Origin of the sequence: Pseudogracilibacillus sp. SO10305, from assembly GCF_037072005.1 — a bacterium.
Lineage (GTDB): Bacteria > Bacillota > Bacilli > Bacillales > Amphibacillaceae > Pseudogracilibacillus > Pseudogracilibacillus intestinigallinarum.
Genome location: NZ_JAXHDE010000006.1, coordinates 1 through 57,671, shown reverse-complemented (window position 1 = coordinate 57,671; position 57,671 = coordinate 1). Strand labels below are relative to the sequence as shown.

Below are 57,671 nucleotides of genomic sequence, written 5' to 3'. Positions count from 1 at the left end.
TCCAAATTGGTTCCCGGCAGGAGAGGAAGAAGCTATCATTCGTGATATGGTGGAACAAGTAATTAAAGATGGGACAATTAACGTCGAGAAAATTCGTGAAGAATTAGCGATTTTAATGTCTTGTAAACGATCTATTAAAGCAAATCATTACTTAAATACAGATGAAATGACTCGATTATTAGAAGACTTACGAATGATGGAAGATCCTTTTACATGTCCACATGGAAGACCGGTTATTATTCATTATACGTACTATGAAATTGAAAAAATGTTTAAAAGAATTATGTAATATGTATACAATGCCCCCTATTTGCTTATCATAGTAAAACAAGTGAATGTGTAAGGAGGATAAGTAAATGGGTAGAACGACAATACATTTATTTTTAAATCGGCTCCTAGCAAACTATTTTACAGTATATGTGAAATTGTTTCGTTACCAACATTATATAAAAGGAGCACATTTTCAACCTTATCAAATATTTTTTACGTCGTTGCAAAAAGAGTTAGATGATACAATTCATAGGTTAGCATCTTATATTACATCCATTAATGGTAGACCATTTTGTACGATGGAAAAATTTCTTCAAGAGAAAACAATTGAAGAGGCCACCGCAGACGATGAATTACATGAAATGTTTGCACAGCTCGTACATGACTTCACAAAAATGAAACGAGAAATTATTCATCATGGTTTAAAGGAAGTGGATGAGTGTAAAGATATGATGACGAAGCATTTTTTGATGGATCATTTAATTCAATTACAACATCATATTTCAACATGTCTCACATATGAAAAATAAATAAACAAGGCGGAATTGTACGTGGAGAAAGAGAAAGTTATTGTGATTGTAGGTCCGACAGCAATTGGAAAAACGGACCTTAGTATTCAATTAGCAAAAGAGTTACAAACAGAGATTATAAGCGGGGACTCTATGCAAGTATATAAAGGAATGGATATCGGTACTGGAAAAATAACAAAGGAAGAGATGGCCGATATTCCGCACTACATGCTAAATATTCGGCAACCAGATGAAGATTTTTCGGTTGCAACATTTAAAGAGCTAGTGGAGGAACATATAAAAACAATAAATGAAAAAGGGAAAATACCTATTATTGTTGGTGGTACCGGCTTATATATTCAAGCTGTGTTATTTGATTACCAGTTTTCAGAACAAAAACGGGATGAAAAATTTACAAAAGAATTAGAAAACTTGCTCGAAAGAGAAGGAAATATCGCTTTACATGAAAAATTGAAAAGAGTAGACCCGATTCAAGCAAGTAAAATTCATCCAAATAACTATCGTCGTGTCATTCGTGCATTAGAAGTATTTGAATCGACTGGAAAAACGATGACAGAACGACATAAGACACAAAACAAAACGAGTAAGTATGATTATGTGTTAATCGGTTTAGAAATGAACCGGGACAAATTGTATGACCGAATTAATCGTCGGGTAGAAAAAATGGTGCAAGACGGTTTAGTAGAAGAAGTAAGAGCATTGTATGATAAGGGTTTTAGCGATACACAAGCGATGAAGGCGATTGGTTATAAAGAGTTAATTCCTTATTTAGAACAAGAAATGTCCTTAGATGAAGCGGTTAGTATCTTACAACGAAATTCTCGGCGCTATGCTAAAAGGCAATATACTTGGTTTAAAAATCAGATGGATGTGACGTGGTTTAATGCAGAAAAAGTTGCAAATCCTACTTATTTAAAAGGAATTTTGCAATATATTGAAAATTCAGTTACAAAAACGCAGTAAAATAGGGTACAATAAACATATATACGTAAGATTGGCGTAGGTTCAAATGAATTCATTTAACCTTGTCTTCTTTAATAAAGATAGAAAAAGGAGGAAGAAGCATGGCACAGACAGTGAATATTCAGGATCATTATTTGAATCAACTTAGAAAAGAACGTATTGCGGTAACAGTGTTTTTAACAAATGGATTTCAATTAAGAGGGGTCGTCAAAGCATTTGACAATTTTACCGTTTTATTAGAAACGGAAGGAAAACAACAATTGATTTACAAACATGCGATTTCAACGTTCGCACCATCCAAAAATGTTCCTTTAGATACGAAAGAGGAAGAATAAAACGCGAAAAGGAAGCTTAGGTAATCGATATAAACAAATACCTAAGCTTCTTTTTTTGTGTGAAATATTACATATCGGTGAACAAGGGTTTACATTTGCTATTTTGACGAATACCGCCTCTTTATTGGCGATACTGTATGTGTATCGCCATGATTTTTTCCGCTTAGCAGTTCATTCGTTAACATATATACGAACGAGAGAAAAAGTTTATCAAAGTGATTTTCGTTTCGTTTTGTTATTAATGATTGGGACAATCCCTGCCGGGGTATTAGGTTTTTTTCTGAAAGATTATATTGCTGATGTAACAAATTTATTTATGATAGGACTTATGTTATTAGTAACAGGGGTAGCATTATGGTTTATTCGGAATGTGGATGGCGCGAAAGAAGAACAAGATGTTACGACGAAAGATGCTATTTTAGTTGGTATTGGCCAAGCTGTTGCACTATTTCCAGGGATTAGTCGTTCGGGATCAACGATTATCTCTGCAGTTGCCGTTGGAATGAATCGTGAAACAGCTTTACGTTTTTCGTTTATGCTATATATTCCAGTTAGTATAGGTGGAATCGTTTTAGGTATAATGGTTTTTTTAAAAGAACCAAATAAAATCGAGTTAATATTTCCGTATAGTGTAGCTTTTTCGCTACATTATGTATGACGTTTTTTTCTTTGAAATGGTTTATTCATATAATGAAAAAAGGAAAGTTAATATATTTCGTATATTATTGTTTCATTATTGGATCTATTTTAGTTTTGAGGCATCTAATATAAAGGTGAGAACTAGATATATAGGGTAAATATAACCATTATGATGATCACATTGAAAAAATCTTTTATTTGTTGGAGATTAGTTTGATAAAAGAACTGACATAAATTTTCATTAGCATCGATCATGATTGGTGACAAGAACACTTCGTGTATTTTTGTTTGAAAACTTCTCCGCTACAAATTAAATATAATTTATAAAACCTTTTTAATTAGGCGTTTATCACGGGAATGTAGCTATATGCATATATTATTTGTAGCAAGGGGGACCGCTTATGAAGTCAAATATTATTCAAAGTCAACAAGGGAAAATTAATATTGTTTTACAACATGATGTACAAAAACAAGATCATAAAAATGAAAATTTAAAAATGATTGATCACTTATTGAAGGACTTTATCGGTTTAGAAGAAGTAAAAGCGATGATAAAAGAAATATATGCGATAAAAATGATGAATGAAAAACGAAAAATGTACCATTTATCCATTAACGATCATTCTATGCATATGATCTTTCGGGGAAATCCTGGCACAGGGAAAACAACTATTGCTAGAAAACTTGCTGAAATTTGTGTGGAATTACAATTATTAGAAAAAGGGCATTTTATTGAAGCGCAACGGGCAGATGTTGTCGGAGAATATATTGGGCAAACAGCGATTAAGACGAAGCAATTAGTTGAGCGGGCACGTGGTGGCATCTTGTTCATTGATGAAGCATATGCACTGGCACGTGGTGGTGAAAAAGACTTTGGTAAAGAAGCAATCGACACTATCGTTAAGCACATTGTTTTAATTTCTATGTAAAATAGTTGAGGTTTATTGTACATAATGATTTTTAGGATCAATTAATTCAATATTCACATTAACTAGTATATTAATATGATGAAAAAGTCACAAATGGCCCTGGTATATTTAAAATTTGACTTCATATATTTCTAATTGTCTTTAGCACACCTCCTCTTTTATAAATGCAATTAATATTTTCGAAAAATGTGTATTGTTTATTCGTTATTTTAATTTGTTTTTATGGAACATATCATGAAGAAAACTTTGAGAGGATTTTTGATAAAAAGGAAAACTAAATATTTTCTGTAAATTCAATGATAAATATGTTACAACATAAAATAAATATGATACACTATTTGTGTTTGACAAATAAATGGGAGGTAAAAAAATGGTAAGTGCAACATGGAATCGGTTATGGGATATACATGAAGAAGCAAAAGAGAAAATCATGTTTTTCGTAAAACCGAACAAGACAAATAAAGAAAAAGCTACACAAGAAAAATCAAATGAAACAAACGGTGGAAAGGATGGAGGAAAAGGAGATTATAGTTATACGAAAGGACAGCTTATCGGACTTATTTTAGGACCTTTATTATTTACACTTATTTTACTCTTTTTCAATCCAGCAGATTTATCAAAAGAAGGGATTGCAATTTTAGCTAGTACCGTTTGGATTGCAACATGGTGGATTACAGAGGCGTTGCCAATTCCTGTAACTTCATTACTACCACTCGTATTGTTCCCGATGACGAATGGGTTAGACATTAAACTTACTGCATCCCAATATGGGGATGAGACAGTATTTTTATTTATGGGGGGATTTATGATTGCCCTTGCGATGGAAAAATGGAACTTACACCGTCGTATTGCTCTGTGGATTATTATGATTATTGGAACGAATACAGATCGGATCGTGCTTGGATTTATGGTTGCTACCGGGTTTTTATCGATGTGGATTTCAAACACAGCTACAGCAATGATGATGGTACCTATGGGAATCGCAATTACATATCAAGTAGCTGATGCATTAAAAGGTACTGGAGAAGATACATCACGAGGTGGCTTTGGCTTCGGTAAGGCATTAATGTTAGGGATTGCATATTCTGCTTCTTTAGGTGGAATTGCAACTTTAATCGGAACACCACCAAACACTTTATTAGCTGGTGCAATGGAAACAATGTACGGTATTGAGTTATCGTTTGCTAAATGGATGATTTTCGGTGTTCCATTTGCTTGGATTTTTATTTTTATCGTATGGTTTTATTTAGTGAAAATTGCGTATCCAACAAAAGTAAAAAGTTTACCTGGTGGTCAAGAAGTATTTGCGAAAGAAAAGGATAGTTTAGGAAAAGCGTCAACAGAGGAAAAATTAGTATTTATCATTTTCATTTTAGCAGCATTTTCTTGGATTACGAGATCATTTTTCTTATCGAAGTTTATCGATGGTTTAAGTGACGGACTTATCGCTATATTCTTTGCGATCGTTTTATTTGCGATTCCTTCTCCAAATGTGAAAGGTGGCCGTTTATTAGATTGGGAAACAGCAATGAAATTACCTTGGGGAATTTTATTACTATTCGGTGGTGGACTTGCAATTGCTGGTGGATTCGTGGAAACTGGTTTATCAGAATGGTTTGGTAGCCAATTGACAGGTTTACAAGGAATTAATTTAATTGTTGTCATCATTACCGTTTCTGTTTTAGTACTTGTTTTAACAGAGGTTACATCCAATACAGCAACAGCTTCCATGATGTATCCAATTATGGGTTCATTAGCGATTGCATTAGGGTATCATCCGTATGCACTTATGATTGCAGCAGGTGTAACAGCATCATGTGCGTTCATGCTTCCAGTTGCAACACCACCAAATGCGGTTGTATTTGGAACAGGTTACTTACGGATTCAAGATATGATTCGTAAAGGATTGCCGTTAAACTTTGTTGGGATTATTTTAATCACATTATTAATTTATTTTGTTTTACCATATGCGTGGGATTTTGATTTAACAGAAATACCAGAAGAGTTTTTGGTAGAATAACATTTATTTTATAGAAAATTTTCATAAAAAAAGCTTGGGAGTAGAATGAAAGTTCATATAAAATAGGAAGGACAATTTATAAGGATGTACTTCCTATTTTATAACAAGAACGGACAAATCTCCCAAGCTTTTATTTTTTTGTTTGCATCGTTTGATAGCCTTTTACTAGAAATACATAAATAGCTGGTAAAATTGCTGTAAATAAAATAACTCCCATCCATTGATAACTTTCCCATAAAGGGGCTAAGGAAGTTGTACCAAGTGATACCCCTAAATAATACGCCACTAAATATAAACTAGAAGCACTTCCTTTATGGTGTGTAGCAGTTTGTGAAACAGTCGCTGTCGCAAGTGCATGAGAGATGAAAAATCCTAAACAAACAATACATAATCCAATGGTAATGAGGACAAGCGAGCTTCCTAATGTAATCATCATTCCACTACATAATATAAACACGCCAGCTACTCTTAAATGGCTTATATTAAATCGCGCAGTTAATAATCCAGCAATAGGTGCACCAATCACTCCTAAACTATAAGCAAAATAAAAATACGAAATTTCCTTTAAGGAAAGTTCATAAGGTGCTTCTAATAAATGGAATGGTAAATACGTCCACATACCTGTAAAAGCAATTTGTAGTACCATCCCAAGTCCAAACATTAATAACAGAGTAGGATTTTTAAAATGTACGACAAACCCTTTTAAATCTTCCTTCACCTTACTTTGTACTCCAGTAAAATAACGAGATGTTGGTAAATTAAATAAAACGAGTAAAAATGTAAAGACTCCAAAAATAGCGAGCATATACATAGTTATTTGCCAAGTATACTGTTCTGCGATATACCCTGTTACAAATCTCCCCATCATTCCACCGATACTATTGCATGATATATATAACGTCGTTGCAAAACCGAAATGTTTTGGGTCAATTTCTTCTGCCATATATGCTAGTGCTGCACTTAATAAGCCAGCTAATAGAAAGCCTTGCACAAATCTTAAAATAATAATAAAAATAAACATTTTTAATAAAGGAATAATAAATAACAAAATGGTCGAACAAATAATAGATAAATGAATAAATTTTGTTCGACCACGACGGTCTGACATAAAACCAATTGCTAATAACCCAAAAATAAGTCCAATGGTCGTCATAGACATTGCTAAGCTTGCATATGAGACAGATATTTGAAAGCTCTCTGTTAATAAAGGTAGTAAAGGTTGCATGAAATACATCGTTGCAAAGATAAATAAAGATGCAGCCCCTAAACTTAAAATAATTTGCCAAAATTGAATATGTTTTATTGTGTATTTTTCTGTAATCATAAGGACCCCTAATTTTCAATATGTTCTCTTTTTCTATCATTATATCGTATAAACCTCAATAATGCCTTATTTTCATCTATATAGTCAGAATTTTTATTCATTAGGACAATCCGCCGACTCATACAATAAGAAGGAATGGAGGGATGGAAGATACGACATAAATATACATTAACAATAAAGGAAAGGAATGTATCTGCTGACATAAGGTATATAAAAATGAAAGAAGAATGGAAGGAGTTTCTAAAGGAAGTTTTCATAAAATATAAATATATAACATAGCGTTATCATGATTAAAATGTGAGGTGGATCGCTTGATTCAATTAAGGGGAGGAAAAAAATTACCGTTAGAAAAGGTATATCAATTAGTTGGGAAAATAAACGGTATTATATATGCAAGAGTGTCTACGACTGATCAAGCAAAAAAAGGATATTCACTTACATCACAAAAACAACTTTGTATGGAACGGGCTAAAACAAAATTTCATTATACGGAAGATGAGTTGATCACTATTATAGAAGATGGACGAATGGGGGATGATCCAAATCGGCCAGGTTTAAATTATGTATTATATTTACTGGAACAAGGGGTTGGGAAAAAATTGATTATGTTACATCCAGACCGACTAACTCGAGATAATACATTACAAGGTATTATTTCTAGAAAAGTGTGGTCAATGGGTGTTGATATTGAATTTGTTGAATTTGATGTAAATCCTAATGACCCGGAGTCCATGTTAATGTATAACATACAAGGGTCTATCGCACAGTATAATAAAGCAAAAATTCTGGCGAATGCAAGACGAGGAAGAATTGCAAAAGCAAAAAAAGGGGAAATCCCAAATTTTAGACGGTTGTATGGTTATCATTATAATAAACAATTAAAAACTGTTGACATTAATATGGAAGAAAAATCGACTTATTTAAAAATGGTCGATATGCTACTACAACAAAAAATGAGTTGCAATCAAATCGCACAAACATTAAGTCAAAAAGGTATTGAAGGACCTAATGGATCGATATGGTATCAGTCAACTGTTACAAGGATTTTACGTAATGAAAGTTATACGGGACGTTATTATTATGGCAAAACAAAGGTCGTACAAAACAATGGAAAAAAAGAACAAATTCCAAGGCCTAAAGAAGAATGGATATTAATCGAAATTCCACGAATAATAGATGATATGACATATGACCGAGTCCAACAGGCTATTGACAAATTTAGATCGAAGCAAGGCCGAAAGTCTAATGATTATTTATTAAGTAGAATTGTCATATGTGGTCGATGTCGTGGAACAGTCGGAGCAGGAGTAACATCTAAAAGTAAGCAGCGAATTCTTAAATATTATGTATGTCGCAAAAAACAGTCAAAAGGATATAAAGTCGGTTCAGCAGAAAGTGTACACTATTGTAAGGGAAAGAACTGGCGTGTAGACATTGTCGATTCGCTCGTGTGGAATTGGTGTAAACATAAAATGCTCCAAATGGATACAGTTAATGAATCTGTTATAAAGACAATGTATAAGTTAGAAGAGGATACAACGAATTGGAAAAAAGAAATACACAGTATTAAGGAACGGGTAACACAATTACAAAAAGAACGGAGTAATTATGTCAAACTTTTTGTAAAAGAAAAAATATCGGAACTATACTTTGATGAATGTGTGCAACAAATAGACAATCGAATTAATAATTATCTAGATAAAGAGCGACATATATATGAAAAAAACATAGAAAAAGGAAAGGTGAGTGAAGAAGAGTATATACATGAAAATCGATTATACATCCAAACTTTGATTAAACATACATTAACACCTGAGGAGAAACGTAGAGCAATTAGTATTTTTGTAAAACAAGTCATTTTATACGATGATGATACAGTTGAAATTATTCCAAGATAATTAGTTGATGTGTTTAGGTGAACGGAAACAATACATGTTAAATAAAACAATGGTTAAATTGATGGAAGACTACAGAGATGAATTTATTCTTATATTAGCAGGCTATTCTAATGAAATGGATTCTTTTTTACAGACGAATCCTGGATTACGATCACGCTTTCCGTTTCAAATTAATTTTCCAAATTACACGATGGATCAACTATTAGATATTTTAAAAATGATGGCAAAAGAACGAGATTATCGGCTTACAAATCGTGCATTATTAAAAGTAGAACAACAGATTGAAATTTGTTTACGAAATGAACCATTCACTTTTTCAAATGCACGATACATTCGTAATATATTGGAAAGAGCAATTCGACAACAAGCAATGCGAATGATGCAATATGTCCATTATTCTGAAGACCAATTAACTATTTTACGAGCGGATGACTTTACGTTTCATAAGTGATATTTTCGTCAGTAATAATGATATCTGTTATGATAGAACTATAGGAAGAAAAGAGGTTGATATATATATGTCAAACGAACGTGTACTAATTTTAGCAGTAAAAAAAGCAACACAAACGGATAAACAATTTGAAGCAACAGTCGAAGAGTTAAATTCCTTAAGTTATACTGCTGGTGGAGAGGTTATGGAGACTTTAACACAAGCAAGAGATAATATTCATCCTGTCACATATGTTGGACATGGAAAATTAGATGAAGCACAAACAATTGTGGATGCAGAAGATATCGATTTAGTGATTGCAAATGACGAATTATCTCCTGGACAGTTACGTAATTTGAATGATCATTTAGGAGTCCGTGTAATCGACCGAAGTCAATTAATATTAGATATTTTTGCTAGTCGTGCCAAAACGAAAGAAGGACAATTGCAAGTTGAACTTGCTCAGCTACAATATACATTGCCACGCTTACATGGAATGGGGCTCGTATTATCACGACTTGGTGGTGGAATTGGAACGAGAGGACCAGGGGAGACAAAATTAGAAACAGATCAACGGCATATACGAAGACGTATTGACGATATTAAACGTCGGTTAAAAGACGTTGTGAAACAGCGGGAGCAGTACCGTAAGCGAAGAAAACAAAATAAAGTGTTTCAAATTGCGATTGTTGGTTATACGAATGCTGGTAAGTCGACGATTTTTAATCGATTAACAAGTGAAAGGTCTTTAGAGGAAGATTTACTGTTCGCTACATTAGATCCGTTAACGAGAAAAATTCAATTACCTTCAGGATTTGAATGTTTGCTTACTGATACGGTTGGATTTTTACAAGCATTGCCGACATCTTTAATTGCTTCCTTTAAATCAACCTTAGAGGAAGTCGCAGAAGCGGATTTCTTATTACATGTTGTCGATAGTTCAAATGAAGATTATGTACAACACGAACGTACTGTTTATGAAATTTTGGAAGAACTTGATGCTCATACAATTCCGATGTTAACTGTGTACAATAAAACAGATTTATTAGAGGCGGATTTTTTCCCATCATCTGATCCATCTATTCAAATACACGCCCATGATGAAAATGATTTAGGAAAGTTATTGCATAAAATGGAAGACATTTTAAAAAATGAATGGGAATTTTATTCAGTCTCTTTAGAAGCTTACGAATCAAAAGAGTTGCATCAATTTACAAAACATACGATTATAACAAAGAAGGAGTATAATGAGGAAACATTCCGGTATGATTTAGAAGGCTATATTCCACATGCACACCCATTACAGAGAATTTTAAAGGAGAAACAAGAGTAATATGTTACAAAATGAATTAATAGAAAAACTAGAAGCACAATGTGCACCTTATTTTACATCAATTAATCAGATGGTAGAAATAAACCAAAAAAAAGTATTAAACGCGTTTCGAGAAGAACAGATCGGTGATCACCATTTTAGTTCTACGGATGGTTATGGTTATGATGATCAAGGACGAGATGGATTAGAAGCGTTATATGCTCGTGTATTTGGTGGGGAGGATGCATTAGTCCGTCCCCAAATTGTTTCCGGAACACATGCTATTGCAACAGCATTATATGCGATGTTACGTCCTGGAGATGGGCTTTTATACATTACAGGAGCACCATACGATACATTGGATCAAGTAATTGGAAAAAACACATCAAATACTGGAAGTCTTAAAGATTATGGTGTTCGGTACAATGAAGTTTTATTAAAAGATGATCAAACGATTGACTATGAAGGAATTAAAAATGCGATCAATGAACATACGAAAGTTGTAGGTATTCAACGTTCGAAAGGATATGAAAACCGTCCTTCATTTACAATCGATGCAATTGAACAAATGATTCAATTTGTAAAAGAAATAGATGAAAACATTATTGTGTTTGTTGATAATTGTTATGGGGAATTTGTTGAGGACCGTGAGCCTTTAGAGGTTGGCGCTGATATTATGGCTGGGTCTTTAATTAAAAATCCAGGTGGTGGACTCGTTCGTGCCGGAGGATATATCGTAGGAAAAGAGGATTTAGTTGAACTTGCTGCAAATCGATTAACAGCACCAGGACTAGGAAAAGATGCTGGAGCAACATTAAATATGTTACAAGAGATGTATCAAGGATTTTTCCTTGCACCACATGTAGTAGGAGAAGCATTAAAAGGGGCTATTTTAACTGCACGGTTAATGGATTATGTCGGTGTGGAAACAGCACCTACATATACTGATAAACGTACAGATATTATTCAGGCAATGACGTTCCATCATGAAGAAGCGATGATCAAATTTTGTGAAGCCATTCAGGCAAATTCACCAATCAACTCGTATGTAGCACCATACCCAAGTGAGATGCCAGGGTATGAAGAAAAAGTAATTATGGCTGCAGGAACGTTTATCCAAGGGGCTAGTATTGAATTATCTGTTGACGGACCGATTAAACCTCCGTATACAGCTTTTTTACAAGGTGGTTTAACATATGCACATGTTAAAATTGCCATTATTCAAACAGTAGAAAAGCTAATTCAAGATGGATTATTGGATCCTTTAACCTTTCCAGAATTGTAAGTGACATAGTTTAGGATAAATAAAAACGGTAAAGTTCATCAGTTTTTGATAAGCTTTACCGTTTTCACTTAGAATGCACGATATAGGCCAATTACCTTTCCTAAAATAATGACATTATTTAATAGGATCGGTTCCATAGCATCGTTTTCAGGTTGTAGGCGAATATGATCTGTTTCTTTATAAAATCTTTTTACGGTTGCCTCGTCTTCGTCCGTCATTGCGACGACAATATCTCCGTTATTTGCTACACTTTGTTGTTTTACAATTACTCTATCACCATTAAAAATTCCGGCGTTGATCATACTATCCCCATCAACTTCTAATAAAAACACATTATCTTCCCGATGTGCGAGTGATGTTGGGACTGGCGCATATTCTTCGATATTTTCTATTGCTGTAATCGGTGCACCAGCAGTTACCTTACCAATTAAAGGAGCATAACGTGCCGTATCTTTTTCAATATTTTGGAATGACGGATCAACAATTTCAATTGCTCTTGGCTTTGTTGGGTCTCTACGAATATATCCTTTATTTTCAATTCGTTCTAAATGACCGTGTACAGTAGAACTAGAAGCTAAACCAACTGCTTTGGCAATCTCACGAACAGAAGGAGGATATCCTTTCATTTCTACTTCATGAACGATATAATCATAAATCATCTGTTGCCTTTTTGAAAGTTTTTCCAAGAACCTCACCTCATCTGTCTATATAATTACTTTCATTTTATCAAAATGCGAACAGAAGTCAAACATAAGTTCCCATATTTGTTCGGTAGAAATGTTCTATTTCTGAAAGGTTGTCTGAAATGTAAAGTTATTATAGAATATTATGTGGCGCATTTGTATCTATACAAAATATTGTATAGTATAATATAAGTAACATATAGATATATTTTTATCATATGTAACTTAGGAATTAAGAGGTGAGAACATGTTAACGAAAGAAAAACTTGAACGTATCAATTACCTCGCTAAAAAAGCAAAAAGTGAGACATTGACGCAAGAAGAAAAACAAGAACAACAAGAGCTTCGTCAAGAATATTTACAAAGTATTCGTCAATCATTTACTAATCAAATAACTTCTGTTACGGTGATCGACCCAGAAGGGAACGATGTAACACCGGACAAAGTAAAACAAATAAAAAGAAATAGAGACAAATAATATATTTAAAGGAGCTAATAACAGATGCAAGTGGAACAATTATCAGTAAATACAATTCGTACATTATCAATGGATGCAATACAAAAAGCAAACTCTGGTCACCCAGGATTACCGATGGGTGCCGCACCAATGGCTTATACATTGTTTACAGACTTCTTAAATCATAATCCAAAAAACTCTAAATGGTTTAATCGTGATCGCTTCATTTTATCTGCTGGACATGGTTCAATGTTATTGTATAGTTTATTACATTTATCTGGATATGATGTAACAATGGATGATATTAAAAATTTCCGTCAATGGGGTTCTAGAACACCTGGACATCCAGAAGTATTAGATACAGACGGAGTCGAAGCAACGACTGGTCCATTAGGACAAGGTGTAGCAATGGCTGTTGGTATGGCAATGGCAGAGGCACATTTAGCAGCAAAATACAATAAAGAGAACTTCAACATTATTGACCATTACACTTATTCATTAGTTGGTGATGGAGATATTATGGAAGGGATTTCTCATGAAGCTGCATCCCTTGCTGGACACTTAGCTTTAGATAAATTAATTGTATTATATGATTCGAATGATATTTCATTAGACGGAGATTTAGATCGATCATTTTCTGATAGTACAGAAGATAGATTTAAAGCTTACGGTTGGCAAGTAATTCGTGTCGAGGATGGAAGAGATTTACAAGCCATCCATCAAGCAATTGAAGAAGCGAAAGCGAATACGACACAACCAACATTAATTGAAGTTAAAACAATTATCGGGTATGGTTCACCAAATAAATCGGATTCCTCAGCATCACACGGTGCCCCACTTGGAGAGGACGAAATTGCTTTAACGAAGGAATATTATGGTTGGGACTACGAAGAAACTTTCCACGTTCCAGAGGAAGTATATGAAGATTTCAATAAGAAAGTTGTGCAAAAAGGCGCAAACTTAGAAGAAGCATGGAATACGTTATTTGACGAATATAAAGAAGCATACCCAACATTAGCAGAAGAACTACAACTTGCAATTAACGGTGAACTTCCTGCTAATTGGGATGGAAATTTACCAACATATAAAGTAGGCAAAGATACATTAGCTTCTCGTGTTGCTTCAAGCGAAATGATTAATGCTATTAGTAAAACTGTTCCTAGCTTTTTTGGAGGAAGTGCTGACTTAGCAAGTTCAAACAATACGATGATGAAAGAAGAAACTGATTTCACAAAAGAATCGTACGAAGGTCGTAATATTTGGTTTGGTGTACGAGAATTTGCGATGGGTGCAGCATTAAACGGAATGGCATTACACGGTGGTTTAAAAGTATATGGCGGAACATTTTTTGTCTTTAGCGATTATGTACGTCCGGCAATGCGCTTATCGGCTATTCAAAATGCTCCTGTCACTTACGTGTTTACACATGATTCAATTGCAGTGGGAGAAGACGGTCCAACACATGAACCGATTGAACATTTAGCATCTTTACGTGCGATGCCGAACTTATCTGTTATACGTCCAGCTGATGGAAATGAAACAAATGCAGCTTGGCGTTTAGCTTTAGAAACAACAGACAGACCGACTGCATTAGTGTTAACACGCCAAGGTTTACCAACTTTAGATGGCACACAAGAAAATGCATATGAAGGTGTTAAACGTGGTGCATATGTTATTAGTAGAGAAAATGCTAAATTAAATGGTATTTTAATTGCGACTGGTTCTGAAGTAAACTTAGCGATCGATGCTCAAAAAGCATTACTTGAAAAAGGGATCGATGTTCGTGTCGTAAGCATGCCTTCTTGGGATCGTTTCGAAGCACAAGATGCAGCATATAAAAATGATGTTTTACCAAAAGACGTTACAGCACGTGTAGCAATCGAAATGGCTGCATCACTTGGTTGGGAACGTTATGTAGGTTTTGATGGAAAAGTACTAGGAATAGATAAATTCGGTGCTTCGGCTAACGGAAACATCGTAATTGAAAAGTACGGCTTCACAGTAGAAAATGTTGTAAAACATATGGAAGAAGTTCTTGCGTAAAATTATTGTTTTATAACGACGAATTGTTTATACTGTAAAGGGAACATTTTGAAGGAGGATCATAGTTTATGTCAACGATTTGGGTAGTATTGATCGCAATATTAGCATTAGTTGCTGGGGTTGCACTTGGATTTTTCCTAGCTAGAAAATATATGATGGATTATTTAAAGAAAAACCCACCAATTAATGAACAAATGTTACGCACAATGATGATGCAAATGGGTCAAAAGCCATCGCAAAAGAAAATAAATCAAATGATGCGTGCCATGAGTAATCAAATGGATAATCCGAAAAAATAAGCAATATTGATACAATTTTATTAAGTTTTTGAGATGAGTAAATTTGATTCACTTCCCGTTGATTTTAAGTACACAGAAACAAAAATTTAAAATCACACAAATTAAACACCTTTTTAATAGTTAATCTGTTAAAAAGGTGTTTTTTTGTTTTCGATTAGTAGTTGATGAATGATTGTTAGCAAAATATAACATGTTAAAACAGATGAAAAATTTGAGAAAGTATTCAGAAGTGTATGTACAGAATAATTTTTAAAAACTTTTATCGTATTTCGTTTAGAGGAAGTTCTCCGAATGAACTATCTTTGTGAGCGTAAAACATTAGATTTTTCAATTAAACATTGATAAAATGTACGATATAGTGACGGCTTTTCTCTTAACACATATAGTAATATCGAAGAATGTTTTCATGTTAGGAGGGAGCAACTATGGTTAATCATGAGCAATATCCAAATAAATGGGTACAATATTTAATGAATGGTATTATTTATATGGAGCGCATGATGAAAGTATTGTTATCATTACGTCCTTATATGGACCAATATGGCCCATTATTGCAACAATTAGCTGTTATTTATAAGGCAATGAAAATGATCCAAGAAGAAGGACAAAATGATCATACTTTTAGTAATGAAACAAATGTACATGAACCAATTTTGTACATTTAACATACGGAGGGATACTAATATGGCAACTGAAAAAGCAACATTTGCAGGAGGATGCTTCTGGTGTATGGTAGAACCTTTTGATGAACAACCAGGTATAATAGAGGTTACATCTGGATATACAGGAGGTACGGTAGAAAATCCGACGTATAAACAAGTTTGTTCTAATACGACGGGACATGTGGAAGCAGTTCAAATTACATTCGATCCAACGATTTTTCCTTATGAAGAGTTAGTAACCCTTTTTTGGCAACAAATTGATCCGACAGATGATGGGGGACAATTCCATGATCGTGGGGATTCGTATAGAACTGCTATCTTTTATCATAATGAAACACAGAAAAAAATTGCTGAGGAATCAAAACAAACGTTAATAGATAGTAAGAAATTTCAAAAACCAATTGTTACACCGATTATTCCAGCAAAAACATTTTATCCTGCAGAAGAAGAGCACCAATACTTTTATAAACGAAATATGTTTCATTATAAAACGTATAAACGTGGATCTGGAAGAGAACAGTTTATTAAAGATAATTGGTCAAAGCGATTTGATCCAGAAGATTTAAAAGAATCGTTAACAGAGCAACAATATTATGTAACACAAGAAAATGGAACAGAACCTCCGTTTCAAAACGAGTATTGGGACCATTTTGAGGACGGTATATATGTTGATATTGTTTCAGGTGAAGTACTGTTTTCATCGAAAGATAAATATGACGCACAATGTGGATGGCCTAGCTTTACAAAACCTGTCATGAACAAACAAGTAATCGAACATCTCGATACAACACATGGTATGGTTCGTACTGAAGTTCGCAGTAAAGAAGGTAACTCTCACTTAGGTCATGTATTTCCTGACGGCCCACAAGAGGCAGGTGGTTTACGTTATTGTATTAATTCAGCTTCCATTCGCTTTATTCCAAAGGATGAAATGGTAGAAGAGGGTTATGAAAGATATTTATATTTATTTAATGAACGATAATATTATTATGTAAACTAGAGGTGGCAAATAATGATCCATGTAAATTGGGAAAAGAACGAAGTAATCAAACAAGTGAAATGTATGCATGCAAATGCAAAAAAGTATAAAGTTAACAATATGCTCACAGAAGGTAATGTTTACGATGTAATAAACGAGACAGATGAATTTATATTCGTGATTGACAATAGTAAACGTGTGGCAGGTTATTATAAAGAATATTTTGAAGAAATTGTATAAAAATCGACAAAAATCCACTCTCATATATGAATGAGGGTGGATTTTTGTATTAAATTATTTCTCATACTATAGTTCTTGTAATATATTTGTTATAATTGATAGATAATGCATATTATTGTAAACAATGTGAGGGAATACGTATGTTTAAAAACTTAACTTGGCCAATTGTACTAGTTATCATTTCTGTTATATTGACAGTTGGTGTCGTATTTGCAGGTATTATTTTAATGGAAATTGAAAAAGTTACGAGTGCCAAAGCAGTGACAATGGATGTAGAAAAAGAAGAAATTGATGATCAACTTATTTTAGAAACAAAAATGAAAGAGGCTGAATTATATACTTCCAAAATAACCCAACCTATTATAAACGAAAAGACAATTGATGGTCAAATTGAAAGATGGATTCGCCAACATGAAGATCATTTTATGGAAGAAATGTTAGTCGTAATGGAAGAAAAAAGAACCTTAGATGAAGGAGAAAATAATCATCTTGCAATATCGACAGATTATTACAAAGCAAATGACGATATATATACATTTTTATTAAAAGGGTCGATCGTGAAAAATAATAAAGAAACAGATTCATTTCAACAGTATTTTACTGTGAATGTAAAAGAAGATAAATTCGTATCACTCCATGATGTGATTGACATGAATGAATCATTAAAAAATATGATTAAAAAAGAAATGAACAAACAAGAATTCGAATTTGACGAGGCTAATTTTGATTCGATAACAAGTAATGAAGAAAAAATCCAGTGGGCATTGACAGACGATTCGATTCTATTTATATATGAAAAAGGAGCAATTGGGAATAATGAAGGAGAAATCGAAATTGCCATTCCATATGTAGATGCATATAAATCGTTAACAGAACCATATTATGCTTTATTAATCACAGATGAGTTGCAGCAAATCATCAACTCAGCACCACGTGAATTAGATCCAAATGGAAAATATATTGCACTAACATTTGATGACGGACCAGATGAACAAGTAACACCGAGAATACTAGAAACTTTAGAAGAATTTGATGCAAAAGCAACATTTTATATGTTAGGTCGCAATGCTACTAGATATCCATATATTGCAGAAATGGTCGCGCAAGATGGTCATGAAATAGCAAATCATAGTATTACACATGCGAATCTAAACGCAATTACAGCGGCAGCTATTAAAGATGAAGTTTCCTTGTCGCAGCAGCAAATAAAAGATGCTACAGGGATTGCACCAACATCATTTAGGCCACCATATGGTGAATATAATAATATTGTGTTGGAACAAGCGAAACAGACAGATCAAATTGTAACGATGTGGACGATTGATACGTTAGATTGGCAAAGTAAAAATACAAACGCTATTTTACATAATGTATCAATGAGTACAAATGGTGATATTGTGTTAATGCATGATATACATCCAACAACTGCAGACGCTTTACCAACTGTATTGAAATATTTACAAGATCAAGGGTTTGAATTTATTACAGTAAGTGAAATGTTACAATTAGAAGAGAATCATATAGAAGTTGGTCCATATTATGGAACAAAAAAGGAAAATAACGAGCAAGCATATTAATGTTGCTCGTTATTTTATATCTAACATTACTTCCTATAATATATATTATGTAAACTAGGATAAGTGAAAATATAAGGCTTGTTTTAATAGTACTCTGTTACCTTTATTTCCTATTAAAACAAGTTTCATTTATATTATGTATCTAAAAAACTTCACGCCACTCATCTTTATGATCGAGCATTTCTTTTGCAAGTGTTTTTGCTCCTTCTAAACTATGACTAGCAGCCCAACCACATTGTACTTCATTACATCCAGGTACTTCAGTAGCTTTTAGGACATCCTCTAAAATATTTTCCACTAATTGAATGATATCTTCATAGCTAAAATGATTAATTACTGATAAATAATAGCCAGTTTGACATCCCATTGGGCTTATGTCGACAATTTTGTCAGAATAATTGCGACTTATTTCTGCCATTAAGTGCTCTAATGAATGAATGGCAGGCATATCCATATGTTCTTTATTCGGTTGCTTGAAGCGAAGGTCATATTTGTATACTTCATCTCCATTTAAACCTTTCATTTTACCTGCTAACCGAATATAAGGTGCTTTTACTTTCGTATGATCTAAGTTAAAGCTTTCGACATTTAATTTTTGAACCATCATGTCTACTCCTTTCGAAATGATAAGTTAATTACTATTGCAATTAAAGTTTAATGTACAATAACATATTTCTGAAACAATGTCAAACAGTTGTCAGAAAATTTAAAATGATGATACGAATGATACGTATAAATACAAAAAACTTACCACGGGAATTTGTGGTAAGTTTTTTGTTATGCAAAATCTGATTCAACAATACCATTCCAGTGAATCATTCCTGGAACAACATTATATACTTCATCATAACCATTTTCTCGTAAAATAGTACAAGCCTCATCACTTCGAACACCGGAACGACAAATGACGTAAATTGGTTGTTCATTACTTACTTCATCTAATCGTTCACTAAGTTGCCCTAAAGGAATTAATACAGATCCTGGTATATGTTGAATGGCATATTCTGTCGTTTCCCTAACGTCTAATAGTAAAAATGATGCTTCGTCATCATGTAGTATATTTTCTAGTTGTTCGTTTGTCATTTCTTTCTCACAAACAGTCACTGATGTTACCCCCTTTTACCTAAAATCAATTAGGCTCGTTTCAAATTGTATAAGAATCACATTAAAATGTAAAGTGTTTGAGATGAAATTGTAACATCTTGGCATTAAAAGTGAAGAAAATAGTAAAAAATCAAATGGAAAAAGGCTAAATGACAATAATTATGACATTTATGGAAAACATCATAATCATTGATATACATGAAGTTTCTTGTTATCACAAATTGAGATACTAGGAATAAATGACCCCCATCATTTTAAGTGATGGGTACTTCAGGTTATTTTTGTCATACTTCACTTAAGAAAATTACATGATGGAAATTGCTATCACTATTTTTTCCTTAAAAAAACAGAGGATGCATATTGCCTCCCCTGTCTTTTCAAGTTTAATAATATTACTTAATTTGTACTGTATTAGACAGTAAAATTTGATGATACGTACGATTCGATTGGTGGATATTTTACACCTAATTTAATTAAATTCGCTTCAATTTCGGATGCATTTATTTGTAATGGCTCATCGATTGTAAATTCAAGTTCAACATCACATTTTATTTCAGCTAATTCCTTTGATAAGTGAAACATTGCGATGTCTGTTTCAATTTTCGAACGAATCCCCTTTGTTAATTCGTCCATTGATTGTAAAATAGTATCCATATTACCATATGTTTGCAGTAATTTTAATGCCGTTTTTTCGCCTATTCCTTTTATGCCAGGATAATTATCTGCGCTATCTCCGGTTAATCCTTTGAATTCGATAATTTGATGTGGATATAATCCCTTTTTGTTTAAAAAATTCGCTTCATTATAAACATCATAATTACCGATTCCCTTTTTCATAATTGCAACATCGACATTTGCAGCAACGAGTTGTAATAAATCATAATCACCGGATAAAATGGTTACATGTGTGTCTTTAGACAACGTATTAGCTAGCGTACCAATGACGTCATCGGCTTCATAATTTATTACGCCAATATTTGGAACGTTAAAAATATTGACAGCTTCTTTTACAAGATCAAATTGGGGAATAAGTTCTTCCGGTGGTGCTCCTCGATTTGCTTTATACGCATCGTAAATTTCGTTGCGGAACGTCTTACTTCCCATATCCCAACAACAAAGAACATGTGTCGGTTGGAAAGTATGAATTCCATCTGTGAAATAGCGTAAAAATTGATATACTCCATTCGTCGGTATGCCTTCTTCATTTCGCATAAAATTACCTCTAAAAGATGTTGCGTAAAACCCTCTAAACAATAAAGCCATTCCATCTACTAATAATATATGTTTCTTCAATATGTCCATCCTTACTTTTCTAATATTGCCGTTAATATTTCATGTTTTTCTTTTAACTGAGCTAAATTTACCGTATCTGTGACAACTTTAATATGTTGTTCAATCATTTGATCTATTTCAGATTCAATACGAGTTTTAATGTTTTGTAGAGCATCGTTCCACTGCGCAATGTACACACTATCCATAATTTCTTTTTGTGTATCTAAATATTGTTTTGCTTCCGGTTTTAACGTATCATAAAATGCTTCCTTCATTTTTTCACGTTCATTTTGCTCAAAAAACGATCGAGTATTTTTGAAAATCTTTAATACATGTGAAAAAATACTGTAATCGATTATCGTAAATGCCTGTTCATAATTAGGTGTTTTAAGCTCTTGTGTTTGCAAGCTAGGTAAAATAAAGTTTTCATCTATTTTTTCAATCTGAGATTGTATCTCATTAAAAGTGTCTTTCGTTAACTCGTAAATATTTGCCTCGACACGTAATGATACAGCACGTACTTCTTGTAACAATTCATACCCAACATAGTCGATAAATTTAGTGCGATTCGCTTCTAATTGCTTAATTGCTTCCCTTCCAGATGCCGTAATAGTCGTCGGGTTAAAATGTTCAGAAAACATATCATGGAAACGAATGTATAAACGTTCTAGTACGAAATGAAGTTGTCGTTCGATACGTTCTAATATACGTTCTTCTGCTACAGAACTATTTGTTTTTGCAATAATTTCTTTAAATGTATGACGTTTATTTTCTAATGTTTTTACGAAATTAGCACGTTCTGCTTCACTTAAGTTTGCTGCATCAATAAAGTTTTGTAATGTTGTTACAGCGCGATTCATATCCCATACAGCACCTTGGATAGTTAACTGTGCTAAGTCTTGTTCAACAAATTTGTAAAATTCTGTTTCAAATGTAGTCATTTCTTCATTTAAAGGAAGTTGAGCTACTTTTTCTTCTAATGATTTTTTACTTGAAACAGGAAATATTTTTGCCTGACGAATGCCAAATTGTAGTAATTGTTCTTCGACGTAATTTAATACGAGTCTTAATTCTTCGGCATCTTGCGCTAAATCTGATGCATTTACAATAAAGAACATTTTATCTAATTCGAACGCTTCCTTCACTCGTCCTAATTGCATTAAGAAGTCACGATCTGCACTAGTAATGGCATGATTATAGTACGTGACATAAATAATTGCGTCGGCATCTTTTATATAATCAAAAGAGACGTTCGTATGTCGTGCATTGACAGAGTCTGCTCCAGGTGTATCTACTAATGTGATCCCTTTTCGTGTTAATGCACAGTCATAGTATAAATCAACTTGTTCAATATAACATGCTTTTGATTCATCTGTAACAAAAGCTGGGAATTGCTCTAAAGAAATTTCCACTGTTTTTCCGAGTTGGTTTTTTCTTTGTTCGTATCCATTTAATACCGCTAATAAGTAGGATTGGTATGTTTTTGTTAAAAGGTCGTTTTTATGGATATTATATCGTTTTATCCATTCGACTATTTCTTGGACATTTTCGTAATCTGGATCAAAATCTTTCGTAATTTGTTTTAAGTCATTCGTTAATGTTTCATCATCTTTTAATCGGATGACAACCGTCCCATGTTTATATTTGTCATTGATTGGATTAATTCGACTAATAACCGCTGTTGTTGGATTTGGTGATACCGGTAAAACTTGTTCCCCGAATAAAGCGTTTGAGAAAGATGATTTTCCAGCACTAAATGCTCCAAATAAAGCGATTGTTAATTGTCGGTTGTTTAGACGGTGTTGTTTTTCACGTAAATCACGGACAATCGTGTCGAAACCATCAACATTTTCTATTGTATTCGTCATTTCTTCAATAATTTGAACGATAGTATCTGCTGTATGTTCTGTAGTAACAGTTACTTCTTTTAATTCCTCTGTCACTTGTGATGGTGTCGTTGTTTCTTCAACATCAGCTATCGATACTGTTGGCGTCTCCTTTTCAATAACTTTATGTCGACGTTCAATTGTAGCATCCATTTCACATAAAAGATCATTATTTTCTGTTGGATTTTTAATGTGCTCATGAAGATTTGTAATATTTTTTACTAATTTTTCTTCCAGTTGTGCTTTTTTTTCTAATAACTCCTCAGCAAAATCAAACTGTTTTAATTGTTCTTGTAATGCAGTGATTTGTTCCTTTTTATTCGTCTGTATCACATTTTCAATTTCTGCCCATAACTCATTTGCAAGTTGACGATACTTAGATTTAATATCTGCACTAATTTCGTTCGTGTAGTTTAAAACGTAATTCCCGTTAATTTGTGCGCCTTCTTTCATAAAAGACTTCACATCTTGAGCAGTATATTGAACGTTTGCATCTTGAATCTTTTTCAATAATCCGTCATGATGGATATCATTTTCACGAATCATTTCAATAAATTTATCACGCAATTTCCATTGAATCGATGCATCAATCGTTTTTTGTAACTCTGTTAAAAATGCATTCATGCGATTATTACGTTCTTCTTCTGTTTTTTTCTTCGCATTGAAAAATCCAATTTTGAAGTCTTTTTGCTGCGATTCTAATACACTTTGTGCTTGATCTCGTAATTTTGCAGGCATTAAATAGGCATTTTTTAAAGTATGGTTTAACTCATGATCGAATTCGTTTTTTAATTGTTCATGAGGATCTTTTACAGAAGCCATTTTTTCGTTTATTTCCTGTAATAAATCATATTCCTCATCAGTAATATTCGCAGGAACAATCTCGTTCACAGCTTCCTCTAATTGTTCTTGTAAAAAAGTTTCATGGTCTTGTATGATAATGTTTGTTGCTGCTTTTAAACGACCGGTTATATTTTTATTTTTCTGAAGCAGTTGAAAGAGTTCTTCTTTAATCTGACGAACTTCACTATGTGGAGCATCTTCATGCATAACGGATGAATAATATATTTTTTCCGGGAAGATATTCCACTGTTCAAATGTTTCACGTACGTTTTTATCAAATTGTGAAAACTGAATTTCACGTTCATTATGTTTATCAATTTGGTTTATAATGATATAAAATGGAATATCAGCTTCATGCATTTTACGTAAGAAGTATAAATTCACTTCAGACTGGACGTGATTATAATCCATTACATAATAAAGTACGTCTACTAAATGCAATGCTGATTCTGTCATCAATCTATCTGCATCATCAGCCGCATCAATTCCAGGTGTGTCTAAAATAGAGCAGTTTTCAGGCAATATTTCTTCTGATGTACTAATATCGATTCGTTTAATGGCGTTTTTATCTGTTGCATAATCTTTGATCATATCAATATCATATGGTTCTTTATATTGAACTGTCTCCTCATCAGTAAAATAAACCCGCGCTACTCCTTCACCAGATGTTATTTTTACGATATTTGCACTTGTTGGAATCGGACTTTTTGGTAAAACATCTTTTCCTAGTAAATAGTTAATCATCGATGACTTTCCAGCAGAAAAATGCCCAGAAAAACTAATATTAAATTCATTTTTTTGTTGTTTTTCATATAAATCAATAATTTTATCTGCGTTTATATAGTCTTCATTGTTTTTCATATGCTCATATAAAGTTGTAAAATGCTCATTCGTAATCGCATTCATATCTCTCGTTAAAACTTTCACTGCAACAATCTCCTTTGTACGTTCATACATCATGATGGACAAAAAGATTTATTTTTCTTCACATAATTGTCATATTCATGAAATGAATTGATACCAATTATTATACGAGAACAAGTGCTGTTTATCTAGTAAAATAGTACTTTCATATTTTTTCAATAAAATTATTTGTTATTGAAATATTTTTATATATAGAAAAAAGGGTTTTAGCTTCTACTAAAACCCCCTCGTTCCTTTTGTTTATTCAATTTCTTCTGGAATAAACCAATATTCGTCTTCATTTTCTTTTTCCATAAATTGTTTAAATTCATCTGATTCGTAAGCATCTTTTATCGCTTTAGCCCACTCTGTATTTGCATTTTTTTCATCAATTACTGCTACTAATTCTAACTCTTTTAAAATGTCTTCAAATAATAAACTATCAGCTGGATCTAAGCCAGATGCATAGACAATACTACCAGGAATAATTCCATAATCAACATCGTCTAATGCTCTCGGTATTTGTGCAGAATCCATTTCTTTTATATTTAAGTCATGTTTATTTTCGACAATATCATTTTGTGTTACTTTTATTAATTCTACATCTTCTTTTAATGTAATAAGGTCTGCTTTTTGTAATAAAGCATATGCACGAGCAGCGTTGGATGGATCTTTTGGAATTGCAATAGTATCTCCTTCAGAAATTCCATCTAGAGAATTTTTCTTACCAGGGAAAATACCAGTTGGAACAGTCGGTATTGGTGTTACTTTTGTTAAGTTGGCATTTTTTTCTTCATTAAAATTTGTATAATATGCTGTATGTTGATCAACATTCAAATCGATAGATCCTTCATCTAAAGCAATATCTGCCTGTAATAATTCTGTAAATTCAACCGTTTCAATCGAATAACCATTTTCCTCTAAAATTGGCTTAATTCCATTTAAAAATAATTCACTATAAGGTCCTGGTGATGTTCCGACTTTTATAGTCGTTTTCTCTTCTCCTTCTTCGTTATTATCGTTTCCACACGCGGCTAACACAAATAGAACTGTAACACTAATAAACAAAAACATCCATTTCTTCATTTTGATCTCCCTTTCAATTCCCATTAAGTTCATGTGATTAATTATATAAAATTATAAACATGTTATTTGTAATTGTCAATTTTAATACCATTAATTCAGATTGATTTTATGCGAATTAAACGTTATACTATGTTCATAGATTTATTGTTTGTGAGAAATGAGGAGAAAAATGATTAAGTTAGAAAATGTATCGAAAGTATTTAAAGTAAAAGATAAAGAAATAAAGGCACTACATAATATTTCCTTACATATAAATAAGGGAGATATTTTCGGGGTGATTGGATTAAGTGGTGCAGGTAAAAGTACATTAATTCGTACAATTAACTTTCTAGAGCGACCGACCTCTGGAAAAGTGCTAGTGGAAGGTAAAGCATTACATTCATTAAAAAAGCAACAATTACGTCAAGCACGTAAAAATATCGGGATGATTTTTCAACATTTTAATTTATTACAAACGAAAACGATTTTTCAAAATGTTGCTATTCCACTTATTTTAGAAAAGAAAAAGAAACAAGCTATTCATGATCGAGTAATGGAATTACTTACATTTGTTGGTTTGGAAGATAAAGCAAATGATTATCCAAGTCAACTTTCTGGTGGGCAGAAACAGCGTGTTGGTATTGCCCGTGCTTTAGCTACAAACCCATCTATATTATTATGTGATGAAGCAACATCAGCATTAGACCCACAAACAACAGATTCCGTATTAGATTTACTAGAGAAAATTAATGAAACGTATAATATAACGATTGTCATGATAGCACATGATATGAACATTATTAAAAAAATATGTCATCGAGTTGCAGTAATGGAAGATGGACAAATTATTGAAACTGGAGATGTAATCGATGTATTTAAAGAACCTAAGCATTCTTCAACAGAAAGATTTGTGGATACGGTTGTACATCGTAAAATACCAAGTTCAATTTATACAATAATGGAAAAAAAGAAAGATGGAATATTCATACAAATACCATTTACAAACGATCGAACGAGCATATTAGTAAGTACTCTAAGTAAAGAATTTCATTTAGATGTAGATATTGTTTATGCTTCGATGGATGAAATTAAAGATGATCAAGTAGGATTTATGGTATTACATCTTTTAGGTACAGAAAATGACACTCAAAACGGTTTACAATATATAAAATCTAATAATTTGGCGTATGAGGAGGTAAAAAGAAATGTTTGAAACAACCGTTACAACTGAACAATTTATTCAAGCGATGGTAGATACATTTTACATGGTTGGTTTTTCTTTAATTGTCGGATCTATCATTGGGATTCCATTAGGTATTTTACTAGTTGTTACGAAACCAAATGGCATTTTACAAAATAAGGTCGTTTTTAATTTACTGAATCCGATAATCAATATGTTCCGCTCATTGCCATTTATTATTTTACTCGTTGCAATCATACCATTTACAAGATTTATTACAGGAACATCAATTGGAACGTCAGCAGCTATTGTACCATTAATAGTATATGTCGCACCTTTTATTGCAAGATTAGTGGAGAACTCTATATTAGAAGTAGATGACGGAATTATAGAAGCCGCAACTTCTATGGGAGCAACGCCATTACAAACAATATGGTATTTTTTATTACCTGAAGCATTAAGCTCTTTAGTATTAAGTTTAACTACTGCTTCGATTAGTTTATTAAGTGCAACAGCGATGGCAGGTGCAGTTGGTGGTGGAGGAATTGGAGATTTAGCAATAAGTTATGGATATGAAAGATTCGATTCTTTTATCATGCTCGTGACAGTGGTAACATTAATTATTATCGTTCAAATTATGCAATCGATCGGTAATTTTATCGCAGTAAAATTAAGAAAATAATATACACATATAAAAAAAGATCTTATCTATTCTGTACCGAGTAATAAGATCTTTTATTATACGCCATATATATTATGAATGTAAATTTCTATACTTTCCTCCGAAGAAAATGACGGGTTCTCCACTTTCTATCTTTAATTTGGTTACTTCACCGAGAATAATTGTATGGTCCCCTGCTTCTACCTTTTTATATACTTTACAAGATAGTGCAGCTAAGCTATTTTCAATTACGGGTACGCCATCTAAGTATTCAAACGGGATTGGTCCATCCGCTTCTTTTTGTCGTGCAAAAATCATGGAATAATCTTGTTGATTGTCTTTAAGTACACTTACCCCAAAGGTGTCTGCCTTCATTAACTTTTCATACATACTTGCTGTATGGTCGATTGAAATCGCAATCAATTTTGGTTCTAAAGAAATGGACATAAACGCATTTACTGTCATCCCTCTATCTTGACCTTCATCATCCATTGTAACGATTGTTATCCCTGTTGCAAACCTTCCCATCGCATCTCGAAATAAACGATCTTCCATGTATGCTTCATCCCTTCATCTCTCTATTCATACTATTTATCATATCAAATGTTTTATGTAGATAAAAATGATTTGTTTAGTAAGTTTACATAATTATATTATAGTTAATTATATCCAGGATATAAAATTACCTCTAGAAAACCGTTTGAAATTTTCTAGAGGTCTATAATTATACTGGATATACACCATGTTTACGATCAGTGAAATGATAATTCTTCGATTCATACATTTCAAAACGTTTAGCAAGTTGTTTTCTCGTTTCATTCGGCTGTATAATATCGTCAATGACAAGTTCAGATGCCAAGCGAAATACATCGATATCGTCTTTATATTCTGCTTGTTTTTGTAATATAAAATCACGGCGTTCTTCTTCTGGTAATGAGGCAATTTTATTTGCATATACAGCATTAATCGCCGCTTCAGGACCCATAACAGCAATTTGTGCGGTTGGATATGCTAATGTTGCATCTGTTTCAAATGCTGGTCCTGCCATAGCATAAAGGCCTGCTCCATATGCTTTACGGACAACGAGAGAAATTTTCGGTACAGTCGCTTCACTCATCGATGCAAGCATTTTTGCACCATGACGAATAATTCCTTGTTGCTCTACCTTCGTCCCAATCATAAATCCTGGAACATCCATTAAGAAAAGTAATGGAATATTAAATGCATCACATAATTGGACGAATTTAGCCGCTTTATCGGCTGAATCTGGGAATAAAACTCCTCCTTTTACTCGAGGTTGGTTAGCAATAATTCCAATCGATTTTCCTTCTAAACGTGCAAAACCGGTAATTAATTCTCCAGCAAATAATTTTTTAATTTCACAAAAAGAATCTTCATCAATAATACGGTTAATTAACTCGTACATATCGAAAGGAACATTTTGATTTTCTGGAATGATATCTGTGATCCCTTTTTCCATCATTTTTGCTTCTACAGAATTTATAGCATCCGGTTTATGTCGGAAATTTTGTGGGAAATACGTTAAATATTTACGAGCAAACTGTAATGCTTCTTCTTCTGTTTGAACTAGTACATCTCCACACCCAGAAACAGAACAATGCATTTTTGCTCCACCCATTTCTTCTAATGTCACCTTTTCTCCAATGACCATTTCTGCCATTCTCGGTGAACCAAGATACATCGAAGCATTTCCTTCTACCATGACAACGATATCACTAAATGCTGGAATATATGCTCCACCAGCTGCGGATGGACCAAATAATAAGCAAATTTGCGGAACACGTCCAGATAGTTTAATTTGATTATGGAAAATACGTCCTGCCCCACGTCTACCAGGGAACATTTCGATTTGATCTGTAATTCGAGCACCTGCTGAGTCAACTAAATATAACATTGGTACTTCTAAGTTTAGTGCTGTTTCTTGAATACGGATGATTTTCTCAACGGTACGTTTTCCCCATGATCCCGCTTTTACCGTAGAATCGTTTGCCATGACACAAACAGTTTGTCCGTTAATTTTCCCGATTCCAGTTACAACACCATCTGAAGGTAGATCATCTTCCATGCAATTAGCGAAAAATGCGTCTTCTACTTCGATTCCTTCATCAAATAATAGTTCTAAACGTTTGCGTACGAATAACTTTCCTTTTGCTTCATTTTGTTCGTGGTATTTTTCTTTTCCACCTTTGTTAATTGTTTCTATTCTATTATTTAAATCGTTTACATAACTCATAGGAAACCTCCTATTATTTATTTCCCCTCATAATTAGGTTTGCGTTTCTCTTTAAACGCTTGTAACCCTTCGAGGCGATCTTTTGTCGGTATAGTTTGTAAATAGCTTAAACGTTCGATTTGTAAAGCTGTTTGTAAATCTGTTTCCATCCCATTTGTGATAGCTAGTTTTGCTTGTTTTACTGCAATCGGACCGTTTGCAGCAATTTTTTGTGCCATTTTAATTGCTGCTTCCTTTGCACATGATTCTGTCACTTGTTCTACCAAACCTAATTGTAATGCTTCTTGTGCTGTTACAGGTGTGGCAGTATAAATAAGTCGTTTCGCTTGGCCGAGTCCAATTAATCGTGTTAATCGTTGTGTTCCACCAGCGCCTGGAATAATAGCTAACGATGTCTCTGTTAATCCTACCTTCACATGTTGACTTGCAATGCGAATATCACATGCAAGTGCTAATTCCAGTCCACCACCAAAGGCTACTCCATTTAGTGCGGCGATAACTGGTACATTAATTTGGCCGATGCGGTTAATTGTATCACCAATATATGTAACAGCATCGACAACTTCTTTCTCATTCATGTCGCGTCGCTCTTTTAAGTCTGCTCCAGCTGAAAAGGCCTTCTCTCCTGTTCCAGTTATGATTACAGCCCGAATGGAATCATCTGCATAAATCATATCTATTGTTTCGTTTAATGTATGTAATGTCGCTTTACTTAATGCGTTAGCGGCTTCTGGACGATTAATCGTAACGACTAAAATATTATCAGCTGTTTTTTCCGTTACAATAAGTTGGGACAATATGTTCGCCTCCTATTATCCGATGACGCAAATAACGTCGCCTTCATTAATAAAATCGCCTTCATTTACTTTAATTTCTTTTACTTCTCCAGCAACTTCTGTTTGATGTGGAATTTCCATTTTCATTGATTCTAAAATCGCTACTTCTTGACCTGCTGTTACAGTATCACCTACATTTACTACGATTTTCCACATGTTTCCTGCCATACTTGCTTTAATTTCTGTCATATTAAATTCCTCCTAATATATTATTATACTTGTTGTTCTACGTAATGAATGGTAATAGCTCCCTCTTGGAAAGCTTTATCTTGTAAGACAGATAAAATCATCGGAATATTTGTCTTAATACCTTCAATTTTATAGTTTTGTAACGTTTCAATCAAATGTTTTATCGCTTCATGGCGATTTTCCTTCGTTACAATGACTTTTGCAATCATTGGATCATAAAATGGTGTTACTTGATATCCTTTTGTGACCGCAGACTCCATTCGTACATTTGGATCATCGTGTGGCTCTATATAGGTTGTAATTGTGCCTGGTGAAGGAAAAAATGTTGTTGGGTCTTCGGCATAAATCCGTACTTCGATTGAATGATTTTGAGCAGTAATATCAGATTGATTGAATGATAGTGTTTCTCCTCTTGCAATCCGTATTTGCTGTTCAATTAAATCATATCCTGTAATTTCTTCCGTTACTGGATGTTCCACTTGAATACGAGTATTCATTTCTAAAAAATAGAAATTTTCATCTTTATCAACGAGAAATTCCATTGTCCCTGCATTTGTATAGCCAATTTTTTTTATTGCTTCTACGGCTATTGTTGCCATTTTATTACGGGTAGATTCTGAAATATATATTGCACGTGCTTCCTCGATTACTTTTTGATTCCGACGTTGAATGGAACATTCACGTTCAAAAAAATGTACTACATTTCCATGCTGATCTGCTAATAGTTGTATTTCAATATGACGCGCATCCCCAATATATTTTTCCATATACATTGCACCATTACCGAAAAACATTTGCGCGCGTTTCGTGTTGTTTTCGAATGCCGTCTTTAATGTTTGTTCATCATGGACGACTTGCATCCCAATACCTCCACCTCCTGCAGAAGCCTTTAACATGACTGGATACCCGATTTTTTTAGCTATTTCCATCGCTTCTTCTAACGTCGGGATTGCTTCAGTCGTACCTTTTGCGATTGGTACACCAACTTTTTCCATCACATTTCGAGCCGTAATTTTATCGCCCATTTGCTCCATCACACTTCCTGATGGGCCGATAAACGTTATTCCCTCTTCTTCACATTTTTTTGCAAAAGTACTATTCTCACTCATAAAACCGTATCCTGGATGGATGCCATCCACTTCATGTTCTTTTGCTATTTGAAAAATTTTATCCATATTCATATAACTTTCATTTACTTGATTGCCACCGATTAAATAACTTTCATCTGCCATAGAAACATAAGGTGCAAGCTGATCTGCTTCAGAATAAATAGCAATTGTTTTGATATCCATTTTTTTGCATGTTCGAATAATTCTCGCAGCTATTTCTCCACGATTGGCAATTAAAATACATTTCATGTGAACTCCTCCTAACTTTATTCACCTATGAAAGAATAGATAAGTTTTCCTTATCCTATCATATAAAATTATCTTACAAATCCCCACTTTTGTCTACATATTCTATTTCTCTCATACCTTCCATCTAGCTACAGAACATGGTATACTTTCAAACATAAAGTAAAAGTTAAGAGGGGTTTTCTATGGAATTTAATGAATTAAAAGAAACATTTGTTCAAAAAGTGATGAATGAACTATTTATCCATGGAACGATAAGTCAACCACGTCAAAAATCGAATGATTTAAAACGCGTCCGTTTAAAGAAAATTGCACTACAAAATGAATTATACATCCAGTTTGAATATCAATATGAACGTATCATGAAACATGAAAATATATTACTTAAAGATATCGGACACGTCTTAGATCCTTTACTAGAAGAGTTCCGTCAAGTGCATGCACAATTTGAAACGGAACAAATTCATATTCAAATTTCTAAAAAGTTTAAAGTAATGTGGAAAACAACCAAGGAGGTTGTAAAGAAAGCAGCAACATTAGAGCATAATCGAAAGAAAAATTATTTATTAGATGAAAACACGGTTCATCCTTTTTTAGTTCGTTTAGGTGTGCAAACGGAAACTGGTCAAATAAAAAAAGCACATTATGATAAATTTCGACAAATTAATCGATTCATCGAATATATTGACGATGCAATCGAATATTTACCAAAAAATCGCACCGTTCGCATTTTAGATTTCGGTTCCGGAAAATCTTATTTGACGTTTGCACTATATCATTATTTACATGTCGTAAAAGGATATGATATTCAAGTAACAGGATTAGATTTAAAAAAAGAAGTGATCGAACATTGTCAGCAAATTGCGAATGATTTACAGTACGAACATTTACAATTCCTCGTTGGGGATATTAATGATTTTAATGAGGAAACTTCTGTCGATATGGTCGTCACATTACATGCATGTGATGTAGCGACAGATATGGCATTAGCTCGGGCAGTTAGATGGGGAGCGAACGTTATTTTAAGTGTGCCATTTTGTCAACATGAGTTATTCTCACAAATGGATGCACCAGCATTAGATGTTTTATTACAACACGGTCTAATGAAAGAACGATTTGCTGCACTTGCAACAGATGCAATTCGAGCAGAAATATTGTCTTTAGTTGGCTATGAGACGCAATTATTAGAGTTTATTGATATGGAACATACACCAAAGAACATTTTAATCCGAGCTTATTATACTGGAAAAGAAAGTACGAAAGCTGCTATGAAAAAATATGAGTCGTTCCGTGATTTACTCACAGCAAAGCCATTTTTAGAAAAAGAGTTACATGAACATTTATACGTGAAAAAGTGAGTTGCAATAAGGTAAGAGGTGTCTCAATTGCTCCCATCAAATAAATTGATACAAAAACAGGAACGATACATCGCCATGACGTAAAGTTCCTGTTTTTTCTCTATTTGTTTTTAACGATATCGATACATTGTTCACGTAATTTGTATTTTTGGATTTTCCCACTAGCTGTCATTGGATACGTTTCAAAGAAGTGAATAAACTTTGGAACTTTGTGCCATGAAATATTGTCTAAACAAAATTGTCTTATAGCTTCCTCTGTCACTTCACTACTTTCTTTTCGTTTAATACAAGCCATAACGACTTCCCCATATTTTTCATCTGGAATGCCGATCACTTGCACATCAATAATTTCTGGATGACGGTATAAAAATTCTTCAATTTCACGTGGATAAATATTTTCCCCACCACGAATGATGACATCTTTGATACGCCCAGTAATCGAATAATAGCCATTTTCATCTACTTTCGCTAAATCACCTGAATGTAGCCACCCATTTTCATCCATCGCCTCTTTTGTTGCTGCTTCATTTTTATAATATCCCTTCATCACATGGTAACCACGTGTAATGAGTTCACCTTGCTCATTTGGCGGCAGTTCTTCCTTCGTTTCTGGGTCGATGATTTTTGCTTCTATATCGGGATGAATTTTTCCTACGGTACTAACGCGTAATTCTACCGGATCATCTACGGTTGTTTGTGTAATGACGGGAGATGTTTCTGTCAGACCGTAAGCAATCGTAATTTCGTTCGCTCCCATTTTATCCATTACTGCTTGCATTACTTCAATTGGACAGTTAGATCCAGCCATAATACCTGTACGCAAATGACTTAAATCATATTCAGCAAAATTAGGCTCATTTAATTCTGCAATAAACATCGTCGGCACTCCGTGTAGCGCTGTACATTTTTCTGATGCGACCGCTTCTAATACTTTTTTTGCATTAAATTGTTCAACAATGACCATCGTCGATCCTTTAACAACTGCTGTTAAAATACCTAATACACAACCAAATGTATGAAAAAATGGTACTGGAATACATAAACGATCTTCGTTTGTTAAACGCATTCTGTCCCCAATTCGTTTCGCATTGTTGATGATATTGTAATGAGATAACATAACACCTTTAGGAAATCCTGTCGTTCCAGAAGTATATTGCATATTAATGACATCATCATAATGTAAACTATTTTTGCGATTTTCGAATACATCTGCTTCAACAGTTTCTCCTTTATCGCTTATATCTGAAAATGTGAATGCAAAATTACGCGATTCTTCATCCATGACGATAATATTTTTTAAATATGGCAATGTTTCGGATTGTAGCTTTCCTTTTTCAGATGTTTTTAATGACGGGCATATTTTTTCTAAAATATCTAAGTAGTTCGTATGTTTATAATGGTTCGCCATAATTAATGTCGTTGCATCTGATTGTTGCAATAAATATTCTAATTCAAATGCTTGATAGTTCGTATTAACCGTAACAAGTACCGCACCAATTTTTGCAGTTGCAAATTGCGAAATAATCCATTCAACTTTATTATCAGACCAAACTGCGATATGGTCCCCTTTTTTGATACCGATAGATACTAATCCTTTGGCAAAGTCATTTACACGATTATTAAACTGTTCATACGTTAAACGTAAACCATGTTCGGGATAAACTAAAGCCTCATGGTTCGGATGTTTTTCTACTTGCCGTTCCAATAATTGTCCGATAGTATGTTCCATAAAGTTCATATATTACCCTCCAACATTAACAACCTAAGTGTCGTGCAATAACGACACGTTGGACTTCAGATGTACCTTCTCCAATAACGAGCAATTTTGCATCACGAAGCAATCTTTCTACTTCATATTCTCTCATATAACCATATCCGCCATGGATTTGAATAGCTTCATCTGCTGAGCGTACAGCCGTTTCAGTTGCAAATAATTTGGCATATGCTGCTTCTTTTGAAAAAGCTTTCCCTCGGTCTTTCAACCAAGCAGCTTTTATTACCATATTTCTAGCTAATTCAACTTCCATCGCCATATTAGCTAATTTAAATTGAATTGCTTGAAAACTACTAATCGGCTTTCCGAATTGAGTACGCTCTTTTGCATATGCTAATGCACGATCTAATGCTGCTTGCGCAATACCTACTCCTAGTGCACCAATTGAAATACGACCACCATCTAATGTTTTTAAAAACTGTTTAAATCCAGCTTCTTTGTCTCCTAATAAGTTTTCTTTCGGGATACGAACATCTTCTAAAACGATCTCTGCAGTATCAGAACCACGAACTCCCATTTTATCGTAGTTACTCGTAATTGTTACCCCTTTCGTATTTGTTGGTACGATAAATGCGGAAATAACATTACGTCCTTTTTCGTTTTTACCTGTAACTGCTGTAACAATTAATGTTTCTGCAAAACTAGCATTCGTAATAAAACATTTTTCACCATTAATGACATACTGATCGCCTTCTAAAACAGCAGTAGTTTTTGTTCCACCCGCATCTGATCCTGCATTCGGTTCCGTTAAACCGAAAGAAGCTAATGCACGTCCTTCAGCTAAAGGTTGTAAATACGTCTTTTTTTGTGTTTCGGTTCCGAACATATTAATTGGGGAAGCACCTAAAGAAACAGCAGCTGCATAACTTAATCCAGTACTTCCACATACACGACCAATTTCTTCTACTGCTAATGCATATGAAATTGTATCTGCACCAGCACCACCATATTCTTCTGGAATTGGCAATCCTAACAAACCTAATTCACCCATTTGATCAAAGATGTCTTTTGGAAATTTCGCATCCCGGTCAATCTCAATAGCGCGTGGTGCAATGACATCATTTGCAAAATCACGAACCATTTGACGAATCATCTCTTGTTCTTTCGTAAATTCAAAATTCATGTTCTTCCTCCTCTTAAATTTTCTCTCTTTATGTATAAACGTATAAGTATTCTTATTTTAATACATTTATTCGATTATTGCACAATATTAATTATGACCTGGTATAAAAATATTAATATTCTTATAAAATATCACTCTTTTTTATACATAAAATCGAAAGGCTTCCCGTAATATGCACATATGAAAATTGCTATTTATTACGAAAAGCCTCTTTTATTAATTTTCTTCTATATCAAATATTTTTTCATATGGTGTGTCTGTTACAATTTCTTGAATATTTCCTTCGTTTTCTGTATCAATGACGAAGGAACCGTTACTTTGTCTATCACTAATTGGTAATCCATATGGAATTAATTCTACTTTTTCTTCATCTGATGTAATGAAGTGTAATTTTTCATCTTTTTCTAAAATAAAAAATCCTTGAATACGATGTGGTTTTGATTTTAATTCCCGAAGCATCATTACACCCCGTCTAGCTCTAGAAGAACGTTCAAAAACTTGCAATGTCATTCGTTTACATGCACCTCTTTGTGTTACGATAATTAAGTTTGGATCTTCAGATTCATGTAAAATTTGACCATTTACGACATAATCATCATCTTTTAATTGAATACCTATGACACCGAGGGCACGTTGTCCGATGGGACTAATATCTGCTTCATTAAACCATAAACCATATCCTAAATGTGTTGCAATAAAGATATCTTGTTTTCCATCTGTTTCAAAGACGTTAACGACTTCATCGCCATCACGTAAGTTTAAAGCAATTAAACTACGACTATAACGATTTGACTCATACAAATCTTGGGTTGATTTTTTCACCATTCCTTGTTTAGTGAAGAATAAAATAAACTTTTTGTTGGAAAATTCTCGCACAGGAATACATTGAACGACTTCTTCATGCTGTTCCATCGTCGTCATATTTGATAAATGAATCCCCATATCTTTCCACCTAATATCTTGTAACTCATATACCGGAATACAAATATATTTTCCAAGGTTCGTAAAAATTAGGAGGTTATCAGTCGTATCTATCTCCATTAAGCGTAATAGATGGTCAGTAGGTTTCATCGTTAAATCTTCTTTATTGGAAGCGGCATAAGAACGAAGGCTAGTACGTTTCACATACCCTTCTTTTGTTACGGAAACGACGACCGTTTCATTTGGAATGGTTACTTCAATATTAATATTGATTTCTTCAATTTCCGCTTCAATTTTAGTAAGACGTTCTGTTTTATATTCTTTTTTAATTCGTTTTAATTCATTTTTAATCGTATTTAATAGCTTTTTAGGACTTGCTAAAATCGCTTCATACTGAGCAATATGTTTTTCTAACGTATCTTTTTCTTCTTGTAATAATGTAATATCCGTATTCGTTAAACGATATAATTGCAATGCCAAAATTGCTTCAGCTTGTTCATCTGAAAATTTATAGCGAGCAATCATTTTTTGTTTAGCATCTGCTTTGTTTTCAGAATGGCGGATGAGATGAATTAATTCATCTAAAATAGAAATAGCTGTCATTAAACCTTCTACAATATGCGCCCGCTCTTTTGCTTTTTTAAGGTCGAATGTCGTTTGTCTTGTAATGACATCTTTTTGGTGAGCAATATATGCATCTAACACAGCTGGTAACGACAATAGCTTTGGTGTTTTATCTTCAATCGCAACCATATTATAATTGTAGGACACTTGTAAGTCGGTATTTTTATACATGAAGTTTAAAATACCTTCTGCATCTGCATCTTTACGCAATTCGATAACAATTCTCAATCCCTCACGGTCTGTTTCATCCCGTACTTCTTGAATCCCTTCTACTTTTCTTTCTGCATGAAGTTCATCCATTTTACGGACTAAGGTAGCTTTGTTTACATCATAAGGAATTTCATCGATCACGATTTGTTCACGGTTTCCTTTTCCTTTTTCAATGGTTGCATTACCACGTAAAATCACGCGACCTTTTCCTGTTTCAAATGCTTGTTTTATGCCATCGACCCCTTGTACAATTCCACCGGTTGGAAAGTCTGGACCTTTTATTTTAGTCATTAACTCATCGACAGTTGCATTTGGTTGCTCCATTTTCAATACAACTGCGTCAATCACTTCTGCTAAATTATGTGGTGGAATATTTGTCGCATAACCAGCTGATATACCTGTAGAACCATTAATTAACAGGTTGGGTAATTTAGCTGGAAAAACAGTCGGTTCCTCTGTCGTATCATCAAAGTTAGGAATGAAATCGACCGTTTCCTTTTCAATATCTTTTAGTAACTCTGTCGTTATTTTTGATAAACGAGCTTCCGTATAACGCATGGCTGCTGCAGGATCACCATCAATACTTCCATTATTCCCGTGCATTTCCACTAATTCATAACGCATTTTCCAATTTTGACTTAATCGGACCATCGCATCATAAACGGATATATCTCCATGTGGATGATAGTTACCGATCACGGTCCCGACGGTTTTCGCGGCTTTACGAAAGTTTTTATCATGTGTATTTTTATCCATATGCATTGCATATAAAATACGACGTTGTACAGGTTTTAATCCATCACGTACATCTGGGAGTGCTCGGTCTTGAATAATATATTTACTATAACGACCAAAACGGTCCCCGATGACGTCTTCAAGAGGTAATTCAATGAATTGATTTGCTTGAGACATAATCATTCTCCTTTTACACGTTCAAAATCTTATTTATCTAGTATGTTTTCATCTTCCTCTAAACCGAAAGCGACATTTTCTTCAATCCATGAACGACGTGGTGCCACCTTGTCCCCCATTAATGTCGTTACTCTTCTTTCAGCTTGTGCCATATTATCCATCGTTACACGTACTAATGTACGCGTTGTAGGATTCATCGTTGTTTCCCATAGCTGGTCTGCATTCATTTCTCCTAGACCTTTATAACGCTGAATCATATAGCCGGATTTGAATTTTTTAATCGCTTGTTCAAGTTCTTTTTCTTCCCAAGCGTAAATAATTTGTTCTTTTTTTCCTTTTCCTTTAGAAATTTTATATAAAGGTGGTAAAGCGATATATACTTTTCCCGCCTCAATAAGGGGGCGCATATGACGATAGAAAAAAGTCAATAGTAATACTTGAATATGTGCCCCATCCGTATCTGCATCTGTCATGATAATGATTTTATCATACCGAGCATTATCGACATTAAAGTCAGAGCCAACACCAGCTCCAATCGTATGAATTATCGTAGCAATTTCTTCATTTTTCATAACATCTTCTAATTTTGCTTTTTCCGTATTAATTACTTTTCCTCGTAACGGTAAAATCGCTTGAAAAACTCGGTCTCTTCCTTGCTTGGCAGATCCACCAGCTGAATCACCCTCAACTAGAAACAGTTCGTTTTTAGTGTAATCACGTGATTGTGCAGGTGTTAATTTTCCACTTAATAAAGTATCATTACGTTTTCTTTTCTTCCCATTCCGTGCATCTTCTCTTGCTTTTTGTGCAGCCTCTCGAGCTTCTTTTGCTTTAATCGCTTTCGTTAATAAGCTTTTAGCGATTTCTCTGTTTTCCTCTAAAAAATATGTCAGTTTTTCAGAAACGACACTGTCGACGACAGAACGAACTTCTGGTGTACCTAATCTACCTTTTGTTTGTCCTTCAAATTGTAAATATTTTTCAGGAACTCGAACAGAAATGACCATCATTAATCCTTCACGAATATCATTTCCATCTAAGTTTTTATCTTTTTCTTTTAAAATATCTGTTCTTCTTGCATAATCATTAAATGTTCTTGTAATTGCACTTCTTGCTCCTACTTCATGTGTACCCCCGTCTTTTGTGCGAACATTATTTACGAATGAATGCATGTTTTCTACATAGCTATCTGAAAACTGCATTGCAATATCGACTTCGATTTCGTCTTCCTTTCCTGAAAATGAAAGCACATCGTGTAAAGAATCTTTTCCTTCATTTAAATAATTGATAAATGAAATAAGCCCATCTTCATAATGGTATACTTCTTCTAAATCCGTACGTTCATCTTTCAGCGTAATTTTAATACCACTTAATAAAAACGCTGACTCTCGTAAACGATCACTAATTGTTTCGACTTTATATTCCGTCGTTGTAAAAATAGCCGGATCTGGTTTAAAGCGAATTTGTGTCCCTACTTGTCTTGTGTTGCCGACTTCTTTTAATGGAGCAACAGGATGGCCTCCATTTTCAAAGCGTTGTGTATATTTTTTTCCATTACGACAAGTTGTTACTTCGAGCCATTCACTTAATGCATTTACAACCGCTGCACCAACTCCATGTAACCCCCCACTTGCCTTATAACCACCTTGGCCAAATTTTCCACCTGCGTGTAACACGGTGAAAATAACTTCTGTTGTCGATACTCCTGTTTCATGTTGTCCAGTAGGAATACCACGTCCATCATCTTTAATGGAGACACTATTATCTTTATGCAATATTACATCAATTTCATTTCCGTACCCTGCTAATGCTTCATCTACTGCGTTGTCAATAATTTCATAAGCTAAATGATGTAATCCTTTTACATCCGTACTACCAATATACATTGCAGGTCTTTTTCGTACGGCATCTAGTCCTTCTAATACTTGTATCGATTGTTCATCATAATTCATAGAAGTATCACTCAATGTACCTCGACTCCTTTAACTTTCACTTCCATCACTGTATAAAATATTATACGGTTATTCATTCAGATTTCAATTGTTCATTACATTTTACCGAATAAAAAGAGATGACGATTGTGTCATCTCTTTTCGTTCTCTTTTACTATAATAACACTGCATGCAACACTTTTATACATAAATCCATTATTACAGTAAACTCATGTTCTTTCAATGTTTTATATGCTTCTTCATTTGATACACCTTGTTGTGCCCAAAAAACTTTACAATCTGTTTGAATTGCTTCCTCTGCAACTTGTGGTAGAAACTCTGATCTTCTAAATACATTAATAATATCAATTTTTTCTTCAATGTCAGTTAATCTAGTATATGCCTTTTCTCCTAGTACTTGATCAACTTTTGGATTTACTGGAATAATTTTGTAGCCAGCTTTTTGCATTGCTTCAGCAATTTGATAAGAAGTTCTAGCGGGATTATCAGATAAGCCGACAATTGCAATTGTTTTTGATTCTTTTAAAATTGTTTTAATAGTTTCATTTGGAGGATTTTTCCATGTCATTGTACATACCACCTTTATATGTAAATTGAAAACGATTTAATTACCTTTACTTTACCATATTTTCCTCTATTTAAAAAATATTGCGTATTTCAACATTGTTCGTACTGTTTTATAAAAAATTATGCTAAACTAAATAATTAGAACAAAGAATAAAGAAAAGAAAGTGGGACGAGAAAGTGGAATATGTTATTTTTATTATTATCGCTTATTTATTAGGGTCGATCCCTTCTGCGTTAATTGTAGGAAAAATTGGCTACAATATAGATGTTCGAGAACACGGAAGTAAAAATATGGGGGCAACGAATGCCTTTCGTGTTCTAGGTAAAAAAGCTGGCATTATTGTCACAATTTCAGATATTTTAAAAGGAACATTAGCAACAATTGCTCCTCTTATTGGAGCTATGTTTATGGATGTGGAAGTGTCCCGTTTATTGATAGGTATATTTGCTGTAATTGGTCATACATATCCTATCTTCGCAAAATTTAAAGGTGGGAAAGCAGTTGCTACATCTGGTGGAGTTATTTTAGGTATTAATCCTTTATTATTTTTAGCAATCGTCGCAACGTTTTTAATTACGTTAAAAATAACGAAGTATGTTTCTTTATCATCGATGTTAACTGGTGTTATCGCAACGATTATTAGTGCGTTTTTGCACGATTTATTACTATTTTGCATGATATTATTTTTAACAATTTTTGTTATTATTCGTCATCGTGAAAATATAAAGCGTATTAAAAATAAAACTGAACCTAAAATTACATGGATGTAAACGTACGAATCCAAATAATTGAATCTGTTTTATTGCTTCACGTATACTAATGATAGTATCTATTCTTTGTAAAGGATGTCTATGAAACATGATGAAACATTTATTCATGGGAATTGTTCGATTTTATCAAAAGTTTATAAGTCCTATTAAGCCACCAACCTGTCGATTTTATCCTACTTGTTCACATTATAGTTTACAAGCATATGAAAGATTTGGTGCATGGAAAGGTACTTATTTAACTATAAAACGTATTTTAAAATGTCACCCATTTCATCCTGGTGGAATTGATTTTGTACCAGAAAAAGAGGAAAAGAATAATTCACATAGCTAGGAGTTGTTTTCATTGGAATTACATGTCACAAAAAAAGCAGTTCAATGGTATAAGGAAGAATTATTAGTAGACGAAGGGATGACAATTCGATTTTTCGTTCGATATGGTGGTGTTGGTGGACTCGTTCCCGGATTTTCAATCGGTGTAAAAGTGGAAGAAGAAAATCAGCCACATGTATCTGTTGTTGTCGATGGGATTACATTTTTTGTCTCAGAAGAAGATGCTTGGTATTTTGATGGAAAAGATCTTCATGTCACATATGATGAACAATTAGAAGAACCACAATTTACGTATTTGTAAATTGTGGTTTTATTTTATCGTACTATAATTCTGCTCGATCTTATTTCACTTATTATGCTATAGGGATACGATTGGATTTCTAACTTGCTATGGGGCATCGCTACTTACGTCTTCCTTATACAATATATGAGATTTATAAGTTAAAGCGACGGATATGACCGAACATTTTTTCCTTATATAAAATCTCGCGCTGTCTCTCTTCAAATAAATCAAAATGTGGGTATGATGTGAAATGGATCCATTCTTTTTTAAGTCCATATTGTTGACCCCAATGAATTAAGCGGTCGATATCATTACAACCCACTTTTGTAACGGATGTTGCGGTAGGGAAACGAGGATCTTCCCAATAATGTGTAAGAAAAGCAATTTCACCATTCTTCACTTTCTCTTTCCATAATATGAGTTCTTTTCGTTTAATCCCAAAAGCCACTTTTATCCCTCTTTACTTACTAAACGTTGATATGCTTCATGCCATTTAGGATGTACTTTACGTAATCGAAGCGGACGGAATGTTTTATGATCTACAATGACATGATCTGAAGCTCCTGTTACATACACATCGCCTTTTTCGTCTACAACACGATATTTATAAGTCGTACGAATGCCGTCATACTTCTCTAGCCATGTTTCAATAATGACTGTATTGCCATATCGAGCAGGTTTTTTATATGTAATTTGTAAATCGATGACTGGTGAAACGACCCCATCTTGTTCCATTTCCGCATACTTAAATCCTAGTTGTTCAATTAGTTTTGTTCGTCCGATTTCAAACCAAACTAAATAATTAGCATGATAGACGACACCCATTTGATCTGTTTCCTGATATCTTATTTCAATTTCTGTACGATTAATTACCACGACATTTAACCCCTAACCATATATAAATTATACATTTATTATAACATAGACGAATCATGTAGAAATACTATAAAACAGGGCTTTACCAAATAAAGTTAGTAACTCGATTAAAATCACTTTATACACATTGGTAATTTTGCAGCAATCGTTTCTAATTTCAAGCAGAAAAAATGGTGCCAGTGGATCATTTTTTCTCCACCAACACCATTTATTGTGCTTCTAATTCTTCAAAATAAAATGACAATGCACTTAATGCATATAATGAAGCTGTTTCCGTTCGTAAAATACGCTTTCCTAAACGAACCGCATGTGCTCCATATGATTTTAATTGCTCTACTTCTCGCTTTGAAAAGCCACCTTCTGGACCGATAAACAATAGTACACGGTCTGCTTTTTTAATATGTTTTAATGCTACGTAAAACGAATGATACTCTTCCGTTTTTGCTTCTTCTTCATAAGCAAAAAGAATATGATCATAGATGGACGCATCTTGTAACATGGCATCTAAAGTTCGGATTCCATCTATTTTAGGAATGGATGTGCGATGTGATTGTTCACTTGCTTCCTTTATAATTTTTTCATATCGTGGAAGTTTTTTATTCGTAGCTTTCTGATCCCATTTTGCAACAGAACGATCCATTTGAATAATTTCAAATTTATCTGCACCTAATTCAGTTCCTTTTTGTACGATGAGTTCTAATTTGGAGCCTTTCGGTAATCCTTGTGCGATTGTAACAGATACAGGTAAAGCTTTTTCTTCCATCATTTTCTCTTTCATTTCAAATGTGACAGATCCATCTTGGATTTCAGAAATCATCGCGATAAAACTTTCATCTGATGGGAAACTTAAAATAACTTCATCTCCGCTTTGCATGCGCATTACGTTTATAATATGGTGGGCATCTTCATTCGAAATAGTAACAGTTTGATCATCGTTTATATCATTTTCTATGATAAAATATCGTTGCATCAAAACACCTACTTTTTTGTATCAATAATTAAAAAGATATATGAGAATTATATTAGGCTTCGTTAGCCATTTACCATAAGCATTTTTAGCAGCAATGTATAACAGACGTCATCCAACAAGAGCTACTGTTTCACTGCTCAGAGACGTTTCTTAACCTTTTTTGGCGATGAAACTTACCCAATTGTTCTGTTCATTTTTTTCCATAATCGTAAATCCTTTTTTCTCCATTGCATCACATACCATTCGTTCTTTTGATTGAATAATTCCAGATGTAATAAAAAGCCCACCATCTTTTAAATTATCCCATGCATCATCGATTAGCAATAATAAAATATCCGCTAATATATTTGATACGATTATATCGGCGGTTTGCGATACATTTTTCAATAAGTCATTTTGTTTAACGGTAATTTTATGTTGGAAATTATTTATATCACGATTCATTTTAGTACTATGAACTGCTACTTCATCTAAGTCATATGCATATACATGCTCTGCCCCTAATAAAACGGCACCGATGGATAATACACCAGAACCAGAACCAACATCCAATATAATATCACCTGGTGTAATAGTTTTTTCAATTGCTTGCATACTTAAAACTGTTGTCGGATGTGTCCCTGTACCAAATGCCATGCCAGGATCAATAGAAATGATTTGTTCGTTTTCATTCTTTTTCGTGTAATCTTCCCAGCTTGGTACAATCGTTAATGTATCCGTAATAGGCAAAGATTTAAAATATTTTTTCCATTCATTTTCCCAATCTTCTTCTTTTACGTCATGCACAAATACATCATCTAAACCTAAATCAATCTCATACTGAGCAAGTAATCGAATTTTTTGTACCAATGATTTTTTCTTTGTTTCCCATTGATCATTTGCGACGAAATATGCTTTAATAAATACGCCTTCTTTCGGAAACATATCTTCATTTAGTGCATATAATTCTCCGTAAAATGCACGTTTCTCCCTTGTTAAAACATGTGGATCGACGATAACTACACCGTTTGCACCTTCATTATTTAAGACGTTTGATACAGGCTCTATCGCTTCATTTGTAGTATGATAGACAAATTCCTTCCAATCCATTGCATGTCACTCTTTTCTTCGTATAAAAGTCGACTATTCACCTTTAAAAGCTTTTTTAAAACGTTTAAAGATTGTGTCTTCTTCTTCCGATATTGGTGTATTGTCATCAAGTTGATTAAATTCCTTTAATAACTCTTTTTGACGAGATGTTAATTTAGTCGGTGTTACGACACGAATTTTAACATGTTGATCTCCCTGGCCATAACCTCGCACGTTCGGTGCACCTTTTCCACGTAAGCGGAATGTTTTCCCAGTTTGTGTTCCAGCAGGTACTTTAATGTTTACGGCACCATGTACAGTCGGAACTTCAATTTCATCTCCTAATGCTGCTTGAGCAAAAGTGATCGGTACTTCTAAGAAAATATTATCTCCTTCACGTTGGAAATATTCATGTGGATTCACGCGAACAACGACAAATAAGTCTCCAGCTGGCCCACCATTTTTACCTGGTTCTCCTTTTCCTGATAAACGAATTTGTTGTCCTTCATCAATCCCGGCTGGAATGGATACTTTAATAGTACTATTTTTCTTCACTTTTCCAGCACCACGGCATGTCGTACATTTATCTGTAATAATTTTTCCTTTTCCTAAACAATGATTACACGTTCTCTGACTTTGTACACGGCCAAATGGTGTATTCTGTTCCACTGTTACATGTCCAGATCCATGACAATTCGAACATGTTGTAGGATTTGTACCAGGTTTTGCACCTGATCCATTACATGTTTCACAATTTTCTTCTTTCGGAATAGTAATTTCCGTTTCCTTTCCAAAAATTGCTTCTTCAAATGTTAATTCCATCGTATATTGTAAGTCTGCTCCTTGTTGTGGTGCATTTGGATCTCTTCTTCCACCACCACCGAAGAACATATCAAAAATATCATCCATGCCACCGAAGCCACCAAAGCCTCCGCCACCACCGAAGCCTTGTTGTTGGCTTGCATGACCAAATTGATCATATTGTGCACGTTTTTGTTCGTCATAAAGTACTTCATATGCTTCTTTAGCTTCTTTAAACTTTTCCTCAGCGTCGTCTTCCTTGTTCACATCTGGGTGATATTTACGCGCTAATTTGCGGTATGCTTTTCTAATTTCTTCTTTACTTGCGTCTTTCGAGACACCTAATACTTCATAATAATCTCGTTTACTCAAAATATTCACTCTCCTGAAACGATCTCAATCTTATTTATAATACCATTAATGTAATTGCCATAGCAAATGAGTCTCTTAAAAAAAGTCAAAGCCAAGAAATCCTGACTTTGACCTTTTGTTTCTATATATTTATTTCTTTTCATCGTCCACTTCTTCAAAATCTGCATCTACTACATCATCTGATCCAGCTGCATCATCCTCTGCACCTGCTTGTTGTTGTGCTTGTGCTGCTTGTTCATATAATTTTGTAGCTAACTGCTGAACTTCTGCTTCAAGTGCTTCTTTTTTCGCTTTAATATCTTCCATGTCTTCGCCTTCTAAGGCAGTTTTAAGTTCATCTTTTAATTGTTCTGCCTTTGCTTTTTCATCGTCAGAAACATTTTCACCTAAATCTTTTAATGTTTTTTCTGTCATGAACACAGCTTGGTCAGCTTCATTACGTAGATCGATTTCTTCACGACGTTTTTTGTCCGCCTCCGCATTTTCTTCTGCGTCTTTTACCATTTGATCGATTTCTTCATCTGATAAACCTGAAGAAGATTTGATTGTAATCGATTGTTCTTTATTTGTTCCTAAATCTTTTGCACGTACGTTTACAATACCATTTGCGTCAATGTCAAATGATACTTCGATTTGGGGAATTCCACGTGGTGCTGCTGGAATATCTGTTAATTGGAAACGGCCTAATGTTTTGTTATCTGCAGCCATTTCACGTTCCCCTTGTAATACGTGAATGTCTACAGCAGTTTGGTTATCTGCAGCAGTTGAGAATACTTGTGATTCACTTGTTGGAATAGTTGTATTACGTTCGATTAATTTTGTCGTAACGCCACCCATTGTTTCAATTCCTAGAGATAGTGGTGTTACATCTAATAATAATACGTCTTTAACATCACCTTGTAATACTCCACCTTGGATTGCCGCCCCTAAAGCAACAACTTCATCAGGGTTTACTCCTTTTGATGGTTCTTTACCAGTTTCGTTCTTAATTGCTTCTTGAACTGCTGGAATACGAGTAGATCCACCAACTAAAATTACTTTATCAATATCTGAAGCAGAGAAATCCGCATCTTGTAACGCTTTACGTACAGGAACCATTGTTTTCTCGACTAAATCTGATGTTAACTCATCAAATTTCGCACGAGTTAATGTCATTTCTAAATGTAATGGTCCAGCTTCTCCAGCTGTAATGAACGGTAATGAAATTTGAGTTTGTGATACACCTGATAAATCTTTTTTCGCTTTTTCAGCCGCATCTTTTAGACGTTGTGTCGCCATTTTATCTTGTGATAAATCAATGCTATTTTCTTTACGGAACTCTTCAACCATATAGTCGATGATTTTTTCGTCGAAGTCATCCCCACCTAGACGGTTATCCCCTGCTGTTGAAATAACTTCAAATGTTCCATCACCAATGTCTAAGATAGATACGTCAAATGTACCTCCACCTAAGTCATATACTAAAATAGTTTGGTCGCCTTCTTTGTCCATACCGTATGCAAGAGCTGCTGCAGTTGGTTCGTTAATAATTCTTTCTACTTCGAGACCTGCGATAATACCTGCATCACGAGTAGCTTGACGCTCTGCATCGTTAAAGTATGCTGGAACTGTAATAACAGCTTTTGATACATCTTCACCGATATAGCTTTCTGCATACTCTTTTAAATGTTGTAATAAAATAGCCGATACTTCTTGTGGCGTATAATCTTTATCTTCAATTGTTACTTTGTAATCAGTACCCATATGACGTTTAATGGATTGAATTGTGTTTGGGTTTGTAATTGCTTGGTTTTTCGCAACATTCCCTACTTGTCTTTCACCGTTTTTAAACGAAATAACAGATGGTGTTGTTCTGTTTCCTTCTGGGTTAGGAATAACAACTGGTTCTCCACCTTCCATTACTGTTACACATGAATTTGTTGTTCCTAAGTCAATACCAATAATTTTACTCATCATTTATTCTCCTTCTTCTATAAACTATTTATTAACTTTTACCATTGCTGGTCGAATTACTTTATCTTTTAACATATACCCTTTTTGTAGTTCTTCTACAACAATATTTGATTCTACTGATTCATCTTCTACTTGCATCACTGCTTGATGAATATTCGGGTCGAATTGTTCGTTCACTGCGTTAATCGCTGTAATTTCCTCTGATTGTAATGCTTCTGCAAATTGATTGTAAATCATTTGCATCCCATCCATCAATCCTTTGTTTTCTTCTGTAATTTCTACTTGTAATGCACGTTCGAAATTGTCTAATACAGATAAAAGTGCTATCGCTAATTTTTCGGATTGATATTTTCTTTCCGCAAGTCTTTCTTCGTTCGTACGACGTTTGAAGTTATCATACTCTGCTTGAATACGAAGCATGCGGTCTTTTAATTGGGTTGTTTCTTGTTTCAATTGTTCATTTTCTTGTAAAATTTCTTCTATATTGATTTCTTTACTTTTTTCAGCATTCGCCTCATGATCTTCTTCTGTTACGTCCTGATTTTCATCGATAATCGTCTCATCGATTTCTTCATTCGTAACGTTTTGTTCTTTCGTTTCTTCCAAAACGTACACCTCCGTAATATCCATTACCACGTTACACAATAACATGAATTTTATACAAAATAAACTATAATGGTCATTCTTTTAATATGTTGTTACTCATTTCTATGTGGGTAAAAAATTTCGCTTATCTCATTCGATAATGCTTGCATTAATGAAAATACTTTACGATATTCCATCCTTGTTGGACCTATTAATGCAATTTTCCCTGTTTGATTGTCATTTAATTTATACGAAGACGTGATCAAACTGAAGTGTTTAATTGCCTCATGTTCATTTTCATTGCCAATCGATGCTTGAATCCCTTCTGATTGTTTCGATAATAAGTCAATCATTAGTTGTTCGTTTTCTAGCATCGTATAAAAATCGTAAATTTTTTCAACGTCTTTAAACTCTGGTTGCATCAGGATGTTTGATTGTCCACCGACATAAATTTTTGTACTATCGTCATAAGTTAAAACAGTCTGAATATAATCATACATTACTTCATAATTGTGTATATGCTTTTCCATTAATGCATAAACCTCTGACTGTAAGGTATATGGTAATTGGACGAGTGGTACATTTTGTAAACGATCATTCAAAATATTCATGAGCTTTTCTAATTCAGACATCGAAATCGTGCTCGGTACCGTAAATGATTTATGTTCCACATGTCCGGTATTCGTCACTAAAATAGCAACAGCAGTCGTATCAGAGATTTTGACTAATTGCACTTGTTTTAACGTTGCATCCATATCATGTGGACCAAGAATGACTGTCGTATAATTTGTTAACTGCGATAATAAGTCAGCAGATAATTGAACAATTTGTTCAAAGTCGACCATTTTATTTTGTATGACATGTTTAATAATATTTAATTCTTTTTGTTTCATTTTTGGTGTAATCAAATGGTCTACATAATACCGATACCCTTTTTCAGATGGGATTCTTCCAGAAGAAGAATGTGTTTTTTCGAGTAATGCCATATCTTCTAAGTCTGCCATCACGTTTCGAATTGTTGCAGAACTAAGTTGAATCGATTCATCTTTAGATAAAGCGCGAGAACCGATTGGGTGCGCTGTATCAATAAAATTATCGATAATCGTTTGTAAGATGAGCAACTGTCTTTCTGTTAACATGTTTATCACCTCTGTTAGCACTCGACCGATGTGAGTGCTAATACTAATTATAAATTATCAAATCTCATTTTCATTGTCAATTATGTTGACTCTTTTTTTATAAAAAAAGTAGATGATTGGATTACCATCATCTACTTCGTCTTTTCTATATTAATCATCATTCAACTGTAACACGCTCATGAACGCTTCTTGCGGAATTTCAACAGAGCCGACCATCTTCATTCGTTTCTTACCTTCTTTTTGTTTCTCTAATAACTTTTTCTTACGTGAGACGTCTCCTCCATACAGTTTCGCTGTGACATCTTTACGTACAGCTTTAATATTTGTTCTTGCAATAATGTGGTTTCCAATTGCCGCTTGAACAGGGACTTCAAACTGTTGTCTTGGAATTAATTCACGTAGTTTTTCCGCAATTTGACGACCACGACTTTGAGCAAAGTCTTTATGGATAATAACAGACAGCGCATCAATCGCTTCACCATGTAATAAAATGTCCATTTTCACTAAATCTGATGCTCGATTTTCAATATATTCATAATCTAATGACGCATACCCTTTTGTATGTGATTTCAATTGATCAAAGAAATCAAAAACAATTTCTGATAGTGGTATTTCATATACGACATTGACTCGAACATCGTCTAAATATTGCATATCAACGAATGACCCACGTTTTCGCTGGCAAATCTCCATTACTGGACCAACAAAATCATTTGGTACCATAATCGTTGCTTTTACATATGGCTCTAAAATTTGTTCGATTTCAGTTGGCTCAGGCATTTGAGCTGGATTATCAATGCTTATTATTTCTCCATCTGTTTTATGCACCTCATAAATAACACTTGGTGCTGTTGTAATTAAATCAATGTTAAATTCTCTCTCGATTCTCTCTTGGATAATTTCCATATGGAGTAAACCTAAAAATCCAGTCCGGAAGCCAAATCCTAATGCTTGAGATGTTTCAGCTTCGTATTGTAATGCAGAGTCATTTAGCTCTAATCGTTCTAATGCATCACGTAACGGATTATAATCTTCCGAGTTAACAGGATATAGTCCACAGAAAACCATTGGATTTAACTTACGGTACCCTGGTAGTGGTTCTGTTGTTCCATTTAATGCATTTGTTATCGTGTCTCCAACACGCGTATCTTTTACATTTTTAATTGCCGCCGTCATATAACCTACATCTCCGACGGTTAAATGGCTACGTTTTTCTTCTTTTGGTGTAAAAACACCAACTTCTAACACTTCATATTCTTTATCTGTTGCCATCATTTTTATTTTATCGCCAACATTAATTTGTCCCTCTTTCACACAAACATATGCGACAACTCCACGGTATGGATCATATAATGAGTCAAAAATTAGCGCTTTTAATACCTCATTTGGATCCCCTTCTGGTTCCGGTACTGCTTCTACGACTCGCTCTAAAATATCTTCAATACCGATATTTTCCTTTGCCGATGCTAAAATAACATCATCAGGATTGATGCCAACAATGTCAACTAATTCCTGTGTAACACGTTCAGGGTCAGCGTTTGGTAAATCAATTTTATTAATGACAGGGATAATTTCTAAATCATTATCTAAAGCTAAATAAACGTTTGCAAGTGTCTGGGCTTCAATTCCTTGTGCCGCATCCACCACTAAAATAGCTCCCTCACACGCCGCTAAACTACGGGATACTTCGTACGTAAAATCGACGTGCCCAGGTGTATCGATTAAATGGAATATAAAGTCTTCCCCAGCTTTACTCGTATATTCCAGTTGTACAGCATTTAATTTAATGGTAATTCCGCGTTCTTTTTCCAAGTCCATCGCATCTAATAAACGATCAGACATTTCTCTTTCGGTTAATGCTTTTGTATTTTCTAAAATTCGATCTGCTAATGTTGACTTTCCGTGGTCAATATGTGCGATAATCGAAAAATTTCGTACACTACGTTTTTGTTTTTTCATTTCCTGCCACTCCTACAATAAATTGAGCATATATTTTACATATCTGTTACATGATTATATCAGTACCCTTTGTTACTTTCAATATTATATCACTGTCACGTTTTTTTTATCAGAAAAATAAGGAAGCAAATTGATAAAGAAAATCTACTAATGTTGTTGTTAAAAAATTAAATATTTTTTCTATCTTACTAGTAATCGAATAAATAAAAGGTTCGTTCTCTTGTAAAATCGTCGCTTGCTCTTCCAATTCATAATCCCATAAAGGTTGTTCCTTAACATCTATCGTCGGCTTTTCCGTTTGTGCATCTACAGATTTATATGTCATCCCACTTACGAAACAAAATATACAAATGATAATAATGAAAAAAATCCTCATCGTTATTTCCTCCTATTACTTCATTACTTTTTCTGTATCAAAGTAAAATTGACTAAATGCATCTGCAAAAACATCTACGGTTGCATATAATTCATCAAAAGTATTTTCATATCCTCCAAGCTCAATTAAGAGTGCATTTTCCGATAAATCCTGATTATAGATCCCGTCGTTTCCTGGGCCAGATTTTGTAATAACTCCTCTACTTAAGCCCGGATATGATTCATCTATTTTTTTATGGAGCGTTGTTGCAATGGATAAGTTTTTCTCGTAATCTTTATGATCTCCACCAACGACAAATAGTATCGTCGCATAAGTTTCATCATTAATTGTTTTTGTTGTTTTATCTCTCGGTAAACTATCACGGTGAATGTCGATAAAATATTGTAATTGATTATTTTCCTTCATGACGTCAGCTACCACTTCTCTAGATGCTTCATATGATTGATAAAATTGCCATCCTTTTTTATGTAACATTGCTGTAATATCTGTATCATCTACCGTCACGCCGATATTTCTTTTTTCCAACTGCTGACGAAGCCGTTCGCTTACTTTTGTAATATTTACTTCATCATGGTAAGCACTACTTGGATTTTCTTCTTTTAAATGTGGCAAAAATGATTCACGATTATGAGAGTTATACAAGAACACCGTCTTTGATTGTGTATTCGGTGTTATTTCTTCTTCTTGTTCTTCTTCTTTCAAATTAGCTTCCCTTTCTTCAAGTATTAATTCTAATGGTGGTCCGGATTCATGTGATAAAAATTGATGTGTATCTAATTGTTCGCTTTGCACGACAATATTTCTTTCATAAATAGAAATTCCAGGTATTTCTTTAAAAATAAATGTTTTCACATCGTCTAGTTGCACGCTCGTTATAAGTTGAAACAACGTATCTGCAACAGATACTCGTTCTGTATCTTCCATCATGACACTAAAAGCCTGATTTTCCGCACTGAATAAATGGATAAAAAGTGAATCTTGTAAATGGATTGTCCAACTCGAAAAAAAAGATGACGACCATTTATCTGTTGACTTAAATGTCGTCATCCACCCGATGCATATAAATAAAAATATAGTTATGATAAACGAAAGGAGTATTCTTTCATAAGACTTCTTTAGAAACATTAGTATCACCCTTACAACCATCATTTTATAAGATCAACTTTTACATTTGTTTTATATGACATTGTATGTATCGTAAGGATGTTTAGAACTATTATTTTGTATAATTTGTCGCTTTCTTTAATTTCACTTTTTCATGTAAACATGCATTAATAGCCTGTGCTAATAAATGTGCCATGTCTTCCATATATTGATCGACTTCTTTTGGGGTAACAATCAAATTTTTACCAGAAGGAGTTAATATTTCCCGTAAAAATGCACGTTTTTCATCATCAGATAGAGCACCGATCATCCCAAAATATTTTTTTCTATCCTTTTCATTTGGTAGGTCACTTTCTGTTAGATTTTCATGTTGAATCGGAAGTATATTCGGCAAAAGAGATGATTTCGGACGGCCTTTCTCTTTTGCTTCTCGCCCAAGATTTTTTAAAATTTCATTCATCGTATCGTGTACGATCGTTACTGCGTCGACAACGGTAGGTACACCAATTGCAAATACAGGAATATTTAATACCTCTTTACTTAATTCCTTTCGTTTATTCCCAACTCCAGAACCAGGATGTATCCCTGTATCTGTAATTTGAATGGTTTCATTAATTCTTTCAACAGATTTAGATGCTAGTGCATCCACGACAATGACGAAGTCCGGTTTTAACCTTTCTATAACACTTAAGACGATATCACTCGTTTCCATTCCAGTCGTTCCCATCACTCCAGGAGACATTGCTGCCACTCGTCGATATCCTTCATGAAGTGTTTCATCATCGATTAAAAATAAATGGTTGGTAACTAATAATTTATCGATAGCCATTGGTCCTAATGCATCAGGAGTAATATTCCAATTCCCTAATCCGATTACTAAGCATGTTGCATCTTTCTCAATTTCATGGGAAATTAATAATTCATTTAGTTGTTTACTAATTATTTTTGCCGTTTCTAATTGTTTGTTTGCATCTGATTGGATCACTGATTTTGTATGAACCGTAATATAAGTTCCACTTTTTTTATTTATTTTAGAAGCTGCAGGTTCTTTTACATGAATGGTAGAAATCTTCATTCCATCTTCTTTTTTTTCCACGATTTTCACACCATCAATATCCTCATTTGTTTCTTGCACATACATTTCTTTTGCTTCCATAGCTAAATCTGTTCTAATATTATGCATGTTCCATTCCCTTTCTATTTCCAAATATGTACACTTAGTTTAAGCGTAAATCTTATTTTTATGTACAACGGTTGAAATTGCGCCCGTTATTTGATAAAATGTTTCTGTCGAATTACGTTGCTTTACGTGATGGAACAACGAATGAATTGGATGAATAAATATTTCATACAGTGAAAACGAAACTATTTATAGGAGGTGACATCATGGCTAACTTAAAATCAGCATTAAAACGTGTAGAAGTAAACAATAAAAAACGTGATCGTAACCAATCGGTTAAATCTGATATGCGTACAAATATTAAAAAAGTTGAAAAGTTAATCGAAGCAAATGATGTAGAAAATGCAAAAGCTGCATTTACAGCAACTACACGCATCATTGACAAAGCAGTTCAAAAAGGGGTAGTACATAAAAACAATGGATTACGCCAAAAAGCTCGTTTAGCAAAAAAACTTAATAAAGCTACTGCATAAGTTCATTATAAAAAAAGATTCCAGTAATTACTGGAATCTTTTTTTATTTACAATACCGATAGAAACGGCTTTCTTCTTTCGGGTATTTTAAGTTGTTACGAATACTGTTCTAATGTGGATAATTGATATAAGAGCATTTCAAAAGCAATCGCCTTATCCATTACACCTGTTTTAATTTTTTGGTCTGTATTTGTTAGTTCATTCATAATTTTTTGTAATGTCGTAATCGAATAACGATTACTTCGCTCACGCGCAAGTTTGACAACATATGGATGTACCTTAACTTCTGATTGAATGCGTTGTAGTGGATACCCTTTATTTACGAGTAGTTTCACTTGGAAAATGATTCTGAATTGATAACTCAATAAAGCGAGTAGCCCTATTTCATCTTCACGCATTTTTTCTAAACCTTTATAAATATGTATTGCTCCAAACAAATCATTTTTTAATACAGCATCCACTAACTGGAGTGCTGTTTGATTTAAAGAAGTAGACATTAAATTACGAACAATTTCATTTGTAACATGTCCTCCTTCTCCAACGTATAAAGCAAGTTTTTTCATTTCAGATGCTAACAAAGTTAAGTTTGTCTCAAATTCTGCCTCTAATAGATCACATGCATCAGCGTCAACGGTTATTTGTTCTTCCTTCGCTAAATATAACACCCAATTTCTTAGTGCCTTTTCCTTTAACGGTGCACAATGAACAACTTCTACATGTTTTTTTAATAATTTAGTGATTTTTTTACGTTCGTCTAATTTGTCGAATGGAACAATACAAATAAGTACTGAATAACTGGCCGGATGTTGTACATACGCCTCAAGCGCAGTGACATCATGCTCTATTTGTATCTTTTCCTGTTTAGATGTAATAAAACTCATATTTTCCGCCATAATTAATTTACGATCTGTAAAAAATGGTATCGTTTCTACATCGACTAACACATCTTGAATGGCTGTTTCACGTAAATCATAATAATTAATTTCCTCTTGTACTTCATCCTTTAACAGATCCATAACTTTTTGTTTAAATAAATCGATAAAATACTGTGATTCACCATACAATATGTACACTGGTTGGATATTATTTTTCTTTAGTTTTTTGAATGCATCATTAAAATCTACCATAATTATACACTTTCCTTTTTATTCATTAGGTTAATCATAGCAAAATTTCATGTTTATTGATATAATTTAAGAGCAATCAATTTATAAATAATTTTTTAAAAAAATAGCTTAGTCTAAAGTAGAATTATTTTATGAAATAATTTATACTTAAAGAGAAACAGGAGGGATTAAGATGAACGAATTTGAAAAAGATCCACAAGAAAAATCACTTGACGTACCACATGCGGCAACTGGTTTCGTCGCTTCATTTGTATTCTTTATTTTGATTTATGTAATTGGAGCAGTAATTGCACAAATGAACTAATCGCATACATACGTTGCATGAGGTTGGATATTGATCCAACCTCATTTTGTGGTTCTTTGTCAAATGGTGTTGGTGACAGATTAAAGTCATTCAAAATACATTGTAAATTATATGGTGTTTTTACATGAGCTTCGCC

56 protein-coding genes (1 of these 56 running past the window's edge) are annotated in these 57,671 nt (G+C 33.8%); 26 read left to right on the top strand and 30 right to left on the bottom strand.

Annotated elements, in window-relative coordinates:
* The 7 genes from mutL to SPD45_RS06635 form a co-directional block, all read left to right on the top strand.
* Positions 1–289: the final stretch of a DNA mismatch repair endonuclease MutL gene (gene mutL / locus SPD45_RS06665; protein ID WP_336266962.1), read on the top strand. It extends 1,547 nt beyond the left edge of the window; only the last 289 of its 1,836 coding nucleotides appear in the window; its start codon lies off the left edge, out of view; it ends in the stop codon at positions 287–289.
* A 67-nt stretch (positions 290–356) separates the two neighbouring features.
* Entirely contained in the window at positions 357–800 is a 444-nt protein-coding gene (locus SPD45_RS06660; protein WP_336266961.1) for a ferritin-like domain-containing protein, read from the top strand.
* A 21-nt stretch (positions 801–821) separates the two neighbouring features.
* Positions 822–1,763 (top strand): tRNA (adenosine(37)-N6)-dimethylallyltransferase MiaA, encoded by a 942-nt coding sequence (gene miaA, locus SPD45_RS06655; RefSeq protein WP_336266960.1) that lies wholly within the window; start codon positions 822–824, stop codon positions 1,761–1,763.
* Positions 1,764–1,864: 101 nt separating this feature from the next.
* On the top strand, positions 1,865–2,098 hold the full coding sequence (gene hfq, locus SPD45_RS06650) for an RNA chaperone Hfq (protein WP_336266959.1): 234 nt from the start codon (positions 1,865–1,867) through the stop codon (positions 2,096–2,098).
* A gap of 55 nt (positions 2,099–2,153) precedes the next feature.
* On the top strand, positions 2,154–2,756 hold the full coding sequence (locus SPD45_RS06645; RefSeq protein ID WP_336266958.1) for an undecaprenyl-diphosphate phosphatase: 603 nt from the start codon (positions 2,154–2,156) through the stop codon (positions 2,754–2,756).
* 382 nt (positions 2,757–3,138) lie between these two features.
* The gene (locus tag SPD45_RS06640; RefSeq protein ID WP_336266957.1) at positions 3,139–3,666 is read left to right on the top strand and encodes an AAA family ATPase; all 528 of its coding nucleotides are present in this window, start codon (positions 3,139–3,141) and stop codon (positions 3,664–3,666) included.
* A gap of 370 nt (positions 3,667–4,036) precedes the next feature.
* Positions 4,037–5,686, top strand: a complete 1,650-nt coding sequence (locus SPD45_RS06635; protein ID WP_336266956.1) for an SLC13 family permease — start codon at positions 4,037–4,039, stop codon at positions 5,684–5,686.
* A 130-nt stretch (positions 5,687–5,816) separates the two neighbouring features.
* Here SPD45_RS06635 and SPD45_RS06630 read toward each other — a convergent pair whose 3' ends face one another.
* Complete coding sequence (locus SPD45_RS06630) at positions 5,817–7,010, bottom strand: MFS transporter (RefSeq protein WP_336266955.1); 1,194 nt, start codon at positions 7,008–7,010, stop codon at positions 5,817–5,819.
* A gap of 311 nt (positions 7,011–7,321) precedes the next feature.
* On the opposite strand from SPD45_RS06630, the gene SPD45_RS06625 reads away from it, so the two are divergent.
* The 4 genes from SPD45_RS06625 to SPD45_RS06610 all read left to right on the top strand — a co-directional run bounded on the left by SPD45_RS06625 (position 7,322) and on the right by SPD45_RS06610 (position 11,935).
* Positions 7,322–8,908 carry a recombinase family protein gene (locus tag SPD45_RS06625; RefSeq protein WP_336266954.1) on the top strand — a complete coding sequence of 529 codons (1,587 nt, stop codon included), beginning with the start codon at positions 7,322–7,324 and terminating at the stop codon, positions 8,906–8,908.
* Between the two features lie 34 nt (positions 8,909–8,942).
* Entirely contained in the window at positions 8,943–9,359 is a 417-nt protein-coding gene (locus SPD45_RS06620; RefSeq protein WP_336266953.1) for a hypothetical protein, read from the top strand.
* Positions 9,360–9,426: 67 nt separating this feature from the next.
* Positions 9,427–10,671, top strand: a complete 1,245-nt coding sequence (hflX, locus tag SPD45_RS06615) for a GTPase HflX (RefSeq protein WP_336266952.1) — start codon at positions 9,427–9,429, stop codon at positions 10,669–10,671.
* Position 10,672: 1 nt separating this feature from the next.
* Complete coding sequence (locus tag SPD45_RS06610; RefSeq protein ID WP_336266951.1) at positions 10,673–11,935, top strand: methionine gamma-lyase family protein; 1,263 nt, start codon at positions 10,673–10,675, stop codon at positions 11,933–11,935.
* 68 nt (positions 11,936–12,003) lie between these two features.
* Here SPD45_RS06610 and lexA read toward each other — a convergent pair whose 3' ends face one another.
* Entirely contained in the window at positions 12,004–12,621 is a 618-nt protein-coding gene (lexA, locus tag SPD45_RS06605) for a transcriptional repressor LexA (RefSeq protein ID WP_336266950.1), read from the bottom strand.
* A gap of 244 nt (positions 12,622–12,865) precedes the next feature.
* On the opposite strand from lexA, the gene SPD45_RS06600 reads away from it, so the two are divergent.
* From SPD45_RS06600 to SPD45_RS06570, 7 genes are all read left to right on the top strand, one after another.
* A complete protein-coding gene (locus SPD45_RS06600; protein WP_336266949.1) occupies positions 12,866–13,096 on the top strand; it encodes a DUF896 domain-containing protein in 231 nt (76 codons plus the stop codon).
* Between the two features lie 24 nt (positions 13,097–13,120).
* Positions 13,121–15,118, top strand: coding sequence for a transketolase (gene tkt / locus SPD45_RS06595; RefSeq protein WP_336266948.1), 1,998 nt, complete (start codon positions 13,121–13,123; stop codon positions 15,116–15,118).
* A 68-nt stretch (positions 15,119–15,186) separates the two neighbouring features.
* The gene (locus SPD45_RS06590; protein ID WP_336266947.1) at positions 15,187–15,417 is read left to right on the top strand and encodes a YneF family protein; all 231 of its coding nucleotides are present in this window, start codon (positions 15,187–15,189) and stop codon (positions 15,415–15,417) included.
* Between the two features lie 425 nt (positions 15,418–15,842).
* Positions 15,843–16,082: a hypothetical protein gene (locus SPD45_RS06585; protein WP_336266946.1), complete on the top strand. Its 240-nt coding sequence runs from the start codon at positions 15,843–15,845 to the stop codon at positions 16,080–16,082.
* Between the two features lie 19 nt (positions 16,083–16,101).
* Complete coding sequence (msrB, locus tag SPD45_RS06580; protein WP_336266945.1) at positions 16,102–17,061, top strand: peptide-methionine (R)-S-oxide reductase MsrB; 960 nt, start codon at positions 16,102–16,104, stop codon at positions 17,059–17,061.
* 30 nt (positions 17,062–17,091) lie between these two features.
* Positions 17,092–17,298 (top strand): DUF6501 family protein, encoded by a 207-nt coding sequence (locus SPD45_RS06575; protein ID WP_336266944.1) that lies wholly within the window; start codon positions 17,092–17,094, stop codon positions 17,296–17,298.
* Between the two features lie 140 nt (positions 17,299–17,438).
* Positions 17,439–18,875, top strand: coding sequence for a polysaccharide deacetylase family protein (locus tag SPD45_RS06570; protein ID WP_336266943.1), 1,437 nt, complete (start codon positions 17,439–17,441; stop codon positions 18,873–18,875).
* Between the two features lie 142 nt (positions 18,876–19,017).
* On the opposite strand, the gene SPD45_RS06565 is transcribed toward SPD45_RS06570, so the two are convergent.
* The 5 genes from SPD45_RS06565 to SPD45_RS06545 all read right to left on the bottom strand — a co-directional run bounded on the left by SPD45_RS06565 (position 19,018) and on the right by SPD45_RS06545 (position 25,969).
* Complete coding sequence (locus SPD45_RS06565; protein WP_336266942.1) at positions 19,018–19,479, bottom strand: S-ribosylhomocysteine lyase; 462 nt, start codon at positions 19,477–19,479, stop codon at positions 19,018–19,020.
* A gap of 173 nt (positions 19,480–19,652) precedes the next feature.
* A complete protein-coding gene (locus SPD45_RS06560; RefSeq protein ID WP_336266941.1) occupies positions 19,653–19,979 on the bottom strand; it encodes a rhodanese-like domain-containing protein in 327 nt (108 codons plus the stop codon).
* A 411-nt stretch (positions 19,980–20,390) separates the two neighbouring features.
* Complete coding sequence (locus SPD45_RS06555; RefSeq protein WP_336266940.1) at positions 20,391–21,281, bottom strand: 5'-3' exonuclease; 891 nt, start codon at positions 21,279–21,281, stop codon at positions 20,391–20,393.
* 2 nt (positions 21,282–21,283) lie between these two features.
* The gene (locus SPD45_RS06550; protein WP_336266939.1) at positions 21,284–24,907 is read right to left on the bottom strand and encodes a dynamin family protein; all 3,624 of its coding nucleotides are present in this window, start codon (positions 24,905–24,907) and stop codon (positions 21,284–21,286) included.
* A gap of 237 nt (positions 24,908–25,144) precedes the next feature.
* Positions 25,145–25,969 carry a MetQ/NlpA family ABC transporter substrate-binding protein gene (locus SPD45_RS06545; RefSeq protein ID WP_336266938.1) on the bottom strand — a complete coding sequence of 275 codons (825 nt, stop codon included), beginning with the start codon at positions 25,967–25,969 and terminating at the stop codon, positions 25,145–25,147.
* A 169-nt stretch (positions 25,970–26,138) separates the two neighbouring features.
* On the opposite strand from SPD45_RS06545, the gene SPD45_RS06540 reads away from it, so the two are divergent.
* Together SPD45_RS06540 and SPD45_RS06535 are read left to right on the top strand one after the other, a co-directional pair.
* Entirely contained in the window at positions 26,139–27,161 is a 1,023-nt protein-coding gene (locus tag SPD45_RS06540; RefSeq protein ID WP_336266937.1) for a methionine ABC transporter ATP-binding protein, read from the top strand.
* The gene (locus tag SPD45_RS06535; protein WP_336266936.1) at positions 27,154–27,810 is read left to right on the top strand and encodes a methionine ABC transporter permease; all 657 of its coding nucleotides are present in this window, start codon (positions 27,154–27,156) and stop codon (positions 27,808–27,810) included. Before SPD45_RS06540 ends, SPD45_RS06535 begins: the two co-directional genes overlap by 8 nt.
* A gap of 72 nt (positions 27,811–27,882) precedes the next feature.
* On the opposite strand, the gene SPD45_RS06530 is transcribed toward SPD45_RS06535, so the two are convergent.
* The 5 genes from SPD45_RS06530 to SPD45_RS06510 form a co-directional block, all read right to left on the bottom strand.
* Positions 27,883–28,344 carry a flavin reductase family protein gene (locus SPD45_RS06530; protein WP_336266935.1) on the bottom strand — a complete coding sequence of 154 codons (462 nt, stop codon included), beginning with the start codon at positions 28,342–28,344 and terminating at the stop codon, positions 27,883–27,885.
* 169 nt (positions 28,345–28,513) lie between these two features.
* Positions 28,514–30,043, bottom strand: coding sequence for an acyl-CoA carboxylase subunit beta (locus tag SPD45_RS06525; protein ID WP_336266934.1), 1,530 nt, complete (start codon positions 30,041–30,043; stop codon positions 28,514–28,516).
* 17 nt (positions 30,044–30,060) lie between these two features.
* Entirely contained in the window at positions 30,061–30,840 is a 780-nt protein-coding gene (locus tag SPD45_RS06520; protein ID WP_336266933.1) for an enoyl-CoA hydratase-related protein, read from the bottom strand.
* A gap of 15 nt (positions 30,841–30,855) precedes the next feature.
* A complete protein-coding gene (locus SPD45_RS06515) occupies positions 30,856–31,068 on the bottom strand; it encodes an acetyl-CoA carboxylase biotin carboxyl carrier protein subunit (protein ID WP_336266932.1) in 213 nt (70 codons plus the stop codon).
* A gap of 23 nt (positions 31,069–31,091) precedes the next feature.
* Complete coding sequence (locus tag SPD45_RS06510) at positions 31,092–32,426, bottom strand: acetyl-CoA carboxylase biotin carboxylase subunit (protein WP_336266931.1); 1,335 nt, start codon at positions 32,424–32,426, stop codon at positions 31,092–31,094.
* Positions 32,427–32,608: 182 nt separating this feature from the next.
* Here SPD45_RS06510 and SPD45_RS06505 point away from each other — a divergent pair, with 182 nt between their 5' ends.
* Positions 32,609–33,781 (top strand): class I SAM-dependent methyltransferase, encoded by a 1,173-nt coding sequence (locus SPD45_RS06505; protein ID WP_336266930.1) that lies wholly within the window; start codon positions 32,609–32,611, stop codon positions 33,779–33,781.
* A 100-nt stretch (positions 33,782–33,881) separates the two neighbouring features.
* Here SPD45_RS06505 and SPD45_RS06500 read toward each other — a convergent pair whose 3' ends face one another.
* The 5 genes from SPD45_RS06500 to SPD45_RS06480 all read right to left on the bottom strand — a co-directional run bounded on the left by SPD45_RS06500 (position 33,882) and on the right by SPD45_RS06480 (position 41,865).
* Positions 33,882–35,519 carry an AMP-binding protein gene (locus tag SPD45_RS06500; RefSeq protein WP_336266929.1) on the bottom strand — a complete coding sequence of 546 codons (1,638 nt, stop codon included), beginning with the start codon at positions 35,517–35,519 and terminating at the stop codon, positions 33,882–33,884.
* 16 nt (positions 35,520–35,535) lie between these two features.
* Entirely contained in the window at positions 35,536–36,678 is a 1,143-nt protein-coding gene (locus SPD45_RS06495; protein WP_336266928.1) for an acyl-CoA dehydrogenase family protein, read from the bottom strand.
* Between the two features lie 216 nt (positions 36,679–36,894).
* Positions 36,895–39,345, bottom strand: a complete 2,451-nt coding sequence (gene parC, locus SPD45_RS06490) for a DNA topoisomerase IV subunit A (protein WP_336266926.1) — start codon at positions 39,343–39,345, stop codon at positions 36,895–36,897.
* Positions 39,346–39,374: 29 nt separating this feature from the next.
* Positions 39,375–41,297, bottom strand: coding sequence for a DNA topoisomerase IV subunit B (gene parE, locus SPD45_RS06485; RefSeq protein WP_336267046.1), 1,923 nt, complete (start codon positions 41,295–41,297; stop codon positions 39,375–39,377).
* Positions 41,298–41,451: 154 nt separating this feature from the next.
* Complete coding sequence (locus SPD45_RS06480; protein ID WP_336266925.1) at positions 41,452–41,865, bottom strand: CoA-binding protein; 414 nt, start codon at positions 41,863–41,865, stop codon at positions 41,452–41,454.
* 176 nt (positions 41,866–42,041) lie between these two features.
* Here SPD45_RS06480 and plsY point away from each other — a divergent pair, with 176 nt between their 5' ends.
* The 3 genes from plsY to SPD45_RS06465 all read left to right on the top strand — a co-directional run bounded on the left by plsY (position 42,042) and on the right by SPD45_RS06465 (position 43,266).
* Positions 42,042–42,635 (top strand): glycerol-3-phosphate 1-O-acyltransferase PlsY, encoded by a 594-nt coding sequence (plsY, locus tag SPD45_RS06475; protein ID WP_336266924.1) that lies wholly within the window; start codon positions 42,042–42,044, stop codon positions 42,633–42,635.
* 91 nt (positions 42,636–42,726) lie between these two features.
* Positions 42,727–42,966 carry a membrane protein insertion efficiency factor YidD gene (yidD, locus tag SPD45_RS06470; RefSeq protein WP_336267045.1) on the top strand — a complete coding sequence of 80 codons (240 nt, stop codon included), beginning with the start codon at positions 42,727–42,729 and terminating at the stop codon, positions 42,964–42,966.
* Between the two features lie 12 nt (positions 42,967–42,978).
* On the top strand, positions 42,979–43,266 hold the full coding sequence (locus SPD45_RS06465; RefSeq protein WP_336266923.1) for a HesB/YadR/YfhF family protein: 288 nt from the start codon (positions 42,979–42,981) through the stop codon (positions 43,264–43,266).
* A 133-nt stretch (positions 43,267–43,399) separates the two neighbouring features.
* Here the strand turns inward: SPD45_RS06465 and SPD45_RS06460 are convergent, their stop codons facing one another.
* The 12 genes from SPD45_RS06460 to gpr all read right to left on the bottom strand — a co-directional run bounded on the left by SPD45_RS06460 (position 43,400) and on the right by gpr (position 55,652).
* Positions 43,400–43,696: a hypothetical protein gene (locus SPD45_RS06460; RefSeq protein WP_336266922.1), complete on the bottom strand. Its 297-nt coding sequence runs from the start codon at positions 43,694–43,696 to the stop codon at positions 43,400–43,402.
* Positions 43,697–43,698: 2 nt separating this feature from the next.
* Complete coding sequence (locus SPD45_RS06455; protein ID WP_336266921.1) at positions 43,699–44,124, bottom strand: acyl-CoA thioesterase; 426 nt, start codon at positions 44,122–44,124, stop codon at positions 43,699–43,701.
* Positions 44,125–44,332: 208 nt separating this feature from the next.
* Positions 44,333–45,094, bottom strand: coding sequence for a 16S rRNA (uracil(1498)-N(3))-methyltransferase (locus tag SPD45_RS06450; RefSeq protein ID WP_336266920.1), 762 nt, complete (start codon positions 45,092–45,094; stop codon positions 44,333–44,335).
* Positions 45,095–45,244: 150 nt separating this feature from the next.
* Positions 45,245–46,183, bottom strand: a complete 939-nt coding sequence (gene prmA / locus SPD45_RS06445; protein WP_336266919.1) for a 50S ribosomal protein L11 methyltransferase — start codon at positions 46,181–46,183, stop codon at positions 45,245–45,247.
* Between the two features lie 33 nt (positions 46,184–46,216).
* Entirely contained in the window at positions 46,217–47,335 is a 1,119-nt protein-coding gene (gene dnaJ, locus SPD45_RS06440; protein ID WP_336266918.1) for a molecular chaperone DnaJ, read from the bottom strand.
* Positions 47,336–47,464: 129 nt separating this feature from the next.
* Entirely contained in the window at positions 47,465–49,288 is a 1,824-nt protein-coding gene (gene dnaK, locus SPD45_RS06435; protein ID WP_336266917.1) for a molecular chaperone DnaK, read from the bottom strand.
* Between the two features lie 24 nt (positions 49,289–49,312).
* Positions 49,313–49,903 carry a nucleotide exchange factor GrpE gene (gene grpE / locus SPD45_RS06430; protein WP_336267044.1) on the bottom strand — a complete coding sequence of 197 codons (591 nt, stop codon included), beginning with the start codon at positions 49,901–49,903 and terminating at the stop codon, positions 49,313–49,315.
* An 83-nt stretch (positions 49,904–49,986) separates the two neighbouring features.
* A complete protein-coding gene (gene hrcA, locus SPD45_RS06425; protein ID WP_336266916.1) occupies positions 49,987–51,012 on the bottom strand; it encodes a heat-inducible transcriptional repressor HrcA in 1,026 nt (341 codons plus the stop codon).
* A gap of 150 nt (positions 51,013–51,162) precedes the next feature.
* A complete protein-coding gene (gene lepA, locus SPD45_RS06420) occupies positions 51,163–52,971 on the bottom strand; it encodes a translation elongation factor 4 (protein ID WP_336266915.1) in 1,809 nt (602 codons plus the stop codon).
* Positions 52,972–53,080: 109 nt separating this feature from the next.
* Positions 53,081–53,347, bottom strand: a complete 267-nt coding sequence (locus SPD45_RS06415) for a hypothetical protein (protein WP_336266914.1) — start codon at positions 53,345–53,347, stop codon at positions 53,081–53,083.
* 15 nt (positions 53,348–53,362) lie between these two features.
* Positions 53,363–54,394: a stage II sporulation protein P gene (gene spoIIP, locus SPD45_RS06410; RefSeq protein ID WP_336266913.1), complete on the bottom strand. Its 1,032-nt coding sequence runs from the start codon at positions 54,392–54,394 to the stop codon at positions 53,363–53,365.
* A gap of 169 nt (positions 54,395–54,563) precedes the next feature.
* Positions 54,564–55,652 carry a GPR endopeptidase gene (gene gpr / locus SPD45_RS06405; protein WP_442961998.1) on the bottom strand — a complete coding sequence of 363 codons (1,089 nt, stop codon included), beginning with the start codon at positions 55,650–55,652 and terminating at the stop codon, positions 54,564–54,566.
* Positions 55,653–55,837: 185 nt separating this feature from the next.
* On the opposite strand from gpr, the gene rpsT reads away from it, so the two are divergent.
* On the top strand, positions 55,838–56,104 hold the full coding sequence (gene rpsT / locus SPD45_RS06400; protein ID WP_336266910.1) for a 30S ribosomal protein S20: 267 nt from the start codon (positions 55,838–55,840) through the stop codon (positions 56,102–56,104).
* Between the two features lie 95 nt (positions 56,105–56,199).
* On the opposite strand, the gene holA is transcribed toward rpsT, so the two are convergent.
* Complete coding sequence (gene holA, locus SPD45_RS06395) at positions 56,200–57,231, bottom strand: DNA polymerase III subunit delta (protein WP_336266909.1); 1,032 nt, start codon at positions 57,229–57,231, stop codon at positions 56,200–56,202.
* A gap of 172 nt (positions 57,232–57,403) precedes the next feature.
* Between holA and SPD45_RS06390 the strand changes: the two genes are divergently transcribed.
* On the top strand, positions 57,404–57,535 hold the full coding sequence (locus SPD45_RS06390; protein WP_336266908.1) for a YqzM family protein: 132 nt from the start codon (positions 57,404–57,406) through the stop codon (positions 57,533–57,535).
* The last annotated feature ends 136 nt before the right edge of the window (positions 57,536–57,671 follow it).

Excerpts from the sequence above, each read along its gene's own strand:
- hrcA (WP_336266916.1), bottom strand. The coding sequence starts at position 51,012 with ATGTTAACAGAAAGACAGTTGCTCATCTTACAAACGATTATCGATAAT.
- SPD45_RS06570 (WP_336266943.1), top strand. The coding sequence starts at position 17,439 with ATGTTTAAAAACTTAACTTGGCCAATTGTACTAGTTATCATTTCTGTT.
- SPD45_RS06565 (WP_336266942.1), bottom strand. The coding sequence starts at position 19,479 with ATGGTTCAAAAATTAAATGTCGAAAGCTTTAACTTAGATCATACGAAA.
- msrB (WP_336266945.1), top strand. The coding sequence starts at position 16,102 with ATGGCAACTGAAAAAGCAACATTTGCAGGAGGATGCTTCTGGTGTATG.
- SPD45_RS06630 (WP_336266955.1), bottom strand. The coding sequence starts at position 7,010 with ATGATTACAGAAAAATACACAATAAAACATATTCAATTTTGGCAAATT.
- rpsT (WP_336266910.1), top strand. The coding sequence starts at position 55,838 with ATGGCTAACTTAAAATCAGCATTAAAACGTGTAGAAGTAAACAATAAA.
- SPD45_RS06530 (WP_336266935.1), bottom strand. The coding sequence starts at position 28,344 with ATGGAAGATCGTTTATTTCGAGATGCGATGGGAAGGTTTGCAACAGGG.
- SPD45_RS06495 (WP_336266928.1), bottom strand. The coding sequence starts at position 36,678 with ATGAATTTTGAATTTACGAAAGAACAAGAGATGATTCGTCAAATGGTT.
- SPD45_RS06480 (WP_336266925.1), bottom strand. The coding sequence starts at position 41,865 with ATGACATGGAAAAATCCTCCAAATGAAACTATTAAAACAATTTTAAAA.
- SPD45_RS06390 (WP_336266908.1), top strand. The coding sequence starts at position 57,404 with ATGAACGAATTTGAAAAAGATCCACAAGAAAAATCACTTGACGTACCA.
- SPD45_RS06540 (WP_336266937.1), top strand. The coding sequence starts at position 26,139 with ATGATTAAGTTAGAAAATGTATCGAAAGTATTTAAAGTAAAAGATAAA.
- SPD45_RS06610 (WP_336266951.1), top strand. The coding sequence starts at position 10,673 with ATGTTACAAAATGAATTAATAGAAAAACTAGAAGCACAATGTGCACCT.
- tkt (WP_336266948.1), top strand. The coding sequence starts at position 13,121 with ATGCAAGTGGAACAATTATCAGTAAATACAATTCGTACATTATCAATG.
- yidD (WP_336267045.1), top strand. The coding sequence starts at position 42,727 with ATGAAACATTTATTCATGGGAATTGTTCGATTTTATCAAAAGTTTATA.
- SPD45_RS06600 (WP_336266949.1), top strand. The coding sequence starts at position 12,866 with ATGTTAACGAAAGAAAAACTTGAACGTATCAATTACCTCGCTAAAAAA.
- SPD45_RS06415 (WP_336266914.1), bottom strand. The coding sequence starts at position 53,347 with ATGAGGATTTTTTTCATTATTATCATTTGTATATTTTGTTTCGTAAGT.
- SPD45_RS06505 (WP_336266930.1), top strand. The coding sequence starts at position 32,609 with ATGGAATTTAATGAATTAAAAGAAACATTTGTTCAAAAAGTGATGAAT.
- spoIIP (WP_336266913.1), bottom strand. The coding sequence starts at position 54,394 with ATGACGACATTTAAGTCAACAGATAAATGGTCGTCATCTTTTTTTTCG.
- SPD45_RS06535 (WP_336266936.1), top strand. The coding sequence starts at position 27,154 with ATGTTTGAAACAACCGTTACAACTGAACAATTTATTCAAGCGATGGTA.
- SPD45_RS06515 (WP_336266932.1), bottom strand. The coding sequence starts at position 31,068 with ATGACAGAAATTAAAGCAAGTATGGCAGGAAACATGTGGAAAATCGTA.
- holA (WP_336266909.1), bottom strand. The coding sequence starts at position 57,231 with ATGGTAGATTTTAATGATGCATTCAAAAAACTAAAGAAAAATAATATC.
- SPD45_RS06620 (WP_336266953.1), top strand. The coding sequence starts at position 8,943 with ATGTTAAATAAAACAATGGTTAAATTGATGGAAGACTACAGAGATGAA.
- hflX (WP_336266952.1), top strand. The coding sequence starts at position 9,427 with ATGTCAAACGAACGTGTACTAATTTTAGCAGTAAAAAAAGCAACACAA.
- SPD45_RS06555 (WP_336266940.1), bottom strand. The coding sequence starts at position 21,281 with ATGGACATATTGAAGAAACATATATTATTAGTAGATGGAATGGCTTTA.
- SPD45_RS06640 (WP_336266957.1), top strand. The coding sequence starts at position 3,139 with ATGAAGTCAAATATTATTCAAAGTCAACAAGGGAAAATTAATATTGTT.
- SPD45_RS06635 (WP_336266956.1), top strand. The coding sequence starts at position 4,037 with ATGGTAAGTGCAACATGGAATCGGTTATGGGATATACATGAAGAAGCA.
- SPD45_RS06525 (WP_336266934.1), bottom strand. The coding sequence starts at position 30,043 with ATGAGTTATGTAAACGATTTAAATAATAGAATAGAAACAATTAACAAA.
- lepA (WP_336266915.1), bottom strand. The coding sequence starts at position 52,971 with ATGAAAAAACAAAAACGTAGTGTACGAAATTTTTCGATTATCGCACAT.
- SPD45_RS06450 (WP_336266920.1), bottom strand. The coding sequence starts at position 45,094 with ATGCAACGATATTTTATCATAGAAAATGATATAAACGATGATCAAACT.
- SPD45_RS06575 (WP_336266944.1), top strand. The coding sequence starts at position 17,092 with ATGATCCATGTAAATTGGGAAAAGAACGAAGTAATCAAACAAGTGAAA.
- SPD45_RS06585 (WP_336266946.1), top strand. The coding sequence starts at position 15,843 with ATGGTTAATCATGAGCAATATCCAAATAAATGGGTACAATATTTAATG.
- parE (WP_336267046.1), bottom strand. The coding sequence starts at position 41,297 with ATGAATTATGATGAACAATCGATACAAGTATTAGAAGGACTAGATGCC.
- SPD45_RS06510 (WP_336266931.1), bottom strand. The coding sequence starts at position 32,426 with ATGAAATGTATTTTAATTGCCAATCGTGGAGAAATAGCTGCGAGAATT.
- dnaK (WP_336266917.1), bottom strand. The coding sequence starts at position 49,288 with ATGAGTAAAATTATTGGTATTGACTTAGGAACAACAAATTCATGTGTA.
- hfq (WP_336266959.1), top strand. The coding sequence starts at position 1,865 with ATGGCACAGACAGTGAATATTCAGGATCATTATTTGAATCAACTTAGA.
- SPD45_RS06545 (WP_336266938.1), bottom strand. The coding sequence starts at position 25,969 with ATGAAGAAATGGATGTTTTTGTTTATTAGTGTTACAGTTCTATTTGTG.
- SPD45_RS06500 (WP_336266929.1), bottom strand. The coding sequence starts at position 35,519 with ATGAACTTTATGGAACATACTATCGGACAATTATTGGAACGGCAAGTA.
- parC (WP_336266926.1), bottom strand. The coding sequence starts at position 39,345 with ATGTCTCAAGCAAATCAATTCATTGAATTACCTCTTGAAGACGTCATC.
- SPD45_RS06660 (WP_336266961.1), top strand. The coding sequence starts at position 357 with ATGGGTAGAACGACAATACATTTATTTTTAAATCGGCTCCTAGCAAAC.
- SPD45_RS06590 (WP_336266947.1), top strand. The coding sequence starts at position 15,187 with ATGTCAACGATTTGGGTAGTATTGATCGCAATATTAGCATTAGTTGCT.
- prmA (WP_336266919.1), bottom strand. The coding sequence starts at position 46,183 with ATGGATTGGAAGGAATTTGTCTATCATACTACAAATGAAGCGATAGAG.